This is a genomic window from Celeribacter sp. (assembly GCF_048259695.1).
GTDB lineage: Bacteria > Pseudomonadota > Alphaproteobacteria > Rhodobacterales > Rhodobacteraceae > Celeribacter.
Genome location: NZ_JBLXHL010000004.1, coordinates 280,442 through 338,112, shown reverse-complemented (window position 1 = coordinate 338,112; position 57,671 = coordinate 280,442). Strand labels below are relative to the sequence as shown.

Annotated in this window: 47 protein-coding genes and 1 tRNA gene (2 of these 48 running past the window's edge); 33 read left to right on the top strand and 15 right to left on the bottom strand. The window is 60.1% G+C overall.

Annotation, left to right across the window (positions count from 1 at the left end; all coding sequences use genetic code 11):
* The 5 genes from ACN0Q0_RS09690 to ACN0Q0_RS09670 form a co-directional block, all read right to left on the bottom strand.
* Positions 1 to 988, bottom strand: partial view of an ABC transporter permease gene (locus tag ACN0Q0_RS09690; RefSeq protein WP_417243179.1) — the 5' portion only. The gene continues 14 nt to the left of window position 1, outside the view; the window shows 988 of its 1,002 coding nt (coding positions 1-988); its start codon is at positions 986 to 988; its stop codon lies beyond the left edge, outside the window.
* Between the two features lie 2 nt (positions 989 to 990).
* Positions 991 to 1,971 carry an ABC transporter permease gene (locus tag ACN0Q0_RS09685; protein ID WP_417243178.1) on the bottom strand — a complete coding sequence of 327 codons (981 nt, stop codon included), beginning with the start codon at positions 1,969 to 1,971 and terminating at the stop codon, positions 991 to 993.
* Complete coding sequence (locus tag ACN0Q0_RS09680) at positions 1,968 to 3,485, bottom strand: sugar ABC transporter ATP-binding protein (RefSeq protein ID WP_417243177.1); 1,518 nt, start codon at positions 3,483 to 3,485, stop codon at positions 1,968 to 1,970. Before ACN0Q0_RS09680 ends, ACN0Q0_RS09685 begins: the two co-directional genes overlap by 4 nt.
* A 79-nt stretch (positions 3,486 to 3,564) precedes the next feature.
* On the bottom strand, positions 3,565 to 4,539 hold the full coding sequence (locus ACN0Q0_RS09675) for an ABC transporter substrate-binding protein (RefSeq protein ID WP_417243176.1): 975 nt from the start codon (positions 4,537 to 4,539) through the stop codon (positions 3,565 to 3,567).
* 56 nt (positions 4,540 to 4,595) lie between these two features.
* Complete coding sequence (locus tag ACN0Q0_RS09670; RefSeq protein ID WP_417243175.1) at positions 4,596 to 6,065, bottom strand: aldehyde dehydrogenase family protein; 1,470 nt, start codon at positions 6,063 to 6,065, stop codon at positions 4,596 to 4,598.
* A gap of 192 nt (positions 6,066 to 6,257) precedes the next feature.
* On the opposite strand from ACN0Q0_RS09670, the gene ACN0Q0_RS09665 reads away from it, so the two are divergent.
* On the top strand, positions 6,258 to 6,971 hold the full coding sequence (locus ACN0Q0_RS09665) for an FCD domain-containing protein (RefSeq protein WP_417243174.1): 714 nt from the start codon (positions 6,258 to 6,260) through the stop codon (positions 6,969 to 6,971).
* A 9-nt stretch (positions 6,972 to 6,980) separates the two neighbouring features.
* Positions 6,981 to 8,600, top strand: a complete 1,620-nt coding sequence (locus ACN0Q0_RS09660) for a GMC family oxidoreductase (RefSeq protein WP_417243173.1) — start codon at positions 6,981 to 6,983, stop codon at positions 8,598 to 8,600.
* A gap of 314 nt (positions 8,601 to 8,914) precedes the next feature.
* Here the strand turns inward: ACN0Q0_RS09660 and ACN0Q0_RS09655 are convergent, their stop codons facing one another.
* Positions 8,915 to 10,048, bottom strand: coding sequence for a ubiquitin-like protein (locus tag ACN0Q0_RS09655; RefSeq protein WP_417243172.1), 1,134 nt, complete (start codon positions 10,046 to 10,048; stop codon positions 8,915 to 8,917).
* A gap of 177 nt (positions 10,049 to 10,225) precedes the next feature.
* Between ACN0Q0_RS09655 and ACN0Q0_RS09650 the strand changes: the two genes are divergently transcribed.
* From ACN0Q0_RS09650 to ACN0Q0_RS09630, 5 genes are all read left to right on the top strand, one after another.
* Complete coding sequence (locus tag ACN0Q0_RS09650; protein WP_417243171.1) at positions 10,226 to 10,363, top strand: hypothetical protein; 138 nt, start codon at positions 10,226 to 10,228, stop codon at positions 10,361 to 10,363.
* A 45-nt stretch (positions 10,364 to 10,408) separates the two neighbouring features.
* Positions 10,409 to 11,917, top strand: coding sequence for an FAD-binding domain-containing protein (locus tag ACN0Q0_RS09645; RefSeq protein ID WP_417243170.1), 1,509 nt, complete (start codon positions 10,409 to 10,411; stop codon positions 11,915 to 11,917).
* Entirely contained in the window at positions 11,911 to 12,051 is a 141-nt protein-coding gene (locus ACN0Q0_RS09640; protein WP_417243282.1) for a DUF2256 domain-containing protein, read from the top strand. The genes ACN0Q0_RS09645 and ACN0Q0_RS09640 overlap by 7 nt, the downstream gene beginning before the upstream one ends.
* Before the next feature lie 126 nt (positions 12,052 to 12,177).
* The gene (locus ACN0Q0_RS09635) at positions 12,178 to 13,671 is read left to right on the top strand and encodes a cryptochrome/photolyase family protein (RefSeq protein ID WP_417243169.1); all 1,494 of its coding nucleotides are present in this window, start codon (positions 12,178 to 12,180) and stop codon (positions 13,669 to 13,671) included.
* Between the two features lie 284 nt (positions 13,672 to 13,955).
* Positions 13,956 to 18,998, top strand: coding sequence for a RecQ family ATP-dependent DNA helicase (locus tag ACN0Q0_RS09630; protein WP_417243281.1), 5,043 nt, complete (start codon positions 13,956 to 13,958; stop codon positions 18,996 to 18,998).
* A 225-nt stretch (positions 18,999 to 19,223) separates the two neighbouring features.
* Here the strand turns inward: ACN0Q0_RS09630 and ACN0Q0_RS09625 are convergent, their stop codons facing one another.
* On the bottom strand, positions 19,224 to 20,144 hold the full coding sequence (locus ACN0Q0_RS09625; RefSeq protein ID WP_417243168.1) for a LysR family transcriptional regulator: 921 nt from the start codon (positions 20,142 to 20,144) through the stop codon (positions 19,224 to 19,226).
* 103 nt (positions 20,145 to 20,247) lie between these two features.
* On the opposite strand from ACN0Q0_RS09625, the gene ACN0Q0_RS09620 reads away from it, so the two are divergent.
* Genes ACN0Q0_RS09620 through ACN0Q0_RS09610 form a run of 3 tightly spaced genes read left to right on the top strand, consistent with a single transcriptional unit; the run spans position 20,248 to position 23,474 of the window.
* On the top strand, positions 20,248 to 21,141 hold the full coding sequence (locus ACN0Q0_RS09620) for a pirin family protein (protein ID WP_417243167.1): 894 nt from the start codon (positions 20,248 to 20,250) through the stop codon (positions 21,139 to 21,141).
* 35 nt (positions 21,142 to 21,176) lie between these two features.
* Positions 21,177 to 22,265 (top strand): NAD(P)/FAD-dependent oxidoreductase, encoded by a 1,089-nt coding sequence (locus ACN0Q0_RS09615; protein WP_417243166.1) that lies wholly within the window; start codon positions 21,177 to 21,179, stop codon positions 22,263 to 22,265.
* A gap of 39 nt (positions 22,266 to 22,304) precedes the next feature.
* Positions 22,305 to 23,474, top strand: a complete 1,170-nt coding sequence (locus ACN0Q0_RS09610; RefSeq protein ID WP_417243165.1) for a hypothetical protein — start codon at positions 22,305 to 22,307, stop codon at positions 23,472 to 23,474.
* Positions 23,475 to 23,917: 443 nt separating this feature from the next.
* Here the strand turns inward: ACN0Q0_RS09610 and ACN0Q0_RS09605 are convergent.
* Positions 23,918 to 24,007 (bottom strand) — tRNA-Ser (locus ACN0Q0_RS09605).
* Between the two features lie 273 nt (positions 24,008 to 24,280).
* Here ACN0Q0_RS09605 and ACN0Q0_RS09600 point away from each other — a divergent pair.
* The 7 genes from ACN0Q0_RS09600 (at position 24,281) to ACN0Q0_RS09570 (ending at position 30,834) form a co-directional block, all read left to right on the top strand.
* Positions 24,281 to 25,189, top strand: a complete 909-nt coding sequence (locus tag ACN0Q0_RS09600) for an SPOR domain-containing protein (RefSeq protein WP_417243164.1) — start codon at positions 24,281 to 24,283, stop codon at positions 25,187 to 25,189.
* Positions 25,190 to 25,298: 109 nt separating this feature from the next.
* Positions 25,299 to 26,465, top strand: a complete 1,167-nt coding sequence (locus ACN0Q0_RS09595) for a D-alanyl-D-alanine carboxypeptidase family protein (RefSeq protein ID WP_417243163.1) — start codon at positions 25,299 to 25,301, stop codon at positions 26,463 to 26,465.
* Between the two features lie 6 nt (positions 26,466 to 26,471).
* Positions 26,472 to 27,116 (top strand): dTMP kinase, encoded by a 645-nt coding sequence (gene tmk, locus ACN0Q0_RS09590; RefSeq protein ID WP_417243162.1) that lies wholly within the window; start codon positions 26,472 to 26,474, stop codon positions 27,114 to 27,116.
* Entirely contained in the window at positions 27,113 to 28,273 is a 1,161-nt protein-coding gene (locus ACN0Q0_RS09585) for a DNA polymerase III subunit delta' (RefSeq protein WP_417243161.1), read from the top strand. Before tmk ends, ACN0Q0_RS09585 begins: the two co-directional genes overlap by 4 nt.
* Positions 28,274 to 28,317: 44 nt before the next feature.
* Positions 28,318 to 29,103, top strand: coding sequence for a TatD family hydrolase (locus tag ACN0Q0_RS09580; protein ID WP_417243160.1), 786 nt, complete (start codon positions 28,318 to 28,320; stop codon positions 29,101 to 29,103).
* On the top strand, positions 29,100 to 29,894 hold the full coding sequence (locus ACN0Q0_RS09575) for an MBL fold metallo-hydrolase (protein ID WP_417243159.1): 795 nt from the start codon (positions 29,100 to 29,102) through the stop codon (positions 29,892 to 29,894). Before ACN0Q0_RS09580 ends, ACN0Q0_RS09575 begins: the two co-directional genes overlap by 4 nt.
* Before the next feature lies 1 nt (position 29,895).
* Positions 29,896 to 30,834, top strand: coding sequence for an AEC family transporter (locus tag ACN0Q0_RS09570; RefSeq protein WP_417243158.1), 939 nt, complete (start codon positions 29,896 to 29,898; stop codon positions 30,832 to 30,834).
* An 18-nt stretch (positions 30,835 to 30,852) separates the two neighbouring features.
* Here ACN0Q0_RS09570 and ACN0Q0_RS09565 read toward each other — a convergent pair whose 3' ends face one another.
* A complete protein-coding gene (locus tag ACN0Q0_RS09565) occupies positions 30,853 to 33,678 on the bottom strand; it encodes a Hint domain-containing protein (protein WP_417243157.1) in 2,826 nt (941 codons plus the stop codon).
* Between the two features lie 301 nt (positions 33,679 to 33,979).
* Between ACN0Q0_RS09565 and ACN0Q0_RS09560 the strand changes: the two genes are divergently transcribed.
* From ACN0Q0_RS09560 to dhaL, 4 genes are all read left to right on the top strand, one after another.
* Complete coding sequence (locus ACN0Q0_RS09560) at positions 33,980 to 36,739, top strand: Hint domain-containing protein (protein ID WP_417243156.1); 2,760 nt, start codon at positions 33,980 to 33,982, stop codon at positions 36,737 to 36,739.
* 146 nt (positions 36,740 to 36,885) lie between these two features.
* Positions 36,886 to 37,986 (top strand): Ldh family oxidoreductase, encoded by a 1,101-nt coding sequence (locus ACN0Q0_RS09555; RefSeq protein WP_417243155.1) that lies wholly within the window; start codon positions 36,886 to 36,888, stop codon positions 37,984 to 37,986.
* A 132-nt stretch (positions 37,987 to 38,118) separates the two neighbouring features.
* Positions 38,119 to 38,937: a sugar phosphate isomerase/epimerase family protein gene (locus ACN0Q0_RS09550; protein ID WP_417243154.1), complete on the top strand. Its 819-nt coding sequence runs from the start codon at positions 38,119 to 38,121 to the stop codon at positions 38,935 to 38,937.
* A 1-nt stretch (position 38,938) separates the two neighbouring features.
* Positions 38,939 to 40,684, top strand: a complete 1,746-nt coding sequence (dhaL, locus tag ACN0Q0_RS09545; RefSeq protein WP_417243153.1) for a dihydroxyacetone kinase subunit DhaL — start codon at positions 38,939 to 38,941, stop codon at positions 40,682 to 40,684.
* Here dhaL and ACN0Q0_RS09540 read toward each other — a convergent pair.
* Both ACN0Q0_RS09540 and ACN0Q0_RS09535 read right to left on the bottom strand, forming a co-directional pair.
* Positions 40,681 to 42,036 carry a sensor histidine kinase gene (locus tag ACN0Q0_RS09540; RefSeq protein ID WP_417243152.1) on the bottom strand — a complete coding sequence of 452 codons (1,356 nt, stop codon included), beginning with the start codon at positions 42,034 to 42,036 and terminating at the stop codon, positions 40,681 to 40,683. The genes dhaL and ACN0Q0_RS09540 overlap by 4 nt on opposite strands.
* On the bottom strand, positions 42,033 to 42,692 hold the full coding sequence (locus ACN0Q0_RS09535) for a response regulator (RefSeq protein WP_417243151.1): 660 nt from the start codon (positions 42,690 to 42,692) through the stop codon (positions 42,033 to 42,035). The genes ACN0Q0_RS09540 and ACN0Q0_RS09535 overlap by 4 nt, the downstream gene beginning before the upstream one ends.
* A gap of 116 nt (positions 42,693 to 42,808) precedes the next feature.
* On the opposite strand from ACN0Q0_RS09535, the gene ACN0Q0_RS09530 reads away from it, so the two are divergent.
* The 4 genes from ACN0Q0_RS09530 (at position 42,809) to ACN0Q0_RS09515 (ending at position 46,552) form a co-directional block, all read left to right on the top strand.
* Entirely contained in the window at positions 42,809 to 43,081 is a 273-nt protein-coding gene (locus tag ACN0Q0_RS09530; RefSeq protein ID WP_417243150.1) for a lipid-A-disaccharide synthase N-terminal domain-containing protein, read from the top strand.
* Positions 43,081 to 44,646: an ArnT family glycosyltransferase gene (locus tag ACN0Q0_RS09525; RefSeq protein WP_417243149.1), complete on the top strand. Its 1,566-nt coding sequence runs from the start codon at positions 43,081 to 43,083 to the stop codon at positions 44,644 to 44,646. Before ACN0Q0_RS09530 ends, ACN0Q0_RS09525 begins: the two co-directional genes overlap by 1 nt.
* On the top strand, positions 44,643 to 45,371 hold the full coding sequence (locus ACN0Q0_RS09520) for a glycosyltransferase family 2 protein (RefSeq protein WP_417243148.1): 729 nt from the start codon (positions 44,643 to 44,645) through the stop codon (positions 45,369 to 45,371). Before ACN0Q0_RS09525 ends, ACN0Q0_RS09520 begins: the two co-directional genes overlap by 4 nt.
* Positions 45,372 to 45,517: 146 nt before the next feature.
* Entirely contained in the window at positions 45,518 to 46,552 is a 1,035-nt protein-coding gene (locus tag ACN0Q0_RS09515; RefSeq protein WP_417243147.1) for a fatty acid desaturase, read from the top strand.
* 85 nt (positions 46,553 to 46,637) lie between these two features.
* Here ACN0Q0_RS09515 and ACN0Q0_RS09510 read toward each other — a convergent pair whose 3' ends face one another.
* Positions 46,638 to 46,913: a hypothetical protein gene (locus ACN0Q0_RS09510; RefSeq protein ID WP_417243146.1), complete on the bottom strand. Its 276-nt coding sequence runs from the start codon at positions 46,911 to 46,913 to the stop codon at positions 46,638 to 46,640.
* Between the two features lie 83 nt (positions 46,914 to 46,996).
* On the opposite strand from ACN0Q0_RS09510, the gene ACN0Q0_RS09505 reads away from it, so the two are divergent.
* From ACN0Q0_RS09505 to ACN0Q0_RS09485, 5 genes are all read left to right on the top strand, one after another.
* Positions 46,997 to 47,452: an ATP-dependent zinc protease gene (locus tag ACN0Q0_RS09505; RefSeq protein ID WP_417243145.1), complete on the top strand. Its 456-nt coding sequence runs from the start codon at positions 46,997 to 46,999 to the stop codon at positions 47,450 to 47,452.
* Between the two features lie 38 nt (positions 47,453 to 47,490).
* Positions 47,491 to 48,396: a 30S ribosomal protein S6--L-glutamate ligase gene (gene rimK, locus ACN0Q0_RS09500; RefSeq protein WP_417243144.1), complete on the top strand. Its 906-nt coding sequence runs from the start codon at positions 47,491 to 47,493 to the stop codon at positions 48,394 to 48,396.
* Positions 48,396 to 49,439: a succinylglutamate desuccinylase/aspartoacylase family protein gene (locus ACN0Q0_RS09495; RefSeq protein WP_417243143.1), complete on the top strand. Its 1,044-nt coding sequence runs from the start codon at positions 48,396 to 48,398 to the stop codon at positions 49,437 to 49,439. The genes rimK and ACN0Q0_RS09495 overlap by 1 nt, the downstream gene beginning before the upstream one ends.
* A gap of 123 nt (positions 49,440 to 49,562) precedes the next feature.
* Entirely contained in the window at positions 49,563 to 50,066 is a 504-nt protein-coding gene (locus ACN0Q0_RS09490) for a hypothetical protein (RefSeq protein WP_417243142.1), read from the top strand.
* A 54-nt stretch (positions 50,067 to 50,120) separates the two neighbouring features.
* Entirely contained in the window at positions 50,121 to 51,677 is a 1,557-nt protein-coding gene (locus tag ACN0Q0_RS09485; RefSeq protein ID WP_417243141.1) for a GNAT family N-acetyltransferase, read from the top strand.
* Positions 51,678 to 51,805: 128 nt separating this feature from the next.
* Here the strand turns inward: ACN0Q0_RS09485 and ACN0Q0_RS09480 are convergent, their stop codons facing one another.
* Both ACN0Q0_RS09480 and ACN0Q0_RS09475 read right to left on the bottom strand, forming a co-directional pair.
* Positions 51,806 to 51,991: a DUF3008 family protein gene (locus ACN0Q0_RS09480; RefSeq protein WP_417243140.1), complete on the bottom strand. Its 186-nt coding sequence runs from the start codon at positions 51,989 to 51,991 to the stop codon at positions 51,806 to 51,808.
* A gap of 124 nt (positions 51,992 to 52,115) precedes the next feature.
* Positions 52,116 to 52,574, bottom strand: a complete 459-nt coding sequence (locus ACN0Q0_RS09475) for a GatB/YqeY domain-containing protein (protein WP_417243139.1) — start codon at positions 52,572 to 52,574, stop codon at positions 52,116 to 52,118.
* Between the two features lie 204 nt (positions 52,575 to 52,778).
* On the opposite strand from ACN0Q0_RS09475, the gene carA reads away from it, so the two are divergent.
* Together carA and ACN0Q0_RS09465 are read left to right on the top strand one after the other, a co-directional pair.
* Positions 52,779 to 53,942, top strand: a complete 1,164-nt coding sequence (gene carA, locus ACN0Q0_RS09470; protein WP_417243138.1) for a glutamine-hydrolyzing carbamoyl-phosphate synthase small subunit — start codon at positions 52,779 to 52,781, stop codon at positions 53,940 to 53,942.
* Between the two features lie 176 nt (positions 53,943 to 54,118).
* A complete protein-coding gene (locus ACN0Q0_RS09465) occupies positions 54,119 to 56,563 on the top strand; it encodes a glycosyltransferase family 2 protein (RefSeq protein ID WP_417243137.1) in 2,445 nt (814 codons plus the stop codon).
* Positions 56,564 to 56,643: 80 nt separating this feature from the next.
* Here ACN0Q0_RS09465 and ACN0Q0_RS09460 read toward each other — a convergent pair whose 3' ends face one another.
* Positions 56,644 to 57,288: a GntR family transcriptional regulator gene (locus ACN0Q0_RS09460; RefSeq protein WP_417243136.1), complete on the bottom strand. Its 645-nt coding sequence runs from the start codon at positions 57,286 to 57,288 to the stop codon at positions 56,644 to 56,646.
* A 137-nt stretch (positions 57,289 to 57,425) separates the two neighbouring features.
* Here ACN0Q0_RS09460 and ACN0Q0_RS09455 point away from each other — a divergent pair, with 137 nt between their 5' ends.
* Positions 57,426 to 57,671, top strand: partial view of a pyrimidine 5'-nucleotidase gene (locus ACN0Q0_RS09455; protein ID WP_417243135.1) — the start only. 408 nt of this gene lie beyond the right edge of the window; 246 of the gene's 654 nt are visible here — the first part of the coding sequence; its start codon is at positions 57,426 to 57,428; its stop codon lies off the right edge, out of view.

Genomic DNA, 57,671 nt, shown 5'->3' with positions numbered 1-57,671 from the left:
CTTTGGATTTACGGCCTCTGGTCATGCGGGTTTGAAAGAGAATGACAGCAAAGAGGAACACGCCCCGGATCACCATTTGCCAATAGGCACTGAAACTTATGGTGCCACGACCGTTCTCGAAATTGAGGACGTTAAAGACGAGACCGAGAAGAAGCGCGCCCGCAACCGTGGCGGGGATCGAGCCGAGCCCCCCCGTAAGAAGCGTCCCGCCAACGACAACAGCGGCAATGGCCGAGAGCTCCCATGCGATGCCTTCGAGCGGCTGACCCGCCCCGAACCCCGAGGCCAGGATGACACCGGCGAGGCCCGCGCATCCGCCGGAAATGACATAGACAAAGACCTTGGCCCGATTGACCTTGAGCCCCATCAATCTGGACGCATCTTCACCGCCGCCGATGGCCAGAATGGTGCGCCCGAGCGATGTCATTTCGAGCACGATCCACAGGACGATGCCGACACCCGTCACGATCACAATAGACCACGGGAACAGGCCAAAGGCTTTGTTCATGCCCATATTGGTGAAATTCGATCCCCAGTCGACCGCAACAGTCGACGCGCCCGAAATCACCAACGCGCCCCCTTTTGCGCCAAGCATTGTCGCCAGTGTCGCAATGAATGGCGGAATGCGCAGGGCGATAATGCAAACGGCATTGAAGGCCCCGAATGCCATGCCGACAAGCACAGCCAAAGGTAAGGCAACCTCGAGACCATAGGGCGACAGATAGGCGGCGATGACCGATGAGAACGCTGCGACCGAGCCGACAGAGAGGTCAATACCACCGGTGATAATGACAAAGCACATGCCAAGCGCGATGACGATGAACATCGAGTTGTAGTTCAAAAAGGAGCCGAAATTGTAGGATCCGCCAAAGTTGTCGTAGCGCAGCACACCAAACACGATGAGGGCAAAAAGGGCGATCCAGACCGCAACCGATTGGGAGTTCCGCTGCACATATTTGCGCAGATCAAAGGCATCAGAATTCAACATGATTATTCCTTCCGGGCTTGCTGCACATAGACCGCGACAAGAATAATGCCGGCCTTTGCGATCAGGGCGACCTCGTCTTCGACGCCGTTTGCAAGCAATGTGTATTTCACCAACTGGATGATGACCGCGCCAAGGATGGCACCGAAAATCGGCGCACGTCCGCCTTGTAAAAGGGCGCCACCAACAACGGCGGCCGCAATCGCATCAAGCTCCATCAAGCTGCCGTTGCGCGCCGCATCAGAGGCCGAATTAATGGCCACGACAATCAAACCCGCGAGCCCCGACAGCACGCCGCAAATCATATAGACCCCGATTTTCACACGGGCGACAGGACCGCCAGACAACCGTGCGGCGCGTTCATTGCCGCCGATGGCAAGCACGTAGCGGCCAAAGGTCGTGCGTGAAATGACGAGGTAAAGGACCGTTGCGATGGCAAGCGCGAGCCACCCCTGAAATGGCAGACCGAGAATTTTGCCGGTCCCGAGATAGCTGAAGTGCGGGTTGGTAAAGGTTTGCAGATTGCCGTTGGTCAAAACCTGTGCAATGCCACGCCCCGAAATAAACAGGATCAACGTGGCGATGATCGGCTGCACGCCCAGTTTGGCCACCATGATCCCGTTGAACAGCCCGCATGCGATCGCGACAAGCATGGGCAACGCAATGGCCAAAGCCACCCCCAACGCAGGGTTTGCCATGCCGAACTCCGACAGGAAGATGAGCGGAGCCAAGGCCCCCGCAAGCGCCATAATGGCACCGACCGAAAGGTCGATCCCGCCCGTTGCAATGACAAGCGTCATCCCCATTGCCACAATCGCGATGGTCGCAACCTGACTGATGTTCACAAAGAGCGTTTGCAGATGCAGGAAGTTTGGCGTGAAGGCCATGTTGAACAGCAGAATTGTGACAAGAGCAACAACGCCGCCATGGCCACTTATCAGCTGTAGTGCGTTTTTACGCCGCGTTTCAGGAGTGGTCGTGCTCATACGGAAGCCTCGCTTGTTTGGGCCAATGCCTGCACCAGTTTGTGTTCAGTGATCCCCGGGTTGGTAAGTTCGCAAAGACAGCGCCCTTCGTTCAGGACCACGATACGGTCCGCGCCTTCGACCAGTTCCTCGAACTCGGAACTGATCAGAACCACGCTGTAGCCACGGTCCACATAGTCGCGGATGATGAGTTGGATTTCGCGTTTGGCGCCGACATCGACGCCGCGCGTGGGCTCGTCGAGGATCAGGATGTCAGGTTCGATCGCAAGCCAACGGGCGAGCAGAACCTTTTGTTGATTGCCCCCCGACAGTTCGCGAATGGGTTGCTCCATATCGGCGGTCTTGATGCCCAACGCGTCGATATAGTGCTGTACGATTTTGCGCTCGCGGGCGCGGTCGATCTGGCCCCGTCTGGTCATGCGCGGCAGCAACGCCAACGTCAGGTTCTCGCGCACGGACATATCGGGGATAATCCCCTCGGCCTTGCGGTCTTCGGTGAGATACCCGAGCCCCGATGCGATGGCCTTGGCCGGATGCGCGGGGGCCGATGCCCCTTTGAGCGCAATCGTGCCGCTCAGCAATGGATCAACACCAAAGAGCGCACGGGCGGCTTCGGTGCGGCCCGCCCCGAGCAGCCCCCCCAAGCCGACGATTTCCCCACGGTGTAAAGCCATGTCGAATTTTGTCAGACGCGGACCGGTGGAGACATTTTTCGCCTCGAGCAGGATCTCGCCCTTTTTCGCGGCACCGCCGCCGAATTCGGTCATCCCTTCCTCGGCGATTTCACTGGTGTCGCGCCCCAACATGCCCGCGATCAGATCAAGCTTCGTCGTTTCGGCAAGCGTGACACAGTCAACGGTTTTGCCGTCACGCATCGTCGTGACCCGATCACAAATCTCGAAAAGCTCATCAAGGAAATGCGACACATAAAGGACGGAAACCCCCGCATCGCGTAGGCTGCGCACAACCGTGAAAAGTGTTTTGACCTCGGAGGCATCAAGCGAGGATGTCGGCTCGTCCATGATAACCAGCTTTGCGTCAAGCGAGGCCGCACGCGCGATCGCGACAAGTTGCTGGATCGCGGTGGAATAGGTTCCCAGTGGCAGCGTCACATCAATATCAATGCCAAAACGGGTCAGAATTTCACGGGTACGGGCATGAGCCTGCGACCAGTTGATAAAGGCGCCGAAGCGTTTGGGTTCATATCCCATCATCACATTTTCGGTGACAGAGCGCAGCGGAACCAACGTGAGTTCCTGATAGATTGTCGCAATCCCTGTGGCTTGCGCCTCTCGCGGTGTTGTCAGGACGCAATCGTGACCGTTGAATGTGATTGTGCCGCCGTCACGACGGTAAACACCGGTCAGCACCTTGATCATAGTTGATTTGCCTGCGCCGTTTTGGCCGATCAACGCATGCACTTCGCCGCGCTTAATGTCTATTGAGGCCCCCGAAAGGGCAGGCACGCCGTTAAACGCTTTATGGATCGCATTCATTTCTAACAGGGCGGTCATAGGCATCGATCCTTTGGCACGAAAAGAGGGTGAAAGGGCGCGAGGGAGACGCCGCGCCCTTTCGGTCGGAGGTGAGGATTTAGTAAGCGTCAGCGATATTTTCGGCGGCATTCTCGATTGTGAAAATGCGGTCGCTGACCTGAACCCATGGCTCGATCGTTTCGCCGGCGGCATACCGTTTCATGGTCTCACACGCGAGCGGGCCAAAGAACGGCGAGCTTTCGACCGTTACACCCATTTTGCCGTCGATGATGGCCTGAAGCGCATCGCGTGTCCCGTCGATCGACACCACAAGGACGTCTTCGCCCGGCTTGCGGCCCGCAAGTTCGAGCGCCTGAATCGCGCCAATCGCCATCTCGTCGTTGTGGGCATAAACGATGTTCACATCGGGATGGGCTTGCAGCAATGTTTCCATGACCTGACGCCCCATATCGCGTGCAAAGTCACCCGTCTGGCTCGCCACAATTTCGAACCGTGGATCAGCGGCGATGGCATCGTCAAAGCCCGTGCGGCGGTCGTTGGCGGGGGAGGATCCTGTTGTGCCTTCCAACTCAACGATCACGCCCTTGTCCCCTTTAAAGTTCGCGATGGTCCATTCTGCGACCTGCTGTCCCTGCTTGATGAAATCGGAGCCAAGGAAGGCCACAAAATCGACACCGGCAACCGCCGCGGCGGGATCAACGGAACGGTCCACAAGGAAGGTCGGGATGCCTGCGGCCTGTGCGCGTTTCACGGCCGGGATCAGCGGCTTTTCTTCGCGGGGCGGCAAGAACAGGACATCGATGCCCTGTGCGATCATGCTTTCAACATCCGCCACCTGTTTGGCCGCAGAGCCCGCAGCATCCGTCGCGATGAGGTCCCAACCACAGCTTTCGGCGGTATCAACAAACGATTTGGATTCCGCGATGCGCCAAGGGTTGTTGGACTCCATCTGCGCAAAGCCGACCTTATAGGTGTCTTGCTGTGCAAGGGGCGGCAGGTCACCTGCAAATGCCATAGCCGAAAGACCAAGGCTCATCGCCGTAGCGCCAATCAGGATATTTTTACGTGTCATGTTTGTGTTCCTCCACAAGGTGCGCCCGGGCTCCTCCCCGTGCGCGATTATCGGGGTTACCCCCAGTTCAGATATGTCGTCTGCTTGCGCAGATATCCGTCGAACCCGTATTTGCCGTCCTCACCGCCAAGACCGGATTGGCCCCATCCGGTGTGAAAGCCCTGAATGGCTTCGCCGTTCGTGCGATTCAGGTAAATTTCTCCGCATTTCAGTGCGTAAGGCGCACGTGCGATGTCTTTGAGAGAGGTGGTGAAAAGATAGGCGGACAGGCCGAACTGTGTGTCGTTGGCATGCGCAAAAGCCTCGTCGAGACTGTCGACGCGCAACGCGGTCGCAACCGGGCCAAAGACCTCCTCGCGCATCAACGGCGAGGTGTTGCTTTGCACCTCGACAACGGTTGGCGCATACCAGTGACCCTTGGCATATTTACCCTCGGTCAGCGGGCCGCCTTCGAGCAGAACCTGTGCGCCGCCTTCAACGCCGCGCGCGACAATCTGCGCAACCTTGCGCACCTCGAGGCCGCTGACCTTTGGCCCCATATCGACGTCTGTCAACGGATCGCCAATTGTGAGCGCCCTGGCCGATGCCGTGAATTTGTCGAGGAATTCATCGGCGATGGACCGGTGCAAATACATCCGCTCGTTACAGGTGCAAATTTGGCCGCTGTTGGTAAAACGAGCGGTAATCGCAGCCGTTACGGCAGCGTCGATGTCGGCGTCCTGCATGACGATAAAGGGCGCCTTGCCACCAAGCTCCAAGCGCAGAACCTTAATCGCATCCGCTCCCGCACGGTAAATCTCACGACCCGCGCGGGTGCTTCCCGTCATGGTGACGAGACCGGTCAGCGGGCTTTCGACCATCGCCTGACCAACCACGCGACCACGCCCCGTGACGACATTGAACACACCTGAGGGAAAGCCGACCTCCAACGCCAATTGCGCAAGCGCAAGGCCCGAGAACGGTGTGATCTCGTGGGCGAGCAGGACGAATGTGTTGCCCGTCACCAGAGCCGGCCCCATTTTCCGCGCCGCCAAAGCGGCAGGATAATTCCAGGACGTCAGACCAACGACGACACCATAAGGGTGGCGGCGGATATGGATTTCTTCGTTGGCATTGTCAGAGGCGATGATGTCGCCCTCGATACGGCGGGCATTGCCGGCGGCATATCTGAGAAAGGTGACAACAGCCCCGATTTCGCCGCGCGCCTGCGAGAGGGGCTTGCCCTGCTCAAGCGTGACAAGGCGGGCAAGCGCCTCGGAGCGGGCATGAACAGCATCGGCAAGACGGTTGACCAAGGCGGCCCGCTCAACGGCGGGACGCGCCGCCCAGGCAGGCTGCGCACGGTGAGCGGCGGCAACAGCGGCCAAGGCATCATCCGCCGTCCCCTCGACAATTGTACCAATGATTTCTTCGGTCGCGGGATTTTCGACGGCGATCACATCACACGCGCTGTTTGACTGCCAAGCCCCATCGACGAACATCCGTCCCTCGATTTGGCCTTTGCCGATTGCGTCGATGCTAAACATTCGAATCTCCCATTTTGGTATGACCAAACTAGGAGCGGCATCCGTTTTCTGTCAACGTGAATCTTAAAAATTCCCTAAAACAGCTAATTAGTGGTGAAAATCGCATTTTCCCTTGCATCCTTGTGAATATTTTGGTCCGATCAAATTTAGCACCCAGATCCCAACAAGGGACCGACGACAAAGGTTTTAGACATGACAGTTATTCATCTGAAGAACGCCCAATCGCGTGCGGCCGATTCCGTAATCGATCACCTTGAGCAACGGATTCTCTCGGGAGAACTGGAAAACGGCGCCCCCCTGCCCGCCGAACGCGACCTGATGGAAGACTTCGGCGCAAGTCGCACCGTGATCCGCGAGGCCATCCTCGCCCTGTCCAATCGGGGCCTGATCGAAAGCAAACCGCGGTATCGCCCGATCGTGCGCAAGCCGGACTACGAGACCGTGCTCAATGCCACGGGCAAGATTGTGCAGAACCTGCTCACCGAAACCGGCGATGTCAAAAATCTCTATGACAGCCGTGTCTTCATCGAACGCGGTCTGGTGCGCGAAGCCGCCGCGATGGCGACAAAGGACGACATTGCAGATCTGAAGGCCGCCCTTGCGGCAAACGAAGCCGCAATTTCCGATTCCACCGCATTTTACGAGACCGATGTGGCATTTCACGGCGTGCTGTACCGCGTGCCGAAGAACCCGATTTTTCCGGCAATCCATCTGGGATACACCGCGTGGCTGGCCCCGCATTGGGAAAAAATGCTGCGGGCTCCGGAGCGCAACGAGTTAAACTTTCATGCCCACAAAGCAATCCTGACAGCCATCATGGAGCGTGACCCGGATGCCGCCGAAGAGATGCTGAAATCCCACCTTGATGCCGCCTGGGATCACGTGCGCACCACATTTACGTCATAGGATCTCGCCATGAGCACATTCGATTATATCGTCATTGGTGGCGGCTCGGCCGGGTGCGTGGCCGCGGCGCGTTTGGTGACCGACAGTGGCGGCACGGTTTTGTTGTTGGAGGCCGGTCATTCAAACCGTCATCCGCTACTGGACATGCCGCCCGGCATTTTCAAAATGATCAATGGCTCCAAATTCATGCGCTATCACCGCACGACGCCACAGGCACATCTGGACGGACGCGTGCATGACATCCCGCAAGGCAATGTCCTTGGGGGCGGGTCGTCGGTGAATGCGCAGGTTTACATGCGCGGACGGCCTGATGATTACGACCAATGGAACGAGATCCTTCGCGGCAACAATGACGGGGTTGGATGGGGATGGAAGGATGTTCTGCCACACTTCACGCGCATGGAGGGCAACAACCGGTTGGCCAATGATCTGCACGGTGTCGGCGGCCCGCTTCACGTCTCTGACCCCGGGCATATTGACGAGATGTCACGTTGGTTCGTGCAATCAGTCCAGTCACTGGGCGAACCGTTCAACCCCGATTTCAACGGGCCAACCCAACGGGGTGTCGGTTTTTACCAATTCACCAATCGCAAAGGAAAGCGCAGCTCTGCGGCCTATGCCTTTATCTCGCCGCAGCTCAAGAACCCGCGCCTGACCGTGGCGTTGGGCGCACATGTTGATAAAATCATCATCGAGAACGGGCGCGCGGTTGGCGTCGCCTACCGCGACAAGGCGGGCGCACACGAGGTGCGCGTAAAGCGTGAGGTCGTTTTGGCGGCGGGGGCCTTGGTGACGCCAAAGGTCCTGATGCTTTCGGGAATTGGACCTGCCGACCATCTGACCGAGCACGGGATCGAGGTAAAAGCGGACCTTGCGGGGGTCGGGCAAAACCTGATCGACCATCCCGAGGTGCCGATCACGGCCTATGCCGACGGGCCATACGGGTATTATAAACAGGGCGACGGTTGGCGGATGATCCGCAACGGCGTGCAGTTCAAGATGTTTGGCTCCGGCCCTGTGACCTCTGCGGGCGTCGAGGCGGGCGCATTTGTGAACCCTGACGATCCCGAGGCCCCACCCTCGATTCAGGCCTTTTGCGTGCCGATTGTGTACCTTGACCGCGATGCTCAGGTGGAGATGAAAGACGGCTATGGCATTACAATCACGACCGTTGTTGTGAAACCCAAATCACGAGGCGATGTGCGCCTTGCATCGTCCAACCCCGACGATATGCCCCTCGTCTCGCCGAATTTGCTCAAAGATCCGGCCGATATGGCGGCAATGGTTTCGGGACAGCGGTTTTTCTTGCGGGCGATGGCGGCCGAGCCGCTTGCAGGGCGGCTAAAGACCGTGGTGGTGCCAGACCCGAACGCCGCGTCCGACGCGGCGCTGATTGCGCATTGCAAACGCTTTGTGAAAACCAATTACCACCCCGCCGGCACAGCAAAAATGGGGGCCGATGGTGATAAAATGGCCGTGCTTGACGCACATTTGCGTGTGCGCGGCATCAGCGGCCTACGGGTTTGCGATATGTCGGCGGTGCCGGACATCAACGCGGGCAACACAAACGCACCCGCGATGATGTTGGGCGACCGGTGCGCCGACCTGATCATGGGACAGATCCGGTAAAGCTGACGCGCGGGCCATAGATGTCGCGAGGCGTAGATCCGCGCTCGTATCAAGCGAGATCACGTCAGTGCCGCCGGACTTCAGGGCATTGGCCGGATGGGCTCACATGACGGTCCAGATGCCGCGATCACCGACAGCGGCATCTGTTTTGGCGCGGGTTCCCCTGTTTCGGCGGGCCGCACAACAGGCGGTTCTGCGTGCATGAGGGGGGAGAAAGAGCAAAGTCGCAGGGCTTTACTCCGCCCGCAGCAGGACGATCTCACCGCGACCGAGGCCTGATTTCGCACCGCCGGCCCCGATCACAGTTGCAACAGTCAAAAACTGATTGAGTAGCTGACAGAAACACGGCGATCTTGGGTGTCCGTAAAGATATCGCCTCCTGAAAGTTCGACAGAAAGAACCCCGTAGCCGAACGAACCTGTCACACCCAACGCACCTCTGGTGGTGCCAAAGGATTGCTGTCCGTCGATGTCAGACCTCAGGCCAGAGCGGCCCATAGAAAAATCTGCGTATGGGCGCAGGTCTGTGCCACCTAAACCTCTTTGCGCTTCTGCACGAAGGCTCACAGCGGTCGACCAAAACTGACGTTGATCTGCGTCGACCGTGGCAGAGCCTTCGGAATGTGCAGGAACACGTTCGCTGTATCCACTCACCCGAAGACTGGGGGACAAGACAATCGCCCCTGTTTCCCAAGAGCCGGTCAGGCCAACGGATCCCATCACACGGTCACTGTGAAAGTCGGAGCCACTGACCGTATACTCAGGCCTGGCATACCCGAAGTGAGCATCCAGAACAAAGTGCTCCGCAAGGGCAACACCAACGTAGGCCCCCACTGCCGGGGCGCGTGCCGTGTTCTCTTGCCCGTCCTCAATCAACTTTGACCAGTCGTATGCCAGATAGAAACCGGCCATCGCATCACGGCCAATGCCGGTATCCGCGCCAAAGGTAAGGTTGCCACCATCGCCGTCGTCGGCCCCTGACAACTGCAGCACGGAGGACTTTGCCCAAACGTTCCAGTCTCGCGTTGCGCCGGTCATGCCCCCCGTTACAGAGCCGGCAGAACGCGGAGCACTTAGATGCAAACGGGCCCGCGCCCCGACGGCGTCGGTAACGGACATCATCTGGGTCACAGCATTTACATCGGCAACACCACTGGTGCTTGCCGTTCCCTTCAGAAAGAGATTAAGGGTGCCTTCCTTCTGGATATTGTAGTCGGACAGCGTTTTTGCGTCATCCAGCTGTTTGCCTCCAAATGTCAAACGCTGCTCATCCGGCGGAATGCCTTCTCTGTCCTGTATTTTTTGTTTTACATTCTCGATCGTATCCGAAGGCTCAACATCGAGCGTTATCGTCCTGCCTGTGGTTGTGTATACAAAGATTTGCATGGCGTGCGCGGGAGCGACCAACGCGCACACGATGGCGGCGCTCGTGAGGAATGTACGCAACATTAAGAAGGCTCCTATTGGTATCGTTCGTCAGCTTATCGTCGTTGCGACGTGGATTAGCAAATAATCCAATGAATTTCTATTATTCTGATTAATTTTCCGAGACGGGCGACCGGACCCCGAACGTCCCGAACCCGGCATTCCCCAAGTGGCCTGCCGCATTCTGAAGATTGCCCGTTGATGTTCGACAAGCATCTGCGCAAGGCGATGACGGGCATTCGGGTGAAAACCGCCGCTGTGCAACGCTTGAATGGCCGCAAAACAGAAATTGCGGCGGCACAAGGTATTGATAGCGATGCCGTTGTGATCCGATCCTGACCGGCTGACGTAATTGGTAAGAGTGACGGCAAAGGTGAATGGCTCATGCAAGTTGTTTGGTTCAAACGAGATCTGCGGTCTGCGGATCATCCTGCCTTGGCCTGCGCGGCACGAGCCGGTCCGGTTCTCCCGCTCTATATTGTCGAGCCTGATCTGTGGCAACAGCCTGATGCATCGCATCGGCAATGGGCCTTTATCGCGGAAACGCTTGCAGAACTGCGCGACGATCTCGGGCGGCTTGGTCAGCCTCTGATTGTACGTCAGGGGTCGGTCGTTGAAATCCTGAAAGGGTTGATGCGCCGAGGCGCGCTCTCGGCACTTTGGTCGCATGAGGAAACGGGCAATGACTGGACCTTTCGGCGGGATCGTCATGTCGCAGCCTGGTGTCGCGACAATGGGGTGCCTTGGCATGAGCTGCAGAACCACGGAGTCCAACGGAGGCTTCGGTCTCGCGACGGTTGGGCGACGCAGTGGGACCGGCTGATGGCCCAGCCCCGTGCCTGTGCGCCGCAACTGGTCCCCGTGGAGATAGAGCCCGGTCCGATACCCTCGGCGCAGGATCTTGGCCTTGTACCAGACCTTTGTCCGGGTCGGCAGGTCGGGGGGCGACGTGCCGGACGAGACCGCTTGGAGAGCTTTCTTCAACAGCGGGGTGAGCAGTATCAGCGCGCCATGTCCAGCCCGCTTGAGGGCGCTTCCGCCTGTTCGCGGCTCTCCCCTTATCTGGCTTGGGGTGCGATTTCGATGCGTGAAGTGGCGCAGGCGAATGAGGCACGGCGACAGACCCTGTCTGCCGCCGAGACAACGTGGCGAAAGTCGCTGCGGTCCTTTTCGGGAAGATTGCACTGGCATTGCCATTTCATGCAAAAGCTCGAGGACGAGCCGCGCGTCGAGTTCGAGAATCTCCACCGGCTTTATGACGGTTTGCGCCCGGGAACGCCTGACGCCGCACGGTTGGAGGCGTGGGAAAAAGGTGAAACCGGCTATCCATTTCTGGATGCCTGCATGCGATCCCTGCACGCCACCGGTTGGTTGAATTTCCGCATGCGCGCAATGCTCATGGCTGTGGCAGCCTATCATCTTTGGCTCGACTGGCGCGCACCGGGGCTGCATCTGGCGCGGATGTTCACCGATTACGAACCGGGCATCCACTGGAACCAGGTACAGATGCAATCCGGCACCACGGGCATCAATACTGTCCGGATTTATAATCCGGTGAAGCAGGGGTTTGATCAGGATCCCGCGGGCACGTTCATTCGCAAATGGCTGCCGGAACTGGCACAGATCCCCGACCAGTACCTCCATGAGCCATGGGCCGCCGATAACGCGGCAGAGGTGATCAACCGCCGTTACCCCGAACGCATTTTTGATCATATGGCAGCCGCAAAAGCCGCGCGTGAAAAGATCTGGGGGGTCCGGCGCCGGCCGGAGTTTCGCGCTCAGGCCGAGGCTATCGTGACCAAACATGCGAGCCGGAAAGGCCGCTCCGGTCGCAGGGCGCCGTCACCGAAACGCTCTGACCAACTGAGCCTGCCTTTCGGAGAGACATCGTGAAACACCAGAAGAAATCGGATTTGCCTCGGAAGATCTGCACCACCTGTAACCGCCCCTTTGTCTGGCGCAAGAAATGGGCGAAGGTCTGGGACGAGGTGAAATACTGCTCTAAACGCTGTAGGGCATCCTCATGACGGGGGCGTTTCCTGACGTTTCAGACCCGAAAGAGCGGATCGACTTTGAGCCAGCCCGCACCGCGGCCACGGTCATCGCAACCGCCTATTGCCCCATTGGCCCGTCCCCAACAGAGGGAACACCCCATGACTAAAGCCGCCATCGTGTTGCCAAATCAGTTATTTGCCGACCATCCAGCCCTGCTTGACCCTGTTACGCATGTGGTGCTTTTCGAAGACCCGCTGTTCTTTGGCGACCCACAATATCCGGCAAGGATGCACCGTCAGAAGCTTTGGCTGCATCGGGCCAGTATGGCGCGCTATCAACAGGCCTTGGTGAAACAGGGGGTGGTCGCCGAGATCTTTCCATATGACGCGCAAAAGGGTGCGTGCCTGCGGCTTTTCCAACACCTGAGGGGGCAAAAAGTCACCGGAGTGGTCATGGCCGACCCCGTTGATTTCGTTGCCGAACGTCGCCTTCGCCAGGCCGCCGATGACACAGGCATCGCCCTTGATATCCTGCCCTCTCCCGGTTTTCTGAACAGCCGGGCCGACAACCTTGAATGGTCTCGGGGCCGCAAGCGTTGGTTCATGGCAGATTTCTATAAAAACCAACGCCGTAACCTAGACGTGTTGATGGAGGGCGACCAACCTCTGGGCGGAAAATGGAGCTTTGACGAAGACAACCGCAAGAAGGTGCCAAAGGCGTTGTTGGCAAGCTTGCCCTGGATCGACTGGCCCGCCCATGACGCCATTGATGACGCCGCAAAAGCAAGTGTTCTTGCCGAATTCCCGAACGCGACCGGCCGTTTGGAAACGCTCTACTACCCGACCTCGCACGCGGCCGCCGCCGCTTGGTTCGATCAGTTTCTCGAGCGCCGGTTTGACCGGTTCGGCGACTTTGAGGATGCTATTGTCAAAGGTGAAAACTGGCTCTGGCATGCCATTCTGACCCCCGTGCTGAATATCGGTCTGTTAACCCCGCGCCAGGTGTTGGACACCACGCTCACTTATGCAAAGCGCAGGGATATCCCTCTCAATTCGCTTGAAGGATTCCTCCGCCAAATCATCGGTTGGCGTGAATTCATGCGCGCCACCTATGACGATCTCGGTGTCCCCATGCGCCGCACGAACCATTGGGGTCACCACCGCCCCATGCCCGATGCCTTCTACGACGGCACAACCGGCATTGCCCCGCTCGACGACACCATCCGGCGCGTACTCGCGACCGGTTATTGCCACCACATCGAGCGGCTGATGGTGCTTGGCGGCTTCATGTTCCTGTGCGAGATTGATCCGGACGACGTTTATCGCTGGTTCATGGAGATGTTCGTGGACAGCTACGATTGGGTCATGGTCCCCAATGTCTACGCCATGAGCCAGCACGCCGATGGCGGGTTGATCACCACCAAGCCTTACTTCTCCGGCTCGAACTACATCCGGAAAATGAGCCACTGGCACAAAGGGCCTTGGACGGAGGTCTGGGACGGATTGTATTGGCGTTTCATTTTCAAACATTCGGATGCGCTCGTAAAGAACCCGCGTTGGGCAATGATGTGCCGCACGGCACAGCGGATGAAGCCTGAAAACAAGGACCACCATTTGACGGTTGCCGAGAAATTTCTGTCGCAACTGAATTAGGGAAAACAGAAATACACACGAACCTGCGCCCCCCCGAACACAAGGCATTCGTGCAAAAAGAGCAAAGCGCAGCTTGGTCCGATCAAAACGATCGATCCGATTTTGCCTATTCGCTTGTCGCATGTCGACGCACCGCTTAGGGTCTGCTCGATTTCATAACACGTCCAGAGTTGATGGCCCTTTTTAGACGACGACAAACCAAACCCGACGCGCAAAAGCCTCTTCTGGAGCAGTGTCTTTCAGTCGACCTTGAAGTAAACCCCAAGACAGCCGAAATTTTCGATTTGGCTGCGGTGCGCTTCGGGCAAGAAACAGCTGTGATCCCGCCAAAGGGAAAGCTTTCCCAGTCGCTCGACAGGTTGGAAAAAGAACTACGGCATGTGCCCTATATCATCGGGCACAATGTCTTGCGGCACGATATAGAGCATTTGCTCGCAAAGCGCCCGCGCTTGGCGGCCAAGATACGGGCCGCCATCGATACGCTGTGGCTTAACCCCCTCGCCTTTCCACGCAACCCCTATCACCACCTCGTCAAACACTATCATGACGGACGGCTTCAGGCGGGGCACATCAACGACCCCGAGCTCGACGCGCGGTTGGTCTTCGAGGTGCTTGAGAACCAGATCGAGGCACTGACCGAGCTCAATGCGCAGTCCCCCGAGATGCTCACCGCCTACCATTACCTCGCGACCCGACAGGAGGGCCACGAGGGGTTCGATGCGGTATTTCAGGAGATCCGCAAAGCTCGGCCTCCCGAACGCAATGACGCGTTTGCGGCTATCAAACAGCTCCTGGAAAACCAAGCCTGTGGAGCGCAGGTGCAACCGGCGCTCGACGCGCTGTCGGATCCGCAAATGGCATGGCCCCTCGCCTATGCGTTGGCGTGGATTTCCGTCTCGGGCGGCGAGTCCGTGATGCCGCCTTGGGTGCGCCATGCTTTCCCGCAGGCCGCCATGATCGTGAGGGACTTGCGCGACACCAAATGCGGGGACAGCGCCTGTGCGTGGTGCCGCGAGATGAACAATCCCGTCGGCGCACTCAAGAAGTGGTTCGGGTTCGACGGCTATCGGCCTCAACCCGTCGACAGCGAGGGCAGGTCGCTGCAACAGGTCATTGTCGCCGAAACGATGGAACATGGGAACGTGTTGGGCATCCTTCCGACAGGCACGGGAAAATCCGTTTGCTATCAGGTACCTGCGCTCAGCCTCTATGACAAAACCGGCGCCCTGACCGTGGTGATCTCGCCGCTCGTGGCTCTGATGGCCGATCAGGTGCAGGGGTTGGAGCGGACGGGGATTTCCTCTGCCGTGACCATCAACGGGATGCTGTCCATGCCCGAACGGCAAGAGGCACTGGACCGCGTGCGTTTGGGACAAGCGGCCATTCTGCTGATCTCGCCCGAGCAACTCAGAAGCACCTCCGTCCGCTCCGTACTGAACCAACGGGACGTGGGTCTTTGGGTGTTGGACGAGGCGCACTGCGTCTCCAAATGGGGCCACGATTTTCGCCCCGACTATCGCTACATCGGGCGGTTCATCCGCGAATTTTCGGGCAGTGCCGACCCCGCCCCTGTCCTGTGCCTGACGGCCACGGCAAAGCCCGAGGTGGTACAGGATATCACCGGACACTTCCGCGATCGCCTTGGTGTTGATCTGGCCCTGTTCGACGGCGGGGCGACACGCACCAACCTGACCTTCGGCGTCCACCCAACCCGCAGGGAAACCAAGCTCGGTGACGTTTTGGCGACGATCCAGGAGTTCCTGCCCCGCGATGGCACATCGGGTGCGGTGGTCTATTGCGCCACGCGCAAGGAGACAGAGCGGGTCGGGGATTTCCTCAAGCAGCAAGGTCTGGCAGCGGCGCATTTTCATGCAGGGCTATCGGCCGATGACAAACACATCGTACAAGAGCAGTTCCGTGTTGGCGAATTGCGCGTGATCGCGGCCACCAACGCCTTTGGCATGGGGATCGACAAACCCGACATTCGCCTTGTCGTCCATGCCGATATCCCCGGATCGCTCGAAAACTACCTTCAGGAGGCGGGGCGCGCCGGTCGGGATCGCGCACCTGCCACCTGCGTTTTGCTCTACAACTCCGACGATGTGGAGCGCCAGTTTACCCTGACCGCCCGCTCCCGCCTGAGCCGCCACGAGATCGGCGCGATCCTCAAGGCACTGCGCCGCATGGACGAGCACACGCGCAGCAGCGGCAAAGTGGTTGCCTCCGCAGGCGAGATCGTGCGCGAGGAGAAAGACCACGCGTTCACCCGAGACAGCGCCACCGACGACACGCGGGTCAAAACGGCGGTCTCTTGGCTCGAGGAGGCCACACTGGTCCGCCGCGAGGAAAACCGCGTTCAGGTTTTCCCCTCTTCCCTGCTCGTGCGCACCGTGCAAGAGGCCGATGCACATCTGGCGAAGGCCGACATAACAAAAAAGCGGCACAAGCAACTCATGGACATCGTGCGCCATGTGATGAACACGCCCGCGGATCAGGGCATCACAACGGATGAGCTTACAGGCATCAGCGGGCTCTCGCACCGCGAACTCAGCAAAGCCATGGCCGACCTCGAAACCCTCGGCATTGCCCGCAACGATATCGCCATCACGGTCTCCGTCCATATCGGAATCGAGAACCACTCGCGCCAACGCCTGAAGAGGGCGAAGGACTTGGAAGCGGCCCTGATCGCGCAGCTACGCGAGTTTGCGCCTGATGCGGGCGTGGGCGATGCCCACCCGCTCGATATGGCCGCCGCGAGCCAGACCCTGCGCGATGCGGATCACGAGGGGGCGATCCCGCATGTCCTGGACAGGCTCCTGCGCAGCATCGAGCGCGATGGTCGTGACGCTGACGGCGGGCGCGGCAATATCCGCTTGCGCAAACTGTCGAGCAAAACACTGGAGGTCACACTGCAGCGCTCTTGGCCGGTGGTCGCGCGAACGGCGGAAGTGCGTTGGCTTGCCGCCGAAAAGCTGTTGGGCCTGCTCATGGGCAAAGCCCCCTCGGGTGCGCGAGGGAAAGACATCCAGATCGAGACGACCATCGGCGATCTGATGGCGGAACTGAACGGCGATGCCCTGATCGGCGGTCTTGGCGTCAAGGACATGACCAAGCTGATGGAGCGGGCCCTGCTGTGGCTTCACGAGCAACAGGTCATCACCTTGGGCAAAGGGCTGACGGTCTTCCGCTCCGCGATGACCATTTTCCTCAAATCAGGGCGCTCGGGCTTTACGCAAAAGGATTTCCTGCCGCTTGAGGAGCATTACCGCGAACAGACCCTCCAGACCCATGTGATGGCGCATTATGCCGACACAGGCATGGAGCAGATCGACGAGGCCATGAAGCTGTCGCAGGACTATTTCGAGATGGATCAAAGCCGTTTCCTGCAACGTTGGATGCCGGGGCGGAGTGTCGAGATGCGCCGCCAGACCACGGGCAAAGCGTGGAAACAGATCGTTGAAGATCTCGGCAACCCTGTGCAGCAGGAAATCGTGGCCGACGACCGCGAGGAAACCAACGTGCTTGTGCTCGCGGGGCCTGGCTCGGGCAAAACGCGGGTGTTGGTCCACCGCATCGCCTACCTCTTGCGCGTCAAGCGCGAAGACCCGCGCGGCCTGTTGGTGCTGACCTACAACCGCCACGCCGCCGCTGAAATCCGCGCCCGCCTGCGTCACCTCGTCGGCGAGGACGCCATGCGCGTCACCGTCTCGACCTGCCACGCGTTGGCCATGCGGATTGTCGGCGCGAGCTTTGCAGGCACCACGGCCAAAGAGCGCGATTTCGACGCGATCATCACGGAGGCCGTGCGCCAGATCAACGGCGAGGGTCTCAGCCCATCCGAAGCCGAAGCACAACGCGAAGCGCTGATTGAGGGCTATCGCTGGATCCTCGTCGACGAATACCAAGACATTGGTGCGGAGGAATACGCGCTGATCTCCGCCGTTGCGGGCCGTTCCCTCGAAGACCCCGACCAACGCTTGAGCCTGTTCGCGGTCGGCGACGATGACCAGAACATCTATGCCTTTGCCGGTGCGTCCATTTCCTACATCCGCAAGTTCGAGGAAGACTACCGCGCAAAACCCAAATATCTGGTCGAGAACTACCGCTCCACCCGCTACATCATCGACGCCTCCAATCAGGTGATCGAACCTGCGGCGGCGCGGATGAAAGCGGGACACGAGATCACCGTCGACAAAATGCGCAGCATGGAAGCGGGCGGCGGGGCGATGGCACAGCATGATCCGGTCGGCAAAGGGCGGGTGCAGTTCCTTGACGGCCCCGATAGCGAAGTCGCCCAAGCGATGATCGCCGTCGATGAGTTGGTGCGGCTCTCGCGTCTCGACCCGCGTTTCGACTGGGCACGCTGCGCCATCATCTCCCGCGACTGGCGCAGGCTGAGCGCGGTACGCGCCTATGCCGAACAGCTCGGCCTGCCCGTCGAGATGGCCAACGAGAAACTGCCAAGTGTCTGGCGCCTGCGCGAGATGCAGCGCCTTGTCGCGGGCTTGCGGCGCGCCCCCTCGGCCATGCTAACGGTTCAGGACATCCTCATGGTCCTCAATGAGCAACCCGCGGGCCGATGGGTCAACCTGATCGCCGAAGGCATCGCCGATCTCGCCCGTGATCTGGGTAAGAAAAAGATCCCCGTCCCTGATGCCGTCGAATGGCTCGCGGAATGGGCCCAAGATGTGCGCAGTACGCAAAGGGGACTGTTGCTGCTGACGGCCCACCGTTCCAAAGGGTTGGAGTTCGATCACGTGGTGATCCTCAACGGCGGTTGGAAGGCGCTGTCCAAAGGCGAAGACGGCGAAGCCCCCCGCCGCCTCTTCTACGTCGCCATGACCCGCGCCCGCCGCAGCCTGTCGGTCGTCACCAGCGGCGAGCATCCCTTCGTCCTCGCCGATTCCGAAAGCGAGCTGTTGCGCAATATCGATATGCCAAAGCGCGCGGACCTGCCGAGCCCCGACTGGTATCAGCTGCCCGATATGACCTCCGTGGATCTGTCCTACGCAGGGCGGCTTTCCGACATATCACCGACCCTCAAAGCAATCGCAGACTGCGCGATCGACGATCCGGTCTCGCTGCAACATCGCGACAACCGATGGCTGATTATCGACCGCAACAACCGCGTCCTCGGGCGCATGGCTGGAAACTGGCAGCCGCCGCAGCACTCCGCGATGATTTCCGGCAAAGTGGGAGCCGTCGTGACATGGCGAAAATCCGACAATGAGGACCGCTACCAAACCCATATCAAACGCGACGCATGGGAGACTGTGCTGCCTGAGTTTGTGTTCAGAGTTGACGGAAAAACTGAACCACTTCCGTAATTGAACGGCTCGAAACTTGCGGCGCCCCTGCCCGTCATTCCAGTCCGCAAATTGCAGAAAAGAACAAGTTTCAATTCACCTTTTAAATTGCTGGAAATATTGGATTATTTTCCACCTATGCATCAATACCCATTGCGCCGTATCTCTTCCTGACCTCACCTTCCGGGTGAGGAGGAAAGTGGTCTGGTTTGCCGGAAAGCGCCAAAGAACTGTCTGCGCTTGAGGTCATCCGCCACGGCATGGCATCTGCCGATAGGGGGCATGGGCTTCAAATTCTCTCCAGAGCAATTCAGCTACGGGGCGGACGATTGGTTTGGACTGGCGAAACGCATAGATGGTGACGTCGAAGGCAAGATGCGTGTGTGGCAAGTCTATCTCGCACAGCCGCCCTTGTTTCAACTCTTGCGCGATCATGTGTTCTGGCAGGCGGCCCCAGCCGAGGCCCGCGATCAGAAGGTGCTTCTTTGTGTGGAGGTCGCTGACGTACCAGCGGCGTTGGCCTTTCTGGACGCCGATTTCGCGGTCGAACAGCCCTCCGGCTTGCCCGCTGTCGCTTGCGATGACCTGATGGAAACGCCGCATGTCCGAGAGCCGCTTGGGATTGTCCATCTCAGCCCAAAGGGACGGTGACGTCACATTGCGCAACGTCGATGTCCCGAGGGGGATGTAGTCGAACCCCTCTTCCTCGAGCATGATCGAGGACATTGGCGAAATCGCGATTGCCGCGGTTTCCGTTTTCACGGCCTCGATGGCGCCGGACAGAACCTCGGGGCGCAAGACCACGCGGGTCTCGGGAAAGTCCGTTTGCAGTTTGCATAAGACGGGGGTCAGCGCGTTGAGGTTGGTGCTGGTATCCACCGCGATCGTGATCGTTTCTTCCTGCCCCTTCTCGAAATGATGGATCAACTGACCCAAACCCTCCGCCTCCGTCAAAACGCGCAAGGATTGAAGATAGACCCGTTTGCCGACGGGCGTGACTTCAAGCCGATACCCCGACCGGTCAAACAATTCGGTTCCGGTCTGGAATTCCAGGGCCTTCAACGCCTGGCTGATCGCCGGCTGCGTCCGGTTGAGGCGTTCGGCGGCCGCTTTGACCGAGCCGGTTTCAACAACGGCGCGCAAGACGTTCAGTTGATCGAGTTTCATCAGGCACCACAAGTTAAGAGTTGCTTATGTAGATACCAAAAAAACATAAATATCAATCAAACTCCGCTTCGCCTATCTCTTGCTCAACAACCGGAGCAATCCAATGAAACAAGTTTCTTTCCAAGAGCCGGCGCAGCCCGATCGGGTCGGTACATTTACCATCGCACGCGCCCTTCCGAACCGCGCTGTGAACGCAGTCGGCCCGTTCCTGCTTTTCGATCATCTGCCCAGACGCGAAATTGCGGCCGGTGAGTTGCCCGAGCCCGATGGCAGCTTTGCGCATCCCCATGCGGGTATCGTGACCTTCACCTATGTCATGGAAGGCGCGATGACCCATTTTGACAGTCTGGGAAACAACAGCACGGTCACGGCGGGCGGCGTGCAATGGATGAACGCGGGCAACGGTATTGTCCATGACGAGATGCTCGCCACACCCGTACGCCGTGATGGCGGGGTGCTGCATTCCTTTCAATTCTGGATCAACCTGCCCGCGTCGAACAAGATCGAGCCTGCGCAATATATGCCCGTCTCATCTCCGGACCTACCCGTGGTCATGCTCGCGGGTGGGCGTGGGGAGGTCAAGGTTCTGCTTGGCGGTTATGATGGGCAATCCTCGCCCATCCCCACCTATGCGGGCGAATTTATCTGGCACGTCAGGATCGAGCCGCTTGCGACGGTCGATATCGCCTTGCACGCAGGTCTGCTTGTCGCGGGATTCCTGCCGGCGCATGGGGCCGTGATCGGTGATGCCAAAATCGACGCGCAGACCCTCATCGGTTTGGACGCCCGGGATGGGACATTGGAGATGACCAACCCGGCTGTTGAACCACTCGATCTGCTGCTGTTTGGCGGTGAGGCGATCACCGACCCCATCGCCATGCGCGGCCCGTTTGTCATGAACAGCGACGGCGCGCTGGCGCAAGCCTTCCACGCATATCGCGCCGGAAAATTCGGACAGATCACCTATCCCGCCGATCACGCCGCCCACAAATCATAGACTAACGCCGCAAGGCCCCAAGAAGGTTAGAAACCATGTCACAGAAAATTGCCATTGTCGGTGGCGGCTACGTAGGCGCCGAACTTGCGAAGTCTCTCGACGACACCGCGCAAGTCATATTGATCGAGCCGCGCAGTCACTTCGTTCACGCGCCGGCCATGATCCGCGCGCTTGTCGACCCTTCGCTACTGGATCGCGCGCTCATTCCTTATGATCGGTTGTTGACGCGCGGCCGGATTATTGCGTCCAAGGCGATCGCGATAGGTGCGGCGGGCGTTACCTTGGCAGATGGCACGCGGGTGGAGGCGGATCAGATCGTTGTTGCCACCGGGTCTGACAATGCGATGCCGTTCAAACCGCAAGGCGCCGATATTGCCGGGCTCAAGGCGGATAATCACCGCATCCATAAGAGTCTCAAAGCGGCGCGGCGCATCGGCATTGTCGGGGCCGGGGCCGTTGGCACCGAGCTTGCGGGCGAAATCGCCTATGCCATGCCGGACAAGAAGGTGACGTTGATTTCAAGTGACACGGCATTGTTTCCAACGATGCCGCCAAAGCTAGGCACCGCTTTGGCGGCGAAACTGCGCAAGGCTGGCGTCACGCTCATTCTTGGCCAGAGGGCGGAGAACCTGAAAAGCTTGACCGAGCCCTACGCGGGAACCCTGCAACTCGCTGACGGGTCACAGCACGACTTCGACCTGATCTTTCCGGTTATCGGATCGCGCGCGAATTCCGGGGTGCTTGAAACGCTTTCCGGTGTCCAGAAAACGACGGCAAACCGGATCAAGGTCGACCCGTGGATGCGCCCGTCCTCGCTGCCCAATGTTTTCGCGGCCGGCGATGTCGCGGATGCAGGCGACGCGATGACCATCGTGGCCATAAGCCGCCAACTGCCTTGGCTCAAGGCAACGCTGTCCGGATTAGGGCAGGGCAAAACCGTCGAAGACATGAAGCCTTACACGCCATGGGGCAGCAAAGCGCCGATCCTTGTGCCGCTTGGCCCCAAACAGGGGAATTCTTTCCTCGGCTTCTTCACGGCGGGAAACGTCCTGACCAACAAGATGAAGGGCGCGGACCTGTTTCTCAAGAAATACGCAAAGCTGCTGAACCGGCCTGAAAACTGATCAGAACACAACTGAACCAAACCTCCAAAAGGAAAGACCATGGAAATCTCCCGAAGATCCTTTTTGACCTCAACCGCATTCGGAGCGGGTCTCCTGTTTGTCCCTGGCTTGCGCTCTGCGGCGATGGCCCAGACGCCGAAACGCGTCATTGGGAACTACGAGGCACCGGGCCTGTACGATCAGGCCGCCCAGGAAGTCGTGACTGACCGCGACGACGGCTATCACAATGATGGAAACCCGCGCCATTACGAGTGGTGGTATTTTGATCTGTTCACCCAGTCAGGGCTCAAGGCCGCGGTGGTCCTGATGGACCGCCCGCTGATCATGTTGGACAACCCTGATCTACCGCCGATGTTGATGTTGAACGTCGAACTCCCCGACGGCACCAACCGCGATTTTCAGGTGCCGTTCCCCGGCGTGGACTTCGTCGCGTCCGAGGAGCATTGCGACGTAACGTTGGGCAATAACTGGTGCAAAGGCCGCTACCCGAATTGGCAGCTTCACGCCGAGCATGAGGATGTGGTCGTCGATCTTGAGCTTGTCGCGACCGTTGAATCCTGGCGTGCCGGATCCGGTGCGATGTATTTCGACGAGGCGCTGACGGTGTTTAACGCGCATGTCGTGCCCGCACCGCGCGCAGTTGTGAACGGCACCATTCAGGTCGCGGGCGAAACCATCGCGATCGAGGATGGTCACGGCTATCACGACCACAATTGGGGCAATGCCGGTATCGAAGGTGTTCTCAAGGCGTGGCACTGGGGCCGTGCGGAATGCGGGGATTTCACGCTGAACTTTTCGTATATCCAACACAACACGGATTACGGCAACAAGGTCGTCTGTAAGTTCATGTTGGCAAAAGACAGTGAAATCCTGCTTAGCACGGGTGAATTCGCGGACAGTTTCGTTGGTGAAATCCATGTCGGCCCGCAGTCCGGCAACGGATGGCCTGACGGCTTCCTGATCGAAACCCCCTACAACGGCGGCATGATCCGGATTGAGATTTCAGGCAATCACCTCTTGAGCGATGCGCTCAATTCGGATCAGAAGCCAAATGACGAAACCGCCCAACCGGGCTATATCCGTCTTGGCGGCGACATCAGGATGACGGTACCACTCGCAAGCGGCACCGAGGTCGCAACCGGCAACATCATCCACGAAATGTCCTTCTCGGAGAGTATCCCCAAGGCGGACGCAAACTGGCTATTGTAGGTCCAAGCTTGTCCCCTCCCCTTTGCGAGCGCGCTGCAAGGGGGACGGTACGGGATGTCTGGATTGAAGCTCTCCTAGAACAAACATTTCGGCGCAATGTGTGGAAATGTGTGGAATGGCTGGTTTGGCGACCCCGGGCCAGCCATCGGCCAAAAGGACAATGCTCGGTACAGAGAAGGTCCTAAACATGGAAATGCTGCGCAAACACTACGATGCGCTTGGCAGCTTTCTTCATGTGCCAACCTTGAAACAAACTAAGTCCGGCAAGGCCCGCGCACCGGAAACACAACGGAAGCGTTGCACAGAGATCGCGGGTTACATTGAGTATGTGCTTGGTCCCCCATTCACAATGTCACGCTCGGTCTGCTCCCGCAAACACCTTTGATAACACGGGAAAATTCCGCGCCCGTCAGGGCGGTGCCACTGGTTCGCAATGGGGATAATGGCGGAGGCTCAGGGATTCGAACCCTGGGGACGCTTTCACGCCCGTCGGTTTTCAAGACCGGTGCATTCGACCACTCTGCCAAGCCTCCGACATGGGCGGGTTTAGCGACCTCGTTGCGATTCTAAAAGCCCATCTTGCACCTGATGCGAAACCGGCCACGCCACAGCCCCGGACGCTGCGTGCTGAATTTCGCGCATTCGCTTATGCGGGCTTTCCTCATCCCCGCCATATGGTTAGACTGCGCTCGAAGCCGAGTTTGGACGTGGGGTGCGCCAAGCGTACCCGAGCCGAATGGTAGCCAAAGGCGATGAGCAGACATAACGCGCCAAACGCGCGAAAAGGGATCAAGGGGCAAACTCACATGACCACTATGGGCAAAACCATGGGCGCAACCATTGGCACGGGGCGAAAATTTGCGCTCCTGCTCATCGGAACCCTTGCATTGACCGCCTGCGAAGACGGAAAAATGTCGGGTTTTTTTGACTCCGTGAAACCCAAAGCGTCCGGGGATGGTGCGTCGGCCCCTGCGGCGACGTCGGCCAAACTGGTCGAACGTGACGTCGAGGCGCCCGATGTATTCCAGGTGACCGATAAGGGGCTATGGGACGGGCGGCCATCGCTTGGCGGTGTGTGGGTCGCGCATTCCGCGGTTTCGGATCCCGAGCGCGTCATCATTCGCAACACCAAAAACGGTAAATTCGTGATCGGTGCGCTGTTCAAACGCGAAGCCACATCCCCCGGCCCGGAAATTCAGGTCTCCTCTGACGCCGCCGGGGCGCTTGGCCTTTTGGCGGGGTCCCCCGTTGAGTTGAACGTCACCGCGCTGCGCCGCGAGGAAGTGGCGAGCGAGGCCCCCGCGCCACAGGTCGATATGCTCGACGCACCCGAGGACATTGCGGCCACGCCACTTGACCCGATTGCCGACGCGGCAGCGGCGCTTGATGCGCTTGACGCCCCCGCGGTGACCCCCAATGCGCCGGTTGCGGCCCCCGCCCCCAAACCCAAACCCGCAACGGCACCAAAACCGACATCGGCGCTTGATAAACCGTTCATCCAGATCGGCATTTTCTCGGTTCAGGCCAACGCCAACCGGACCAGGGAGATGCTTGCGAGCCAAGGGTTAGTCGGCACGATCAAAACCGGTGAAAGTGCGGGCAAATCGTTCTGGCGTGTTGTCGTTGGCCCCGCCACCACCGCCGCCGAGCGCAAAACACTTCTCGCAAACGTGAAGAAAGCAGGCTTCACAGACGCCTACGCCGTCACGCATTAAGGTTGGGAACAGGCGCGGCCCACGGGTCGCGCCGCCCGCCCCGATTTTCAGGCCGGCCGGCCCCGACCGCCACGCCGCCCCTACCGCCAAGCAAAGGACACCCCGCCCGATGTTGCGCTCATTCGCCCGCCTTTCCAGCCTGATCTTTCTGGCAATCGCCCTCGCCGCGCCCGCCACCGCATTTGAAACCCGTGCGCGGGCGGCATGGGTCTATGACCTGACGACGCAAACCGTGTTGATGTCCAAGGAGGCGCAGACCCCCCTGCCACCGGCGTCGATGTCGAAACTGATGACGATCAACATGCTGTTCGAGGCACTGCACGACGGGCGTGTGACCCTTGACACCCGGTTTTCCGTTTCCACACGGTCCAAGGAAATGGGCGGCTCTACCATGTTCCTCAATGAAACCGACCGCCCCACGGTCGAGGAATTGATTCAGGGCATCATCGTGCTGTCGGGCAATGACGCCTGTGTCGCCGTGGCCGAAGGTCTGGCCGGAACCGAAGACAACTTTGCCCGTTTGATGAATGATCGCGCCCGCGAATTGGGTATGGAAAATTCCACCTTTGCCAACGCAAGCGGATGGCCCAACCCCGCACAACGCATGTCGATGGAAGACCTCGGCCTGCTTGCCACCCGTCTGATCACCGAGTTTCCCGAATATTACGGCTACTTTGGCCAACTCGAATTCCCCTATGACAACCGTGCGCCGCAAAACCGCAACAACCGCAACCCGCTGCTCAAACTGGGCATCGGCGCGGATGGTCTCAAAACCGGCCACACCCAAGAGGCGGGATACGGGCTTGTCGGGTCCGCGACCCAAGGTACCCGCCGCATCGTATTCGTCATCACCGGCCTGAGTTCCGAAGCCGAACGCGCCCAAGAGGCAGAACGGGTTGTGAACTGGGCCTTTCGGCAGTTCGTTGAAAAAACCGTAGCCGACAAGGGATACGAATTTGCCCGCGCCCCCGTCTGGATGGGCAGCGAAACCGAGGTGGGTCTGGTGGCCCCCGAGGCGTTATCGCTGTTGCTTCCCGGCACACAGCTTGACGCGTTGACCGCACAGGTGGTCTACACCGGCCCCATCGAGGCCCCGTTCGCACAAGGCGACATGTTGGCCGAACTGGTCATCTCCCGCGATGATTTGCCCGAGGCGCGTTTGCCGCTTGTGGCGGACCGTGGCGTGGACCGTGGCGGCATCGCCCCGCGCCTGCGCACCGCCGCCACCGTGCTGCGCCGCAAACTCGAAGGACAGGCCATTCCGGCCGTGCAATAATCCCATATGTTCATCACTCTTGAAGGTATCGACGGATCGGGTAAATCCACACAGGCCCGCCTTTTGGCCCGGACGCTTGAGGCGCAGGGCCATGAGGTCGTGTTGACCCGCGAGCCCGGAGGATCCACGGGGGCGGAAGAAATCCGTGCGCTTGTGCTTGAGGGCGATCCGGACCGGTGGTCGGCCGAGACCGAGATTTTACTGTTCACCGCCGCCCGCCGCGACCATTTGGAAAAGACCATCCGCCCGGCCCTCAGCGCGGGCAAAATCGTGATCTGCGACCGCTTTGCCGACAGCACCCGTGTGTTTCAGGGCGTCACGCGTGGAGATCTACAAGACAAGGTGAACCGCCTGCACGACGAGATGATCGGCGTTGAACCCGATCTGACGTTGCTGTTCGATATGGACCCCACCGTGGGCCTGTCGCGGGCCAAGGCCCGCCAGACCGCCGAAGAGCGGTTCGAGGATTTCGGCGCGCAGTTCCAGATCAAGGTCCGCGCCGCCTTTCTCGACCTTGCCGCCGCGTATGGACGATTTGCCATCGTTGACGCGGGGCGTGACATTGACGTGATTGCCGCCGATGTCGCACAGGTTGTCGCCGCCCGTCTGGCCACACACCGCGCCGCACACCAGTGCGGATCCGCGCAATGAGGGCGCCCGCCGGCGAGATGGAGCTGCCTCCCGAGGCCGATCGCACCGCCGGTGCGCCCCACCCGCGCGAGACGCTTCAGCTGTTTGGTCAGGACCGCGCCGAGGCCGATTTTCTCGACGCTTTTAACGCCGACCGCCTCCACCATGCGTGGCTGATCACAGGCCCCAAAGGCGTCGGCAAAGCGACATTGGCGTGGCGCATCGCGCGGTTCCTGCTCGACCATCCGCTTGAGGACTCCGGTGCGGGCGGCATGTTCGGCGACGCGCTTGCCAGACCGGAAGCCGACACGTTGCAGATCGGTCACGACACGCCTGTTTACCGCCGCTCCGCGCAATTGGCCGAGCCGCGCCTGTGTCTGGTGCGCCGTGCATGGGACGCCAAAAAGGGCAAGCACACAGCACAGATTTCCGTCGAGGAAGTGCGCAAACTCAACGCGTTTTTCCATATGTCCGCCACCGATGGCGGTCGCCGCGTTGTGATTGTCGACGCCGCCGACGAGATGAACGTCTCCGCCGCCAATGCCCTTTTGAAAACGCTCGAAGAACCGCCAAAGAACGCCTTTTTGCTGCTCGTCTCGCATCAGCCCTCGCGCCTGTTGCCCACCATTCGAAGCCGCTGTCGCGAATTGCGTCTCGGGCCGCTTGACCCCGAAAACCTCGCGCAAGCCCTTGACGCGGCGGGGTTTGATGCCGCAGATCGCAGTGACGCCCTTGCCGAATTGGCGGGCGGATCGGTGGGAGAGGCGTTGCGATTGACCAATCAGGACGGGATAGAGACCTACGCGGAAATCGTGGGGCTGTTTTCAAAGCTGCCGCAGTTTGATCGCCCGCGCGCGCTCAAACTGGCCGAAAGCTGTGTCGGGGCCGCCAATGTGACGCGCTACGATTTGGTGGTCGGGTTGATCGACCGCTTCTTGATCCGTCTGGCACGTTCCGGCGCGGGGCGCCCGCCCCTTGTCGAGGCCGCAACGGGCGAGGCCGCGTTGATGGTGCGGCTGGCCCCCGAGGGCCAAGCGGCCAAGGCATGGGCAACTTTGCAACAGACCTTATCGGCGCGTGCCGCCCACGCAAAGGCGGTCAACCTTGACCCCGCCGCGTTGATCCTTGATATGATATTCGAGATCAACGACACGGCCTCGCGCGTCGCTGCCCGTTAGGGGGGCATCCGGAGAGGCCCAAGACCAACAGGCGCTTTAGACCCATGCTCCCCACCCTCACGGACAGCCATTGCCACCTCGATTTTCCCGACTTCGACACCGAACGCGATGCCGTGGTGCAACGCGCTCTGGACGCAGGGGTGAAACGCATGGTGACGATCTGCACCAAGCTCAAAAACGCGGATCAGGTTCGTGCGATATCAGAGGCTTACGCGCCGGTGTTCTGGGCGGCAGGCACGCACCCGATGTCGGTGGCGGACGAACCCATGGCGACCTTGGACGCGCTTTTGGCCTTGGCCGCGCATCCCAAATTCGTGGGCATCGGCGAGACGGGTCTGGATTACCACTACACCTCCGAGAGTGCGCAAAAGCAACAAGACAGCCTGAGACTTCATATCGAGGCGGCGCGTCAAACGGGTCTGCCGCTGATCATTCACGCCCGCGCCGCCGACGAGGACATGGCGCGGATTTTGACCGAGGAGCATCAGGCGGGCGCCTACACATGTGTCATGCATTGTTTCTCGTCATCACGCGAACTGGGTCAGGCGGCACTTGATCTGGGGTTCTACCTGTCGATGTCCGGCATCACCACATTTCCGAAATCCGAAGAGCTGCGCGACATTTTCCGCGCCGTACCGCGTGACCGCATTTTGATTGAGACCGACAGTCCCTATCTGGCGCCCCCGCCCCATCGCGGCCGCCGCAACGAACCGTCCTATGTGGCGCAGACCGCCGCCAAAGCGGCCGAGACATTCGAGATGGATCTGGCCGATCTGGCGGCGCAAACCGAGGCCAATTTCGACCGCCTATTCACCAAGGCACGGCTGTGAGCCTGCGCTTCACCATATTGGGCTGCGGCTCGTCGGGTGGCGTGCCACGCATTGGCGGGCTCTGGGGCGCGTGTGACCCCGACAACCCGAAAAACCGCCGCCAACGCTGTTCGGCACTGGTCGAGCGCACCGGGCCGGACGGGACCACCACGGTGCTGATCGACACCTCGCCCGACATGCGTGAACAGCTTGTCCGCGCGGGTGTGACCCGCCTTGACGGGGTGGTTTACACCCACCCGCACGCCGATCATGTCCACGGGCTCGACGACCTGCGTCAGGTTGTGTTTTTGATGAAAGAACGTATCAGGGTCTGGGCCGATAGCGAGACCGAGAACGATCTGATTTCGCGCTTTGGCTACGCCTTTGTGCAACCGCATGGTTCGGATTACCCGCCGATTTTGGACCTGCACGCGATTGACGGTCCCGTCACCGTCGACGGTCCTGGCGGTCCGATCACGCTCACGCCGATCCCTGTGCGCCACGGACGCATTGGTGCGCTCGGGTTCAGGATTGGCGATCTGGCCTATATACCGGATGTGTCGGACATTTCCGAAGACAGCTTTGCGCTCTTGACGGGGTTGGAGCATTTCGTGATCGACGCGCTGCGCTACACGCCGCATTCCTCGCACGCGCATCTGGCCCGCACGCTCGAATGGATCGAGCGGCTCGAACCGGCCAGTGCCGTACTGACGAATATGCATATCGACATCGATTATGACACGGTGGCGGGCGAGACCCCCGACCATGTGCGCCCTGCCTATGACGGCATGACGATCGCATTCGGAGATTGATATGCAAGCGCTGTTCGATGTTGTCCTGCCCGTCTTTGTGATCGTCGGCTACGGGTATCTCGCGGCGTGGCGCAAATGGGTATCGGAGGCGACCATCGACGGGGTAATGTCGTTTGCACAAAACTTTGCCGTGCCGCTTTTGCTGTTTTCGGGCATCTCGCAAATCGACCTCGGCCAGAATTTTCACGCGCCCTTGCTCCTGTCGTTTTACGTAGGCGCATTTGCCGGTGGGGCCTTTGCCTTTCTGGGCGCGCGGTATGTGTTCAAACGCAGCCTGACCGATTGCATCGCCATCGGATTTATCGGTCTGTTTTCAAACTCTTTGCTGCTCGGAATCCCGATTACCGAACGCGCCTACGGGACGGATGCCTTGGGTTGGAACTTTGCCATTGTCTCGATCCACGCCCCGATCCTGTATTCGGTCGGCATTGCGCTTATGGAATATGCCAAAGCCAAGGGGCTCGGCCTGTCGCCCACGAAACTGGCCCGCCAGATTGCCCGTTCGGTGCTGCGCAACCCGCTTGTGTTGGGAATTGCGGCGGGGTGGGTCGTCAACATCGGCCAGATCGACCTGCCGCAGTTTGCATGGGACGCCGTCAACATGATGAAAGCCGCCGCTATCCCTGCGGCCTTGTTCGGCTTGGGGGGCGTTCTGGTCCGCTACAAACCCGAGGGCGACATGCGGGTGATTTTATGGGCAATGACGGCGTCGCTCATGGTCCATCCAACGGTCACCTACCTCTTGGCCCATTGGGTGTTTGATCTGGAAACGGGTGCATTGCGCTCGGCCACGATCACCGCCGCGATGGCCCCGGGGGTGAACGCCTATCTGTTCGCCAATATGTACGGCGCCGCAAAACGCGTGGCGGCCACCTCGGTGCTCATGGCGACGGCGCTGACCGTGGTGACCTCATGGGTCTGGCTCGCGATCCTGCCGTAGGTTCAACGCGCCAATCAATCACCGCCGCGCGGGAAGGCACACATGCCCTGCCCGCAAATCACGCCCCTTGGCAAAGCGCAGCACCGTTTCACCATACATCCGCACAGCAGTTGTCGCGGGCGCACCCGACATCAAAATGGTTTCGAGCGCAGGGAAAAGGTCGAACAACTCGGCCTTTGCCGCACGGTCGAAACCGGACAGGGCGAAACGTCCCGGAAACAGGCTTTCCGATGCGCATCCATTTGCCAAAATCAGCGCATGTTGTGGCAACAGGAGGTGATGATAGGTCACATCACGACAGCCGCGTGCGCGCCGCACCCGCCCATCTGTGTGGTCCAGCAAATGCACCGCACGCACCAGAACACGGGACTTCGCATGGCGCGAGAGGTCCGGTAAAACAAGCCCGTGCTGTGGCGACACCCAAAGGTCGCCAGAGTTGCCGATGGTGCCGTCACGAATACGGATGGGCAACAACTCGGGTTGTAGCGCAAGCCGTGCGTGTTTCACCGTGGTGCGCCCCGCCCACAGGACCGGTTGTGGGCCCATCGTAAGGGTGGTGACCAGATCGCCGTGCTGCAACGTCTCGACCGGACGTTCGCCAGAGGGCGTCATGATCCGTGTCCCCGAGACGAAACACGGAATACCCATTGCGTGCATTTCCGATACGCTATCCACCTGTGTCGGCGCCACGCCCGTCAGTGTGATCGTTTCCCCGTTGGGGAAGGTCATCACCGCATTGCCGCTGCCATCATCCGTGACCACAACGTCCCATCCGGTGACGGGCGTGCCGGCGCTACCCACCGTGACCGCAGATACATCCAGCTGGTCGTCGGTGTAGCCATCGGAATTGCTGTCGGTGAAATCGAAATCCGTGATCGTATCGTTGCCGAACCCATCGGCAAACACCATCGTGTCCTGACCGTCACCGGATTCAATCGAGTCATCCCCTGCGCCACCGGTAATGGTGTCATTATCATCGCCGGTATAGATATCCTCATTGCCACTGCCGCCCAGAACCACATCGTCCCCATCGAGGGTGCTGTAGACGGAGTCATGCGTGTTCGCGGAGGCGTCGATCGTGTCTCCCGCATTGGTGCCGTCGATTTGCTCGATGCTGTTGGCGGTCCCTGTGGCGGTTGTCGCATTGAAATCATAGGTGAACGATGTGCTGCCAATATAGGTGATATCCACCCCCGAGGATGTGCCGACCTCTTTGAAATCGGCAATATCCCACCACCCGTCCCCTGACAGGTTGGTGACATCATCTGTTTCGATGACTTCGAAGGTGTCGTTGCCGCTCCCGCCGGAGAGGTTGTCGGTGCCGGAGCCCCCCGACAGGGTGTCCTCGCCATCGCCGCCGTAAAGGGTGTCATCCCCTGTCCCGCCCACGATCCAGTCATCACCGGCGTCCCCATAGATCGTATCGCTGCCCGCGCCCCCTTCGGCGTAGTCACCGCCCGCCCCGAGTGCAATCGTATCCGCACCGTCGCCCCCATAAACCGCGTCATTGCCCGATCCGCCCGTGAACGTATCGTCCCCCGCGCCGAGCGCATATGTGGCCCCTGATTGATCAAGGGAGGCATCCACCGTATCGGCCTCGCCGGTGAGCCGGAAATTCTCCATCGAGTTGCCGACACCGGACGTCGCAGGCACCGTGATGAACTCATAGGAAAATGTATTGTCACCCGTATAGGACAGATCAACGCCACTGCCCGAGCTATAGGTGAAATCGACGGTATCCCAATCATCATCGCCGTAGACATTTACAGTCTCGTCGGTGGTGACAATGTAGAACGTGTCATTCCCGGTCCCGCCCGAAAGCGTATCGGTGCCGGAACCACCCGTGAGATGGTCGTTCCCCGCCTCGCCTAAAAGCGTGTCATCGCCTGCCTCGCCATAAAGGACATCGACGCCCGCACCACCATAGAGCACGTCATCGTCATTGCCGCCATGCAGCGTATCATTGCCCTCGTTGCCATAGATGATGTCGTAGCCGTCCCCCCCGTAAATGGTGTCATCTCCCGTGCCACCATAAATCTCGTCATGCCCGCTCTCGCCATACAGGGTATCGTGGTCCGCGCCGCCGTAGATTTCGTCGTCCCCCGCGCCGCCGTAAATTGTATCGTTGCCCCCCTCGCCATAAAGCGTGTCGTCATAGAGGTAATTTTGCGTGCCCGCCGCGTCATCAATGACGTCATCACCGTCACCACCGTAGACAAGATCACCGTCGGAGCGGGTCGCACCACCCCTCCCGTAATAAATGGTGTCATTGCCCGCGCCACCGTCGATGTTGTCCGCCCCATCGCCTGTGGAGATGGTGTCATTGCCGTCACCCGCAATGATCTGGTCGTCATACCCGCCACCGGTATGGTTCTGTGCCAGATCGGGATCATAGGTGGGGGTGGCCATCGCCGAAAAGTCGGGTTGGTTCGAACTTGTGACGTTTTGAACGGCCGTGACGTGATAGGTGACACCGGGCACCATTTCGGGGGTGGTGAGCATGCCGATCTGGCCGCCTGCGATCTCGATCGTGTAGACATGGATGGTGTTGCCCGCACCATCGCTAAGGGTCACATGTTCCTCGGCATAGATTTGACCCGACGCGATGGTTCCGCCGGTCGTATCTGTGACAACAGCCGTTTGATTGGCATCATCCCCGATCTCGCCCGCGCTATTATCCCCGTCGAGTTTACTATCATCGTCGGTGATCGTGTAGGTGAGGCGATCCTCGGAATTGTCCCAAGCCGGATCAAGTTGCCACACGTGTCCAACCTGCGCCGACAGGCTTCCTGACGTCGACGAGAGGCTTGATGCGGCATAGCCGTTGAGGTTGTACGTGGCCATCGGGTCTGTTTTCCCACCTTTTCCCTACCCACGACGGTACGCTTAAAGGACCAAAAAACCGTGTACGTGGCCGCTTACTTCATTCAAATACATCATAAATACGAATTGAATGGCGCCGCTGAAACGCCGGTTTCCCCACCCGAAAACTGTGACTCATTGGAAACAAACCACCAAAAAATCCAATGATTTCGTCGAATGGACGAATAGGTGCCCCATTCTCGCCACATTTCGGCATAGAACTGGTCCCCGAGCAGATCCGCGCCGTCAGAGTGTGGGCAAAACTAAAAATTGCAGGTCTCCAATGCCAACGTATACGATTCAGTATTACGATTATGATCCCCGTGGGGCTCTGCCCACATCCGGCACATTCACCTACGCAGGCCCGAGCGCCTATGCCGGCGATGCCGTCATCACCGACAACCAATCCGGCACGGATGGGGCGGGTCTGGACGATGACAACGCGAACGAGAATGCGACGGTTGATATTACGCTTGGCGGCACGACCTACACGGGCGTTAATCTCGATGCGGAGATCAGTTGGACCCTAACCGACCCTGCAACAGGACAGGTGTTCAACGTGGTCGCGGTCGAGGTGGACACGCCCGGGACCAATCAATGGATCATGCTGTCAGAGACCCCTCTGGTTGCCGGCACCGACTACACGGTAACCTCCTATGACACCCTGCCCAATGGCGGCACCGATGATCCGGGCTTTGTCTATGCCTTTTACGAAGATGGCGTAATCGAAGGCACAAGCGGCGATGACACCATCGACACCGCCTATGACGGCGACCCCGAAGGCGAGCGGGTCGATGACGGCGCCCTGAACGGCGGCGTGTTCAAGTGGAACGATCTGGGCAACCAGACCAACTATATGGACAGCTCCGGCACGCTGACCTCCGAGGGCATGACCATGTCCTTTGAGATCATCGACGACGGCACCGGCGAGATTGCCTATGACCCGACCGGAAACAACGCTTACAATCTGAACGGATATACGGAATCGGGCGAAGTGTTCGATCCGGACAGCACCCTGTTCCTGTTCGGCGAGCGCACGGGCGGCGCAGGGGCCGATACCATGACCATGACCATGGATTTCGCCGCAACAGATCCCGCCAGCGGTCTGAGCGACGAGGTGCGCAATGTGTCGTTCCGCGTCAACGACCTCGACAAGGTGACGGGCGGTTTTACCGATGTTCTGACCATCCGCGCCTATGATGCGGACGGCAACGAGGTGCCGGTCGAGTTTGTAACAGGCTCGGCCCACACGGCCGTTGGCAACACGGTGACGGGGACCTCCTCAACCAACACAGGCGACGCGGCCGGTTCACTTCTGGTCAATATCACGGGGCCTGTGGCCTCCATTGTCATCGACTACGACAACACGGGCACAGGCACGCAAGGCATCTGGCTCTCAGATGTGGTGTTTGACGCCTCCTTCCCCGACTACGACGATGTGATCAACGCGGGCGATGGCAATGACACCATTGATGCGGGTCTGGGCGATGACATTATCAACGCGGGCACCGGCAATGACACCATCATCGGCGGTGTCGGCGCGGACCAGAACAATGGCGGATCCGGTCAGGACACACTCGATTATTCCGGCTCGGACGCAGGCGTCAACGTCAACCTTGCGACCGGCACCTATTCGGGTGGCTATGCGGCGGGCGATACGGGCAGCGGCATAGACGGCATCATCGGCTCCGATTTTGATGACACGCTGATCGGCTATGACGGCATGGATACGGATCCCGTCACGGGCTACACCAATGTCTTTTACGGCGGGGACGGCAACGATTACCTCGACGGTGCGGGCGGCGATGACCAACTGTACGGCGATGCGGGAGACGACACCATTCTGGGTGGCTCCGGCAATGACACCATTGGTGGTGGCACGGGTGCCGATACCATTGACGGCGGCACGGGCAACGACACCATCGACGCGGGCGACGATAACGACACGGTCACAGGTGGCTCCGGCAATGATACGATTTACGGCGGCGCGGGCGACGACATCCTTGATGGCGGCGACGACGACGACCTTTTGTATGGTGGCGACGACAGCGACACGCTGACCGGCGGCCTTGGCGATGACACGCTGTTTGGCGATGCGGGCGACGATATCCTGTTTGGCGGTGACGGCGCGGACACCCTCACAGGCGGCGAAGGCAGCGACACGCTCAACGGCGGCGCAGGTGCGGATAACCTCTATGGTGGTCTGGGGGACGATTTTATCACCGCAGGTGGCGGCGACACGGTTGTGGGGGGCGATGGCTCCGACACGGTCTATATCGACCCGTCACAGGTGGATGGCTCGGCCATTTTCATCGACGGCGAAGAGACCAACGACAGCGGTGCGGGCGATGTGCTCGACCTGTCATTGCTTGGCCCCGGCCTTTACACCCCCGGCTCTGCGGTTTTCTCCACCCCCGATCAGGAAAACGGCACGATCACCCTGTCGGACGGAACGGTTATCAACTTTTCCAACATCGAAACGATTATCTGTTTCGGGCGCGGTACACGCATTGAAACCCCCTATGGCCCCCGCCCCGTCGAGAGCCTGAAAGCGGGGGATCTGATCCTGACGATGGATCACGGCCCACAGCCGTTGCGGTGGATCGGATCGCGCGAGGTCCCTGCCGTCGGGGCCTTTGCCCCGATCGCGTTTGCGGCGGGCGCACTGGGCAATTCCGGCCCCCTCGTCGTTTCGCCACAGCACCGCATGTTGATGCAGGACTGGCGCGCACAGGTGTTATTCGACGCCGAGCAAGTCTTTACCGCGGCCACACATCTGGTGAACGGTGACACCATCCGCCGCGTTGAGGGCGGCACGGTGGAGTATTTCCACATGATGTTCGACGGTCACGAGGTGGTCTATGCCGAGGGCGCACCGTCCGAGAGCCTCTACCCCTCCGCGCACACGCTCGGCTCGATCGAGGCGGCGGCCCGCGAGGAGCTGTTCCACGTTTTCCCCGAACTGCGCGCAATGCCCTACGCCGATCACCCGACGGCGCGGCGGTGCCTCAAAGGCTATGAGACCAAGCTTCTGATCGCCTGACCGGCCTGGTGAAACAAAACCGGTTTAAAGCCCTGCCCTTTGGCGGGGCTTTGCGGTTTTGTGGCGTGGGAGGCACTGATGCACTGGACATTTCATCATACCTGCTGTCTTGATGGCTCAAGCAAACTAACATATCAGGCAGCCCCATGACCGACACCAGTCCCCACGCCGCACGCGAAGCCGCCCCACAGCGTTTTGAACGCACCGCGCTGTTTACCCTTGCCCGTGACCTGTTGGTCCACGCGGGGCTAGAGGCGCACATCGCTGCGGTGGTCGCCGACCTGTTGATCCAGACCGACGAAATCGGCGTGACCACCCACGGGCTGTCGATGATCCCCTACTACCTGCCCGAACTGGCCAACGGCAATATGACAACGCACGGCACACATGACGTGGTGGCGGATCATAAAGTGACGATGGTGTGGGATGGCAACGGCTTGCCCGGCCACTGGGTGATGACGCAGGCGCTTGCAACCTGTATGGAGCGGGCCGCCGATCTGGGGATGGCCGCGATGGCGATCCGGCGCAGCCACCATATCGGCTGCCTGTCCACCCTCACCCGCATCGCCGCTCTCAAGGGCTTTGTGTGCTATATCGCCACCTCCGATCCCTCGGGCGAATGGGTCGCCCCCTTTGGCGGCACCGAGCCTTTGTTGACGCCGAACCCGTGGGCGGTGGGCTACCCCGCCACGGATCACCCCGTGTTGATCGACACCTGCGCGTCGATTACCACCGTGTCCAAAGTCCGCGAACACATCAACACCGGCCGCCCCTTTGCAAACGACTGGATGCTCGACGCACAGGGCCGCGCCACCACCGACCCCAACGTGGTCAACACCACCCCCAAAGGTACGATCCTTCCCGCTGGCGGCATGGATCACGGTCACAAAGGCTATGCCATGGGCCTGATGGTGGAAATGCTGACGCAGGCGCTTGCCGCCCACGGACGGGTCGAGAAACCAACCCGTTGGGGCGCGAATGTCTTTCTCCAGATTATGGATCCGCAGGCCTTTGGCGGACTTGAGGCCTTTACATCACAGGTCGATCACCTCAATGCCGCGTGTCGCGCCAACACACCCGTCGACGCCGCGCGTCCCGTGCGTGTCCCCGGCGATCGTGCGGCTATGGCACGCCGGCAAAGCGCCCGACTGGGTGTCGTGGTTCCGGACGAGGTTCTCACCCGCGTACAGGCCTGCGCCGATGCGGCGGGCCTGACGATGCCAACGCCGCTGCCATCCCCCGGATAAATCTGTACTACATCCTGAGTGAAGCACATCTTCACAGACTGACCGCATGTTTTCGTTGCATACGCAGGCCCCTGCAGTAGGCTCTACGCGCACGGGAGACAGCACGCGCATTGGATCAAGGGGAAGACCGCTATGAAACTCGGACTGGGAAGCTACGCCTACCGGTGGTCCATCGGGATCAAGGATCAGGTGCCATCGGCCCCTTTGACGGCGTTTGATCTGTTGGACCGCGCACAGGCTCTTGGCCTCGACGTGGTGCAATATGCCGACAATATGCCACTGGATCGCTATTCGGAGGCCGAGCACCACCGCCTGTATGAGGTGGCTCAGGAAAAGGGTCTGACCCTTGAACTCGGCACCCAGTGTTTTGATGCCGGCGAAGTGGACCGCTATCTCGATATCGGGCAGCGCCTGCACGCGAAAATCATGCGCGTGGCTCTGGACGAGGCCGACAGCCACGTGCCCGTGGCCGCCCTTGCCGAACAGCTGCGCCCCCGCGTCGACAAAGCCCGCGCCAAGGGCATGAAAATCGCCATTGAAAACCACTTCAACTACCCCTCGCCGCGCATGGTCGAATTGCTTGACGCGGTGAATGACGATCACCTCGGGGTCTGCCTTGATGTGGCCAACTCGATTTGTGCCAATGAGTGGCCCGAAGAGACCATTTCCATGCTCGCCCCTTACACGATCAACCTGCACCTCAAGGATTACGAGATTACACCGGACCCTTACGGCGTCGGGTTTCGCATCCACGGCGTGCCACTTGGGCAGGGGCGCGCGCCGGTTGAATGGACGCTCGACCAACTCGCCCATTGCCCCGCCGATATGAGCGTGATTCTGGAACATTGGCTGATGTTGGACGAGAACGGGTTGAACGCCGCCATCGCCAAGGAACAGCCGTGGATCGAAACCACCGCGGCCGCCGCCAAGACCTTTACACAGGGACGATGACATGACTGACGACATTCGCACCAAAAAGCTGATCAACGCCCCCGAGGACATCATTTCCCACGCGCTTGACGGCATGATATCCGCCCACCCCGATATGCTGATGGTCAAAGGCGCCACAGGCCGCGCGGTCGTGGCCAAAGACGGCCCGCGTGACGGCAAGGTCGGCATCATCATCGGTGGCGGATCGGGCCACGAACCGGCGTTTGCGGGGTATGTCGGGCGCGGTCTGGCCGATGCGGCCGCCGTGGGCAACGTCTTTGCCTCCCCCTCCCCCGAACAGATCCTCGACGCCGCAAAAGCCGCCGATGGCGGCGCAGGCGTGGTCTTTCTCTACGGAAACTACACCGGCGACGTGATGAATTTCGACATGGCCGCCGAATCCTGCGAGCGTCTGGGCATCCCGGCCCGCTCGGTTCAGGTGACGGATGATGTGGCCTCGGCCCCCAAAGGACGCGAAGAGGAACGGCGCGGCATCGCGGGGGATTTCTTTGTCTTCAAAATCGCCGGAGCCGCAGCCGAACTGGGGCGTGACCTTGAGGCCTGTGTCGCCGCAGCGCACCACGCCAATGACAATTGCCGCTCGATGGGGGTGGCACTGACCGCCTGCTCCATGCCGCAAACCGGCAAACTGAATTTCGACATCGGTCACGACGAAATGGAAATCGGGATGGGCATTCACGGCGAGCCGGGGATGCGGCGCGGACCGCTTGAAACCGCCGATGCCGTCACCGACGAATTGATGGAAATGATCCTTGCCGATATGCCGCTTGGACAGGGCGACGAGGTGGCCGTTCTGGTCAACGGGCTCGGGGCCACGGGCCAATTGGAGCTTTATATCCTCCACCGCCGCGTGGCGCGGATTTTGGCGGACCGCGGCGTAAAAATCCACTATTCCTGGGTCGGCGAATACTGCACCTCGCTGGAAATGGCGGGGGCCTCCGTGACGCTCCTCAAACTCGACGACGATCTCAAAACCCTGTTGGATGTGCCGTGCCGCACGCCCGCTCTCACCGTTGCGGGCGCGCTCGCCCCCAAAGGGGCGCACACCACGCGCCAACACGCACAGACCAGCCGTCAGACCGCACAAGACCGCAGCACGCTTAAAACCGACGGGACCATTTCCCCCGCAGGGTTTCGCACCATGATCCTTGCCGCGGCGGATGCGATCTTTGCCAACCGCGACTGGCTGTCCGAGTTGGACGGCGTGATTGGGGATGGCGACCATGGCATCACAATGGACATCGGGTTTTCCGCCATCCGCGCCGAACTGGCGCAGGATCAGGACGAGACCATCACCGGAATGTCAAACCGAATGGGCAAGGCGTTTCTCGACGCGGTCGGGGCCTCATCCGGCCCGCTCTATGCCTCGGCATTTCAAACGGCGGGGGCGGCGGTGGCGGACCGTCTCAACCTTGATGCCGCAGCGATGGTGGCGTGGATCGAGGGGCTTCACGACGGGATCGTGGCACGCGGCGGCGCGTCCGTGGGCGACAAAACCATGGTCGACGCCTATGTGCCGGCCGTAACCGCCGCCAAGGACGCCCGCGATGCGGGTGGCGACGTGGGGGCCTGCCTCGCGGCAGCCGTCGAAGGGGCGCAAGTCGGGCGGGACGCCACCGCGCACATGACAAGCAAGCGCGGCAGATCCAAAAAGCTCGGGGAACGCTCCGTGGGGCATATCGATCCGGGAGCCGCCTCGGCGCATATCCTGTTTGTGGCGCTGCGCGACGCCGCAGCGGCGCTTTAACCCGCGTCCAAAGTCACAACGGGAAAGGTGAACACGGCACTCACCCCGTCGCGGGCGCCAAGCGCGGGCGAGTGCAGCGTGAGCCCCCCGCCCGAATTGCGCGCAAGCGTTTCGGAAATATACAGACCAAGACCCAAACCGCCGCCCCGCGCATCATGGCGTTTGAACCGCGTGGTGAGGGTGGCGAGGTCCTCGGGGGCAATCACCTGCCCTGCGTTCGACACCGTGAGCGCCCCCGCCGTGAGGGCAAGGGTGATCGGGCGATCCCCGGCCCCGTAGCGCAGCGCATTGTCGATCAGGTTCGCGGCGACGATGGCAAAATCATCGGCACTGATCCCCGACAGCACCGGCGTATCAGACGGATCGGAGAGCAGCCGCGCGGCGATCTGTGCATTGGCACCCGCCCGTTCCTCCACCACCAGTTCCAACACCTCGCGCACATTGATCGGGACACCCGACGGCCCCGCCCCAGCCTCGGCGCGGCCCAGTTGCAACAACCGCTCCACCAGACGGGTCATGCGTTTGAGCGCCTGTTCCACGGCATCAATGTCGGTCAGATCATGGCCCGTGTGGCGCGATCTGAGGTGCTGTGTTTTGGCCAAAGCCACGGCAAGCGGCGTACGCAATTCATGGGCCGCATTGGTGGCAAAGTGGCGCTCGGCATCCAGAGCTTTGGACAGGCGCGACATGAACCCGTTCAAGGTGGCCACAACCGTGCGCAACTCGCTCGGCAACCCCGCGCTGTCCAAGGGCGACAAAAGCCCGCGGTCACGCGCCGCGATCTCGTCGCGCAGATGGTCGAGCGGGCGCAACGCGCTGCGCGTGATCCAACGCACCAAAAGGAATGAAATCGCCACCAGCGGCACCAGCGGCCCCGCAAAGCCCACCAGACTTTCGAGCACCGCCTCGGTGCGTTCGCCCGAGGAATCGCCCAGAATAACCACCGCGCCATCGGCATTAGGCGCACTGATGTAATAGCGGTAGCGTGCATCGGCGTAGAACCGGTTGGTGCCGGTTACGCGTGGGTCGGGGAACGCCACATCGCCGCGCGATTTGACGCGCACAACACCGCTTTGGTCGACAAGCGCAAAGACCATGATCGTCTCTTCGCCATCACGCGCCATCAGCGCCGCGAATTCGCTTTGCACACCCGCACCCCTGTCAAACGGCGCCGCCGGCATCAAAAGCCCCATAACAATAGGGGACATCTCGCGCAGGAGCTCGTCGCGTTGCTCATCCGTCTCGACCCGCAACAGCGCGGCCATCACCAAAACGGACAATGCCACAACCACCGCAAACCCGAGACTGGTGAACAGCGCCACGCGGCGCGCTAAACTGTGTGACCGGCTCATACGCGCCCCATTTTATACCCGATGCCGCGCACCGTCACGACCGCCGGTTTGCCCAATTTGGCCCGCACGCGGCTGACGTGGGCCTCAATGGCATTGCTTTCGACCTCATAGCCGTAGCCGTAGAGCGTGTCCTCAAGGTCGGATTTGGAAAACGTCATCCCGGGGCGCGAGGACAGCCGGTCGACCAGTCCCCATTCGCGGCGCGTCAGATCCACCACGCGCCCGTCCAGGGTCACGGATTTTGTGGCAGGGTCGACCACAACGGCGCCAAAGGCCCGCACGGGCGTCGCCGCAATGGTCAGGCGGTTCAGGTTGGCCTCGATGCGGGCCACCATTTCATCCAGATCGAACGGCTTGACCAAATAGTCATCTGCCCCCGCCTTGAGCCCCTCGATGCGTTCGGAAATACGGTCGCGGGCGGTGGCGATCAACACAGGTGCAGTATTGCCGCCGCGCCGGAGTTCACGCAAAAACGTGACGCCATCGCCATCCGGCAGGCCAAGGTCGAGCAGCAGGAGGTCGTAATGCGTGGCCGCCAAACTCGCCCGCGCCGAGGCAAGATCGGTAACGTGATCGGCGGCATGGCTGGCCGAGCGCAAATAGGCACAGATCGTCTCGCCCAGTCCCGCCTCGTCCTCAATCACCAACAATCGCATCGCCCACACGCCTCGCCGCTGTCCAGTTCCCGACCGTTATAGGACAACCGTCAGGTTCTCGTAAGGCACGATCTCCATAGCACCTCAAAACATGTCGCTATCGGAGTGGAACACTTATGCCGGACAGCTTTTGGATCACCATCGGATTTCTGGGGCAATTGCTCTTTACCTCGCGCTTTCTGGTGCAGTGGATTGCCAGTGAGCGCAAACGCGAAAGCGTGGTGCCCCATGCGTTCTGGTGGTTCAGCCTTGCGGGGGGATCGACGCTTTTGATCTACGCGCTGTGGCGCAAGGATCCCGTGTTCATCCTGGGTCAGGGCATGGGCCTGTTCATCTATGTGCGCAACCTGATGTTGCTGTCCAATACCGCCAAACGGGACGCTGCATAATGGCACATCCGCGCAGCCTCACCGCCCTCGTCCTCTTTACCGCTGTGGCCCTGATCGGGATTACCCTGCGCCCGCTCCTGCCGATTGACGAAACACGCTATGTCGGGGTCGCATGGGACATGCATGTGACGGGCGACTATTTCGTCCCCACCAAAAACTTTGAACTCTACACCCACAAACCGCCACTGTTATTCTGGCTTATCAATCTGTTGTGGGGCGTTTTCGGCGTGTCCGAATACGTGGCCCGCCTTGCGGCGCCTGTGTTCACCGTTACGGCCCTTTGGCTCACGGGGCGCTTGGCCACACAGCTTTGGCCAGAGGACACCGGCATTGGCGGTCGCGCGGTCTGGGCCTTGGCCGGCACCTTTGCCTTTGCCTTTTATGGCGGCGCGACCATGTTCGACACCGCTCTGGCCACGGCCACGCTTCTTGGGCTCTTGTCCCTCGTGGCGGCTGTCAGAACAGGGCTGTGGCGCTATTGGGCAGGTTTGGGCGTGGCCCTTGCGGTGGGCGTCCTGGCCAAAGGGCCGGTGATTTTCGTCCACCTGTTGCCCGCCGTCCTGCTCGTGCCGTTCTGGGCGCGGACCTTGCCCGCTGTGCGCTTGCCCCGTCTCGGTGCGGGGCTTGGCATTGCAATCCTCACAGGGGTGGCGGTTGCGGGCCTCTGGTTGGGTCCCGCCATCATCACCGGCGGCGCAGAATACCGCGATGCCGTGCTGTGGAAACAAAGCGCGGGGCGGATCGCGCAGTCCTTTGCCCATGCGCGCCCCGTGTATTGGTACGCCACCGTTCTCCCCGTGTTCTTGTTCCCGTGGATCTTTATCCCCCAACTGTGGCGGGCGCTCGCAAAGGCACAATGGACCGACACGGGCCTGCGCTTGGCGATTGCATGGGCGGGGTCCGCGTTTGTCCTGTTCAGCCTCATCAGCGGCAAACAATTGCACTACCTCATTCCCGAGCTGCCCGCAGTTGCGCTTGTCGTGGCCCGTTTGCGCCCGACCTTTGGCGAGACACGCCTGTGGATCCCCGCTGGTCTCATTGCGGCGCTTGGCGTGGTGTTCTGCCTTGCCGGACTGGGCGTTGTGGACGCCACACAGGCCACCGGATTGCTGACCCCGCGTGTGACGCTTTTGGCGGTCGGCCTGTCGCTTCTGGCGATTTGCGGTCTGGCATTGAATTACCCGGTGCTACGCGGCGGCGCGATCCTGTCGCTCGGCCTGTTGCTCAGCCTTGGTGCGACGGTCCGCTTTACCGGCATCTATGCCGCCTACGACACCCGCAGCATCGGAGAGTATATTGCCCCGTTCGAAGACAGCGGCATTGCGGTGTTCACCTCAAGCTACCACGCGGAGTTCAATTTTGCCGCCCGCGCCACCCGCCATATGGATCAGATCGATACCCCACAGGGTCTCGCCCAATGGCAAATAGACCACCCCAACGGCGTTATCGTCGGGCGGGTGGATAAAACACCGATCACGGCCACACCGACCGACACCGTGGTGTTCCGCGATCGCCCCTACGGCCTTTGGGCTGTGGCGGACCTCACACAAAAGGACCCGAAATGATGCAGCAAAGTCCGGATATCAGCGTTGTTATCCCCGCCAAAGACGAAATCGTCGCCATCGGCCCTCTGGTCGAGGGCATCCAAAAGGCTCTTAAGGGGCGATCCTTCGAGGTGATTGTGGTCGATGACGGATCGACCGACGGGATGGCCGTCAAACTCGACGAATTATGCGCCCGCCTGCCGTGGCTGCAAACCCTGCGCAATGACGTATCGGTCGGCCAATCCGCCGCGATCCGCCGTGGCGTGCGTGCAGCACGCGGGGCCTTGATCGTCACTCTTGACGGCGACGGGCAAAACCCGCCCGACCAGATCCCCCTGCTCATCGCCCCCTTCGAGCGCAATGATCCCGCATCCCCCGCCCTCGGCCTCGTTCAGGGACAACGGGTCAAGCGTCAGGACACCTTTGCCAAACGCTATGCATCGCGTTTTGCCAACGGGCTGCGCGGGGCGCTGCTCAAAGACAGGGTGCGCGACAGCGGGTGCGGGCTAAAGGCCTTTCGCCGTGCCGCCTATAACGATTTGCCGTGGTTCGACCATATCCACCGCTTTATGGCCGCAATGATGCTGCGGGAGGGGTGGGATGTGAAAACTGTGGATGTCACCCATTGCGAACGCAACGGCGGGCAATCGAAATACAACAATTTGCGCCGTGGTCTTGTCGGGATCCCCGACTTGCTCGGGGCAGCGTGGCTGATCCACCGCAAAGGGCCGCCCCGCTATCGATAAGCCCACGCGAGACCCCATCCGACCCGCGCCGCCCTGCGACATATTCCACCGGTGATGCAGATTTTTCACACACCGCACTCACGCGACATTTGATCTGGCGGCGGAATGGGTTATGACGTTGCGGAACATCTAGAAAAAGTAGGCGCATGTCCGACACTCCCAAGCCCACCGACACAGTCTCCACCCGTCCCCCTGCAAAAGAATGGGTGCGCGTCCTTGCGGGTTACCGCGATCCGAATACGCTGCGTAGCGGGTTCGAGCTCGCCGTGACACTTGGCCCGTTCGTTTTGTTGTGGGTTCTGGCGTGGAAAGCCCTCGCGATCAGCTATTGGCTGACCTTCGGGATTTCAATTCTCAACGCGGCCTTCCTGTTGCGCCTGTTCGCCATCCAACACGATTGTGGCCACGGGTCCTTTCTCAAAAGCCGCACGGCAAGCGACTGGCTCGGGCGTATTCTGGGCGTTCTGACGCTGACGCCCTATGATGTCTGGCGCAGCTCGCACTCCATGCACCACAGCTCGGCGGGCAACCTTGGCCGTCGTGGCATCGGCGATGTCCACACGCTCACCGTGGCCGAGTACCGCGATCTGAGCCCGCGCAAACGGTTGATGTACCGCCTGTACCGCCATCCCGTTGTCTTGTTCGGCCTTGGACCGGGCTATCTGTTTTTCCTGCAAAACCGTCTGCCTTTGGGTCTGATGGCACGGGCCAAATACTGGATCAGTGCCATGAGCACCAATGCCGCGATCCTGATCAGCCTCGCGCTTGTGTGGCATTTCGGCGGAGCCTCTGCGGTGTTCCTGATCTTCCTGCCCTCCACGCTTTTGGCGGCGACGGCGGGGGTGTGGCTGTTTTATGTACAGCACCAATTCGAAACCACCCACTGGTCGGTCGAAGAGGATTGGCAAATGCACGAAGCCGCCCTTGAGGGCAGTTCCTACTACGTGCTGCCCCCTGTGTTACAGTGGATGAGCGCCAACATCGGCATCCACCACGTACATCACCTTTATGCACGGATCCCGTTTTACAGGTTGCCCGAAGTCCTGCGCGACCACGCGGACCTTGCACAGATCAACCGCATGACAATCCGCCAAAGCCTGCACAGCGCCCGGTTGCACCTGTGGGACAGCAAGACCAAACGGTTGCTGTCATTTACCCAGGCCAAAGCGCTCTACAGCTGATCGCGTACAGCGCCAAACAACAAACGGCCCCGCCTGCATCCGCACGTGGGGCCGTTTTGTATCACCGGATGTTCACGGGGCCGGCTTATGGCTTGGCGATCACATCGGCATTGGCGCGGCGGTAATTCACAAAGGCATTGGCGCTGAGCACCACAAAAAAGCTGTCCATATCAATCAGGACATAGCCCTCTTGGAACATGGCCCGTGTGAGAGCCTGAACATCCTCGGGGTACAACCGGCGTTGCCCCGCCATGTCACGCACCATTTTTGACGGGATCCGGTAGCGGCCCGATGCCTTGCCACCAAAGCTTTGTGCGTAAAGCGCGGCAAGCCGCTTGGCTGTGTGTTCGATATTTTCCATGCCTCCATCATAAATGACAAATATTTTTTGTCTATAGACAAATATTTTCATGCAAACTAAAGAGCGCCCAAAGGAGCATTGCCATGACCCCGCACCTCAAAGTCAAAAAGCCCAAACCGGACCTCAGTGTCGTGGGGTGGATGGAATACATCGACCTGCCCGACCTCGGCCTGCACAAGGTCAAGGCAAAGTTCGACACGGGGGCGCGCACATCCGCGCTTCATGCCATGCAAATCGAGACATTCGAGCGTGACGATACGCATTGGGTGCGATTTCATGTGGACATCGAGGTTGCCGCCCCCGACCATTGGGTCGAGGCCCCCGTGCATGACACCCGCCACATCAAAAACACCAGCGGGGTTCCCGAAGAGCGGATCGTGATTTTAACACCGGTCACAATCGCGGGGCGCACATGGCCGATTGCCGTGTCATTGACGGACCGCAGCAACATGCGCTCGCCCATGATCGTCGGGCGCACCGCGCTCAAACACCAGAACATCGCGGTTCACACCCGCAAAACAAAACTGTCATCGCGATAGGTTTAACACACGCCCGAAGAGGCAAAAGGAGCTTTCCCATGAAAATCGCAATGATGGCCCGCAATCCTGACCTGTATTCCCACAAGCGGCTCAAAGAGGCCGCAGAGGCGCGCGGCCACGAATTCCACATCGTCAATACGCTGCGATGCTATATGAACATCGTCTCCAAACGGCCAGAGATGTACCACAACGGTGAAAAGCTCGAAGGCTTTGACGCTGTGATCCCGCGCATCGGCACCTCCGTGACCTTTTACGGTCTGGCCGTATTGCGCCAGTTCGAGATGATGGGCGTCTACCCCCTCAACGAAAGCGTTGCGATTGGCCGCTCGCGGGACAAATTGCGCTCGATGCAGCTTTTGGCCCGCGACGGCGTTGGGCTTCCGGTGACGACATTCGCCCATGACCCCAAACAGACCGCCGAGGTTCTCGAACTGGCGGGTGGCGCACCTGTGGTGATCAAACTGCTTGAAGGCACCCAAGGCATCGGCGTGGTTCTGGCCGATACCGACCGCTCCGCCACATCGGTGATCGAGGCGTTTCGCGGCGCAAAGGTGAACATCCTGCTGCAAGAGTTCATCAAGGAAGCGGGCGGAAAGGACATTCGCGTCATCGTGGTCGGCGGCAAAGCCATCGCGGCGATGGAGCGCACCGGCGCCAAGGGCGAGTTCCGCTCGAACCTGCACCGTGGCGGGTCGGCCAAAGTCGTGAAACTGACCCCTGCGGAACGCGCCACTGCGGTCAAGGCGGCGAAAACCATGGGCCTGAATGTGTGCGGCGTCGACATGCTGCGCTCAGAAAACGGTCCCGTGGTGATGGAGGTGAACTCGTCACCGGGTCTGGAGGGGGTCGAAAAGGCAACGGGTCTTGATGTGGCGGGTAAAATCATCGAATACATCGAGAAATCCGCCAAGCCGAACGCCACACGTACAAAAGGAAAAGGCTGATGCCGCGCCGCGCGCCCTTTATCATCAACGGAACCGAGGTTACGGCGGGAACACGTCAGACCGTCGACCTCCCCGTCAGCGTCCTGTCGGACCATACCCCTGTGACCATGTCGCTGCATGTGATCCACGGGCGCCTCGACGGGCCGACCGTTTTTGTCAGCGCGGGCGTGCATGGCGACGAGGTCATCGGCGTCGAGATCGTGCGCCGGTTGCTACGGGCCACGAACCTCAAATCCCTGCGCGGGACGTTGATTGTGATCCCGATCGTCAATGCCTTTGGCTTTATCAACCACTCGCGCTATCTGCCCGACCGTCGCGACCTCAACCGCTCCTTTCCGGGCAATGCGGGCGGGTCACTGGCCTCGCGTCTGGCGCATCTGTTCCTGACCGAGATTGTCGCACGGTGTGATTTCGGCATCGACCTGCACTCGGCGGCGGTGCATCGCACCAACCTTCCGCAAATTCGCATCTCGCCCGACAACCCGCGCACGGCGGAACTAGCCGAGGTGTTCGGCGCCCCCGTCATCTTGCAATCCCCCCTGCGCGACGGCTCCCTGCGCGGGGCCGCCAAAGAGATCGGCAAGGACGTGTTGTTGTTCGAGGCCGGCGAAGGGCTGCGCTTTGACGAAATGTCTGTGCGCGCGGGCGTGGCGGGCATCCTGCGCGTGCTGCGCCATGTCGAGATGGTCCCCGCAAAAGGCATCGCAAAACCCAAAACCCCGTCGCATTACTGTTTCTCAAGCAAGTGGTTGCGCGCCCCCGTCGGGGGCCTGTTGCGCACATTCAAGGCGGACGGGGATGTCGTGGCCGAGGGCGATATCATGGCAGTTGTCTCCGACCCGTTCGGGCAAAAGGAACGCGACATCATCGCGCCGTTTAGTGGCATCATTGTCGGTCGCGCCGTTATGCCAATCGTCAACGAGGGCGACGCCGTATTCCATCTAGCCCGCGTCAAATCCGTTGTGCGCGCCGAGGAAATGATGATGGATATGAACGACCAGCTGACCGACGATCCGCTGTTCGACGAAGACGAAATCATCTAAGCCCTGACAATACCGGCACACGGCGCGTTGGTTTCGCCCCCCCGCACCGGATTTGGCCCAACCTGCCCCTATCATTTCGCGCCACATAGCGTAAGGAACGGGGGATCAAATGGAGAAGAAACGATGCAAGCGTCACAAAGCGTGGTTGAATTGGTTGCGGCGGCACAGGCCACGGCAAAGACGTCAGAAGATCGCATATCAGAGCTTTTGAAACAGATGGACGGGTCCGACGCCCGATTGGCCGAGCTGCGTGAGGCAACACGCGCACTTGAACTGGTTGCCGTTGATATCTTTACGCTGTTCGAATCCCGGATGCAGGGTCATTTCAAACGCGGGCCTTTTTCACGCAAGTTGAAATCCATGCTCATCGCGTCCGGGGAAACCGATCTCGCCGACAGGTTCCACCAATATTACCTCGCCATCAACGTGCTCAAGCACGGCAAAGGCGCAAGTTACCGTGAGTTGCTGGCCACCCCGAGCGCCCTTTATGACGTGAAACATCCCGATGAGGTCGCCACGGATGACGCCGACACCGCGCCAAGCCTGATCGACATCAGCAAACCGGGATTTTTCGACGGGCTCGCCAGGACATTGCGCGACGCCTACCATTTCCTCGAAACGGCCTAAGGCCCGCCACCGCGTCACGGTCGCATTTGCCACCCAAGTTGAAAGATCTCCGGCATGTCGTCACCCAAGCCCAAATCCAAATCCAAAATGATTGTCCGCAACCTGAAACATGCCGACATTGCGCGTGTCAGATCGCTTGTCGAGCGCGTCTATCCCGACGAGGACACCTACACGATCAGCATGTTGGTGGGACAGTTGAACCGGTTTCCGGACGGGCAATTTGTTGTTCTGATCGACGAGGACATTGTGGGCTACGCCGCCACGTTCCGCATCTCCGAGGCCGAAGCCTTCAAACCACACGACTGGATCGGCATCACCGGAAACGGCCACCTGTCGCGCCACGATGAAAACGGCGACTGGCTTTATGGTATGGAGGTCTGTGTCGACCCCAACCGGCGGCGCCTCAAGATCGGAAACCGCCTCTATAATGCGCGGATGCAGCTATGTCAGGAGTTGCAATTAAAGGGCATTCTGTTTGGCGGGCGGATGCCCGGATTTGACCGCAAACGGCGGCTGTTCCCGACGCCTTCCGCCTATTTGCAAGCCGTGATCGACAACAAGATCAAGGATTCCGTGATCTCGTTTCACCGCCGGATGGGGTTTGAACCCACGGGTGTTTTGGCCAACTATTCGCCTGCCGACACGCCATCGGGGGGCCATGCAACGTTGATGGTGTGGCGCAACCACGATTACACCGAACCCGAAACATCCGGCGTGATCGGCCGCGTCAACCGTGACCTTGTGCGGATTATCTCGGTCCAGAAACAGGCCCGCACGATTTCTCATGTCGACGAGTTTTTCTCTGCCATCGACTATTTTGTCGAGGTGGCATCGGATTACAAAGGCGACTTTGTTCTGTTCCCCGAGCTGTTCACGCTTGAGCTGTTGTCATGCGAGGCCGAGGTGTCCCCCGACATCGCGATCCAACGCATGACCGAGTACACTGAACGCTTTGTCCAACACATGTCGCAACTTGCGGTGCGCACCAACATCAACATTATCGGCGGCTCCCATCCGACGAAAACCGATGATGGCGAGCTTCAGAACGTCGGCTATGTGTTCTTGCGCGACGGGTCGATCCATATGCAGGAAAAACTGCATCCAACGCCGGACGAAAAATATTGGTGGAGCATTCAGGGCGGCGATGAAATCAATGTGATCCAGACGGATTGCGGCCCCATCGGTGTGATGATTTGCTACGACAGCGAATTCCCCGAAATCGGCCGGCGCCTTGCGGATCAGGGCGCACAGATTTTGTTCGTCCCCTATTGCACCGACACACGGCAGGGGCATTTGCGCGTCAAATATTGCTGTCAGGCCCGCGCCATCGAGAACCAGCTTTTCGTCGCGACCTCAGGCATGGTCGGCAACTTGAAAAATGTTGCCAACATCGACATCAACTACGCCCAATCGGCAATCTACACCCCAAGCGATTTCGCGTTTGCCCGCGATGGCATTGCCGCCGAAGCCACCGAAAACGCCGAAATGGTGGTCGTCGCCGATGTGGACCTGTCCAATCTGCGCCATGCCCGCGCCCAAGGAGAGGTGCGAAACCTCAAAGACCGCCGGCTTGATCTGTACACCGTCAAATGGAAAGAGCCGCGCCGGTAAGACACGCGCCACAGCCGTCAGGCCCCGGCCACCAACGGTGGCAAAAACAGGGGCGTCACAGGGGCGTCAACGGGCGACCCCCAACACACATGCCAAAACACGGCTGACATCTCTATGGGAACCCTGCGCTATGCGCGGGGGGAATGTCCGTCACCGGGAGCGGCGCGATAGGCCATTTCCTCCAACTCGCTCTCGGTCAGATTGTCATAGAACTGTTTCGGTGTGCCGCTTAAATCATGGCTCGTGCGCTCGCCGCGCTTGGCAGCAAGGGCGACACCTGCGGCGTCGAGATGGGTTTTGGCGTGAAATGTCATGTCGGGCTCCGGTTCAAACGCGATTGGATCGGAGCAGTGAAACAGGGGAGTGTTAGCGAAGTGTTAAAAAGGGCCGCCCGATTTGGGCGACCCTTAACGCCATGATGGCAAAATGGTTAATTCGTTACCCTAGTTTGGCTTTGATTTTCCCGCCAACAGCTCCGAAATCGAGCTGTCCGGTATATTTGGCTTTCAATGCGCCCATGACCTTGCCCATATCGCGGATGCTCTCGGCATTCGTCTCGGCAATCGCCGCATCAATGGCCGCTACGGTCTCGGCCGCGTCCAGTTGGCGTGGCAGGAACTCTTCGATCACGGTGATCTCCGAGCGCTCTTTATCGGCCAGCTCGATGCGTCCGCCTTCTTCAAACGCTTTCGCGCTCTCTTGGCGTTGCTTCACCATTTTCCCAAGGATTTGAAGGACATCGCTATCTTCGACGCCGCTGTCATCTCCCTCACCACGAGCCGCGATATCGCGATCCTTGATGGCTGCATTGATCAGCCGAAGCGTGGAAAGACGCTCCTTATCCTTCTCTTTCATCGCCGTTTTGAGGGCGGTGTTGATCCGGTCACGCATATCCATAGACATCTCTTCCTATCGCTGTCGAAGCACCCACCATACCCAAAGTGGCCCCTGATCTCAATACAGGATCAAATTTGCAAAGGTCTGGTTTAATTGGTTAATTTTATATTCCTGAAAATCCCCTATTCTGCGACCGATGCGCCTTGACGCTCCGCACCGATCTGCCTAGTTTCCCGACAATTTTGGGCACATGGGAGTCGCGACATGGCAACGGGTCAATCCACTAAGAAACCGACTGCGTGTTTGGCACTGGCCGATGGCACACTCTTTTACGGCATGGGATTTGGCGCAACGGGCGTCACCACCGCAGAGCTGTGTTTCAACACCGCCATGACAGGCTACCAGGAAATCATGACCGACCCGTCCTATGCGGGTCAGGTTGTGACCTTTACCTTTCCGCACATCGGCAACACCGGCGTCAACGCCGAGGATGACGAAACCGCCGATCCGGTGGCCGCGGGCATGGTCGTCAAATGGGACCCCACCGAACCATCCAACTGGCGGTCGCAAGAGGATCTTGGCCCATGGCTCGCCAAACGCGGTCGCATCGGCATGGGGGGCGTCGATACGCGCCGCCTGACCCGCGCGATCCGCCAACAAGGGGCGCCACATGTGGCCCTTGCCCATGATCCGGACGGCAATTTCGACATAGAGGCCCTCGTGGCTCAGGCCCGCGCCTTCACCGGTCTGGTCGGCGTTGATCTGGCCAAGGACGTTACCTGCGCCCAGTCCTACAAATGGGACGAGATGCGGTGGGCATGGCCCGACGGCTATCCCAAACGCGAGGGCAACGGGTTCAAGGTTGTCGCGGTTGATTTCGGTGCGAAACGCAACATTTTGCGCTGCCTCGCCTCGGCGGGGTGCGATGTGACGGTTTTGCCCGCGTCAGCTACCGCCGAAGAGGTGCTTGCCCACAATCCCGATGGCGTGTTCCTGTCCAACGGTCCGGGCGATCCGGAGGCAACGGGCGCCTACGCCGTTCCGATGATCCAAGGGGTTCTGGCCAAAGACCTGCCCGTGTTCGGGATTTGCCTTGGCCACCAGATGCTCGCACTGGCGCTCGGGGGGACAACGATCAAGATGAACCACGGCCACCACGGAGCCAACCACCCCGTCAAAGACAATGACACGGGGAAGGTCGAGATTACATCGATGAACCACGGGTTCGCGGTCGATGCGCAAAGCCTGCCTGCGGGTGTGGTCGAGACGCATGTGTCGCTGTTCGATGGCTCGAACTGTGGCATCAAGGTCGAGGGAAAACCGGTCTTTTCGGTACAATACCACCCCGAAGCCTCCCCCGGCCCAATGGACAGCTACTATCTGTTCGAGCGCTTCGCCGCCGCCATGGCAGAGCGCGAGACAGCCTAAAGCGACGACCCTCACGGGTTTTCACGCAACAGTTGGAAACGGATAGGAGCAAAGGCCGCGTCTTTTGCTCTTATCCACATCGTTATCCACAGAAATTAACCATCTGTTAACCACTCTGCTTCACTTCTGGTTGTGCCTGACGCGCAGGCGAAACCAGAAATTGTGGGCAAATTCCGATGGGATACGGGCCGCACCGTATAGAGACAGCGACAGATCTGACGGCCATCACCGCGGCCCCCATTGGCCTACCCACCCCGCCCTCGAATTCACAGATCACACCGCACGCCTCGCCGCCCCCCACCGCCATGGTGCGCCCGCGTAAACCCGTCGGGCAAATTCTCATCGACATGGGCGCCCTGTCGGCCAAAGACGTGGAACGGGCCGCCGCCGTGCGCCAACGCGAAAACACACGGATCGGCGATATCCTTTTGGCGCGCGGGATGGTGGACGAGACCACGCTCTATAAAGCCATCGGGATGCAATATCAATCCATTGTCGCCGATTTCCTCCAAACACCACCGGATGTGCGCCTGATTGACAAAATTGGCGCGGACGAATGCCTTAAATACGGGGTTTTACCGTGGCGGCGCGCCGGCGGGGCCACGATCATTGCCTCCTGTCGCCCCGAGAAATTCAACACGCTGCGCGCGCGCCTAACAGAGATTTACGGCCCTGTGCGCCTCGCCATCACCTCGGAGACCGCCCTGCACGAGGCATTGTTGCGGTCGCGCCAACGGGTTCTTGCCGATGCCGCCGAAACCCGCGTCGCAGCCTCCGAGAGCTGTCGCGAGATTGACATCAAACGGCTCACCCGCCTGTTATCGCTTATTGGCGTTGTGGCGCTTGTGTTTATCGCGTTTTACCCCGACACCGCCTTTATCGCGCTGACCGCTTGGGCCGTGCTGACATTGGTCGTCAATTCGGGACTAAAGATCGCCGCGGCCTTTGTTCAGGCCCGTGATGCCGGACGGCCAAAGGCCGTGGTGGCGCGACGCCGAAAGCCCGCCACGCTTCCGATTGTGTCCGTCATGGTGCCGCTGTTTCGCGAGCGCGAGATCACCGCCCGCCTCGTCAAACGCCTGTCGCGGATCGACTACCCGCATGAATTGCTTGATGTTTGTCTGGTGGTCGAAGAGGACGATCAAGTGACCCAAGCCGCCGTGGCCACCGCCGACCTCCCACGGTGGATGCGTCAGATCATCGTGCCGCGCGGTCAGGTCAAAACCAAACCACGCGCCCTGAATTTCGCACTCGATTTTTGTCGTGGCTCGATTATCGGCATTTGGGACGCCGAAGATGCCCCCGAACCCCGCCAGTTGCACAAGGTCGTGCGCCACTTCGAAAACGCGGCACCGGATGTCGCCTGTGTTCAGGGGGTGCTCGATTTTTACAACGCGCGCACCAACTGGCTGTCGCGCTGTTTCACCGTTGAATATGCCTCGTGGTTCCGTGTGGTTTTGCCCGGATATGAAAAGATGGGGCTTGTGGTTCCACTCGGCGGGACCACGCTGTTTTTCCGCCGTGATGCGATTGAGGAACTGGGCGGATGGGACGCCCACAACGTCACCGAGGACGCCGATCTTGGCTTGCGCCTTGCACGGCACGGCTACCGCACCGAACTGATATCAACCGTCACAGAGGAAGAGGCCAACTGTCGCACATGGCCGTGGATCAAACAGCGGTCGCGGTGGCTCAAAGGCTACGCCATGACATGGGCCGTGCATATGCGCTCGCCGCGCAAACTGTGGCGTGACCTCGGGCCGTGGCGGTTTTTCGGCGTTCAGGCGCTGTTTTTGGGAACCATCAGCCAATTCGTGCTTGCGCCGTTCCTGTGGTCGTTCTGGGCCATCGTTCTGGGCCTGCCGCATCCGTTGCGCGATGCGCTCCCGCGTGAGGCCTTTGTGGCCCTCGGAGCCTTGTTCCTTTTGTCGGAGGTTGCAACCGTGACCGTCGGATTGGTGGCGACAAGCACACCCAAACACAAGTGGCTCTGGCCATGGGTGCCGACATTGCACCTCTATTATCCCCTCGCAACCCTCGCCGCCGCCAAGGGGCTATGGGAAATCGTCACACGCCCCTATTACTGGGACAAAACCACGCATGGGGTGTCCGACACCTGTGGCACATTCGGGCCATCGGCGTCGGGCAAAACGGCGGATAAATTGCCCCCGGTGCCGTACAAACACCCGACAGCGGCGCCCAAACCCCCACGTCCGGCGCAACAAGCAACCACCCGCCTGTCTGATGCGACACGTCCCGCCCCCACCACAGTCGTGACGCTCCCGAACGCCGCGCCCGCGATACCGCCCGACATGCGCGACCCGCTGCCGTCCAACCTGTCGCATCCCCCGCGCCGCCCGCCACATATGACCGTGGCCGATTTACAGTCCAAAGACCGGTCGACCACGCAGCGTGACACAAAGGAGAATGTCTTTTCCGACCCGCCGGCAGACTATGTTGCGGCACCCGCCGCCACGGCCCCGCCCGCCGATCCGTCATTCTCGCATCATCGAAGCGACCCTGACAGTCTTTACCTGCCGTTTGTCCCGCATGGGAACGGGACAAAGGCCAAGGGCCGACTGTCCCTCGGGTGGAGTTGGGCGCGCAAGCCACAGCCGTGATCGGCCCGCCGCCGTGAACAGCACACGCCAACGGGAGCGCCCACGATCGGGCGCCTCTTTCGTGTTATCGGCACGTGCCGTTAGCTGTCTTTGGTGGCGTCGATTTTCAAACGGGTCACAAAGGCTTTGGAAATATGGTTGGACAGGGCTTTGTGCGCCGTTGCGCCATCCCCCGCCTCGATTGCGGTGACAATGGCGTCATGCTCGGCAATCGCCTCCGCGCCGCGTCCGTCCACGGCCAGTGATGTGGTCGCCAAAAGCGCCATCGAGCGGTGGACCAGATCCAGTTGCTGCACGAGGTAGCGGTTGTGCGAGGCAAGGTGGATTTGTTTATGGAACCGGCGGTTGGCCCGCGCCAATGCCTCCGGATTGCCGATCAGACCACGGTCCTCTTCGACCATATCGCGCAGCACACGGGCCTCTTCGGGGGTCGCATGACGCGCCGCCAACCGCGCGGCCAAGCCCTCAAGCTCGGTGCGCACCACATAAAGGTCGGCCATCTGGTTGTGATCGAGCGAGGCCACAATCAACGACCGCCCGTCGCGGGTCAGCATGGATTGCGTTTCAAGCCGTTGAAGCGCCTCGCGAATGGGCGTGCGCGACACGCCGAACCGTTCGGCCAGCTCGCTTTCGACCAGACGGTCTCCGGGGCGGTAAAGGCCCGTATCAATTGCCTCCAGGATCATCTCGTAGGCGTCTTTTTGTCCCGTGCGCGTCTCTTTCATCAGGCTTCCTTGGTGGCCGCATGTTTGCGCGACCATAGACACCCCATGCGCGGGCAATCAAGCGATAGATGGCCGCACCATACCAATGACCGCACGCCCCCTTGCCTCACCCGAGGCCCTCGCCTATCACTGCGCCCATGGTTAGCGATCCCTTTTCCCACGTCCGCGAATGGATTTTCGATCTCGACAACACGCTCTACCCGCCGTCCTCATGCCTGTTCGAGCAAATCGAACCGCGCATGACCGATTGGGTACAGCGTGAATTAAACGTGTCGACACAGGAGGCCAATCGCCTGCGCCACAGCTATTGGATGGACTACGGCACGACCCTTTCGGGGATGATGCACCTGCACGGGACCGATCCCCTGCCCTATCTGACCTAT

What these genes read in the sequence shown, in the direction of transcription:
- ACN0Q0_RS09685 (WP_417243178.1), bottom strand. Translation starts at nt 1,971, where the DNA reads ATGAGCACGACCACTCCTGAAACGCGGCGTAAAAACGCACTACAGCTG.
- ACN0Q0_RS09680 (WP_417243177.1), bottom strand. Translation starts at nt 3,485, where the DNA reads ATGACCGCCCTGTTAGAAATGAATGCGATCCATAAAGCGTTTAACGGC.
- ACN0Q0_RS09675 (WP_417243176.1), bottom strand. Translation starts at nt 4,539, where the DNA reads ATGACACGTAAAAATATCCTGATTGGCGCTACGGCGATGAGCCTTGGT.
- ACN0Q0_RS09670 (WP_417243175.1), bottom strand. Translation starts at nt 6,065, where the DNA reads ATGTTTAGCATCGACGCAATCGGCAAAGGCCAAATCGAGGGACGGATG.
- ACN0Q0_RS09665 (WP_417243174.1), top strand. Translation starts at nt 6,258, where the DNA reads ATGACAGTTATTCATCTGAAGAACGCCCAATCGCGTGCGGCCGATTCC.
- ACN0Q0_RS09660 (WP_417243173.1), top strand. Translation starts at nt 6,981, where the DNA reads ATGAGCACATTCGATTATATCGTCATTGGTGGCGGCTCGGCCGGGTGC.
- ACN0Q0_RS09655 (WP_417243172.1), bottom strand. Translation starts at nt 10,048, where the DNA reads ATGTTGCGTACATTCCTCACGAGCGCCGCCATCGTGTGCGCGTTGGTC.
- ACN0Q0_RS09650 (WP_417243171.1), top strand. Translation starts at nt 10,226, where the DNA reads ATGTTCGACAAGCATCTGCGCAAGGCGATGACGGGCATTCGGGTGAAA.
- ACN0Q0_RS09645 (WP_417243170.1), top strand. Translation starts at nt 10,409, where the DNA reads ATGCAAGTTGTTTGGTTCAAACGAGATCTGCGGTCTGCGGATCATCCT.
- ACN0Q0_RS09635 (WP_417243169.1), top strand. Translation starts at nt 12,178, where the DNA reads ATGACTAAAGCCGCCATCGTGTTGCCAAATCAGTTATTTGCCGACCAT.
- ACN0Q0_RS09625 (WP_417243168.1), bottom strand. Translation starts at nt 20,144, where the DNA reads ATGAAACTCGATCAACTGAACGTCTTGCGCGCCGTTGTTGAAACCGGC.
- ACN0Q0_RS09620 (WP_417243167.1), top strand. Translation starts at nt 20,248, where the DNA reads ATGAAACAAGTTTCTTTCCAAGAGCCGGCGCAGCCCGATCGGGTCGGT.
- ACN0Q0_RS09615 (WP_417243166.1), top strand. Translation starts at nt 21,177, where the DNA reads ATGTCACAGAAAATTGCCATTGTCGGTGGCGGCTACGTAGGCGCCGAA.
- ACN0Q0_RS09610 (WP_417243165.1), top strand. Translation starts at nt 22,305, where the DNA reads ATGGAAATCTCCCGAAGATCCTTTTTGACCTCAACCGCATTCGGAGCG.
- ACN0Q0_RS09600 (WP_417243164.1), top strand. Translation starts at nt 24,281, where the DNA reads ATGACCACTATGGGCAAAACCATGGGCGCAACCATTGGCACGGGGCGA.
- ACN0Q0_RS09595 (WP_417243163.1), top strand. Translation starts at nt 25,299, where the DNA reads ATGTTGCGCTCATTCGCCCGCCTTTCCAGCCTGATCTTTCTGGCAATC.
- tmk (WP_417243162.1), top strand. Translation starts at nt 26,472, where the DNA reads ATGTTCATCACTCTTGAAGGTATCGACGGATCGGGTAAATCCACACAG.
- ACN0Q0_RS09585 (WP_417243161.1), top strand. Translation starts at nt 27,113, where the DNA reads ATGAGGGCGCCCGCCGGCGAGATGGAGCTGCCTCCCGAGGCCGATCGC.
- ACN0Q0_RS09580 (WP_417243160.1), top strand. Translation starts at nt 28,318, where the DNA reads ATGCTCCCCACCCTCACGGACAGCCATTGCCACCTCGATTTTCCCGAC.
- ACN0Q0_RS09570 (WP_417243158.1), top strand. Translation starts at nt 29,896, where the DNA reads ATGCAAGCGCTGTTCGATGTTGTCCTGCCCGTCTTTGTGATCGTCGGC.
- ACN0Q0_RS09565 (WP_417243157.1), bottom strand. Translation starts at nt 33,678, where the DNA reads ATGGCCACGTACAACCTCAACGGCTATGCCGCATCAAGCCTCTCGTCG.
- ACN0Q0_RS09560 (WP_417243156.1), top strand. Translation starts at nt 33,980, where the DNA reads ATGCCAACGTATACGATTCAGTATTACGATTATGATCCCCGTGGGGCT.
- ACN0Q0_RS09555 (WP_417243155.1), top strand. Translation starts at nt 36,886, where the DNA reads ATGACCGACACCAGTCCCCACGCCGCACGCGAAGCCGCCCCACAGCGT.
- ACN0Q0_RS09550 (WP_417243154.1), top strand. Translation starts at nt 38,119, where the DNA reads ATGAAACTCGGACTGGGAAGCTACGCCTACCGGTGGTCCATCGGGATC.
- dhaL (WP_417243153.1), top strand. Translation starts at nt 38,939, where the DNA reads ATGACTGACGACATTCGCACCAAAAAGCTGATCAACGCCCCCGAGGAC.
- ACN0Q0_RS09540 (WP_417243152.1), bottom strand. Translation starts at nt 42,036, where the DNA reads ATGAGCCGGTCACACAGTTTAGCGCGCCGCGTGGCGCTGTTCACCAGT.
- ACN0Q0_RS09535 (WP_417243151.1), bottom strand. Translation starts at nt 42,692, where the DNA reads ATGCGATTGTTGGTGATTGAGGACGAGGCGGGACTGGGCGAGACGATC.
- ACN0Q0_RS09530 (WP_417243150.1), top strand. Translation starts at nt 42,809, where the DNA reads ATGCCGGACAGCTTTTGGATCACCATCGGATTTCTGGGGCAATTGCTC.
- ACN0Q0_RS09525 (WP_417243149.1), top strand. Translation starts at nt 43,081, where the DNA reads ATGGCACATCCGCGCAGCCTCACCGCCCTCGTCCTCTTTACCGCTGTG.
- ACN0Q0_RS09520 (WP_417243148.1), top strand. Translation starts at nt 44,643, where the DNA reads ATGATGCAGCAAAGTCCGGATATCAGCGTTGTTATCCCCGCCAAAGAC.
- ACN0Q0_RS09515 (WP_417243147.1), top strand. Translation starts at nt 45,518, where the DNA reads ATGTCCGACACTCCCAAGCCCACCGACACAGTCTCCACCCGTCCCCCT.
- ACN0Q0_RS09510 (WP_417243146.1), bottom strand. Translation starts at nt 46,913, where the DNA reads ATGGAAAATATCGAACACACAGCCAAGCGGCTTGCCGCGCTTTACGCA.
- ACN0Q0_RS09505 (WP_417243145.1), top strand. Translation starts at nt 46,997, where the DNA reads ATGACCCCGCACCTCAAAGTCAAAAAGCCCAAACCGGACCTCAGTGTC.
- rimK (WP_417243144.1), top strand. Translation starts at nt 47,491, where the DNA reads ATGAAAATCGCAATGATGGCCCGCAATCCTGACCTGTATTCCCACAAG.
- ACN0Q0_RS09495 (WP_417243143.1), top strand. Translation starts at nt 48,396, where the DNA reads ATGCCGCGCCGCGCGCCCTTTATCATCAACGGAACCGAGGTTACGGCG.
- ACN0Q0_RS09490 (WP_417243142.1), top strand. Translation starts at nt 49,563, where the DNA reads ATGCAAGCGTCACAAAGCGTGGTTGAATTGGTTGCGGCGGCACAGGCC.
- ACN0Q0_RS09485 (WP_417243141.1), top strand. Translation starts at nt 50,121, where the DNA reads ATGTCGTCACCCAAGCCCAAATCCAAATCCAAAATGATTGTCCGCAAC.
- ACN0Q0_RS09480 (WP_417243140.1), bottom strand. Translation starts at nt 51,991, where the DNA reads ATGACATTTCACGCCAAAACCCATCTCGACGCCGCAGGTGTCGCCCTT.
- ACN0Q0_RS09475 (WP_417243139.1), bottom strand. Translation starts at nt 52,574, where the DNA reads ATGGATATGCGTGACCGGATCAACACCGCCCTCAAAACGGCGATGAAA.
- carA (WP_417243138.1), top strand. Translation starts at nt 52,779, where the DNA reads ATGGCAACGGGTCAATCCACTAAGAAACCGACTGCGTGTTTGGCACTG.
- ACN0Q0_RS09465 (WP_417243137.1), top strand. Translation starts at nt 54,119, where the DNA reads ATGGGATACGGGCCGCACCGTATAGAGACAGCGACAGATCTGACGGCC.
- ACN0Q0_RS09460 (WP_417243136.1), bottom strand. Translation starts at nt 57,288, where the DNA reads ATGAAAGAGACGCGCACGGGACAAAAAGACGCCTACGAGATGATCCTG.